A 54,051-nucleotide genomic window follows, 5' to 3' on the forward strand; every position below is an offset into this window, starting at 1 on the left:
CGGTGCCGATGAGGACCAGTTCGGCGCACGGGCCACCGGTGAAGTGGTACGTGTTCACCGCGGTGACGATGCGGCCGTCCTCGGTGCGGCCCGCGGCCGCCATCGTGTGGTTGTCGCCCTGGCAACGTGTGCGCGCTACGTGGGCCGCGGCCTGGACGAGTTCGTGATCGATATCGCTGGGTTGCCCGGCCATCGTCCCTGCCTTCGTGAGGTGTCGCACGACGATGGCCCGAACGAGGCGCGCACGCAAGCGGATATGGACGGGGTGGCCCGCTGCGGCACCTACGCCGGACGGGCCGCGCCGATCGTTCTCGTTCCGTCGATCGGCACAGATCACGGCTGCCCGCTGAGGCCGAGTTTCCTCTTCCCGTAGGGGGAGAAGATCGACGCCCAGCCGGTCCAGCCGGCGTGGACCTGGGCGATCTGGGAGGGCAGGGGCATCACGGGGAGCAGGTCTTCGCCCTTGGCCCAGTTGGTGAGGAGGCCCTCCGTGGTGTCCACGGCGGAGACGACCATGGTGACCCTCGCCCTGCCGTCGACCCAGGTCTCCCACAACGCCCACCCTTCGGGGCGTGCTTCCACTCCCAGTCGGGCGCAGGCATGGGGGTAGGTCTCGTCGATGCCGACAGGCATGGCCTCGGGCCGGATGAGGGCCACGGCGGCGAGGGGAACCACCGGGCGCTCTTCTTCCTCCTCCATGCACCCGTCCAGGGGGAAGTGGTAGCGCAACAGCGCCTTCCTCAACGCGTTGACACTGCGTTGGAGCGGCCCCTGGTCCTCGGTGTCGTCGGCGTGCCACTGCTCGGCGGCGGCTGCGGAAGCGACTGCCCGGGCGAGCCGTTCGATCTCGCGCAGGTAGTCGAGTTCGGAGAGCTCCGGCCTGGTCATGGACGCAGTGTCACATCGCCGCACCCGATCTGCGCAGCTGTTTTCGCGCCGAATCGGCGCGACCGCGCCCAGGCTCACCCCTGCGGGGCTCCACCGCGCCGGCGGATCGTCACGAACTCGCTCGCGTCCCCGCTGTTCAGGCGACGCAGGAGCGAGCCGGCGATGCGCTGCGCCTGGGTCTTGGCGAGTTCGGCCTTCTCGCCGCGGTAGAGCGCGTCGACCGTGGAGGTCCACAACGCCAGCCAGCGGTCGAAGTGGGCGGGGCCGAGCGGGGCGAGGCGGTGCAGGGCGAGGTGGGGGTGGAGCGCGTTGCGCCGGTAGAGGCCGGCCGCGAAGAGCACCGACTCCCAGAAGTCGCACATCACGGGCATGTGCGCGGCCAGGTCCATCTTGGCCACGTCGGTGAAGACCGGGCCGATGAGGGGATCGGCGAACGCCCTGCCGTAGAAGGCGGAGACCAGCGCCTCGACATCCGCTCGGCCCGCCAGGTCCCGGGCGGCGGGTCCGCCGCCGGCCGGGGTCACAGCCGCCCCAGGACGAGCGCGGAACCGCAGACCGCGAGGGCGAGCACCTTGGCGCCCTCCAGCGCGACGTACACCAGGTGCGTGCGGCTGCGCGGCACCTGTTCCCCCGCGAGGACCCGCGCGGTGCGCCGGTTGAGCGTGGGTCGTACGGCGGTCAGCTGGACGGCCAGTACGGCCGCGGCCACCGCGCCGGCGGCGATCGCGACCGGGCCGGGAACGTCCGCGGCCGTCGCGGAGGCGGCGCACACCGCGAGGGCGACCTCCACCCGGTTCAGGGCCCGGAAGACGATCCGGCCGATGCCGAGGCCGAGGGGCAGTGTGATGCCTTCGGCCCGGAACTTCAGCGGGGCCTCCAGGAACGAGATGCCCAGGACCATGCCCAGCCACAGGAAGACGGCGGCGATCTGCACGAGGACGGCGGCGGCGTTCATCGGCCGGGACCGGCATTGCGGCGGAGTTCCATGTGCCCACCGTAGCAAAATATGCATCTGAGATGAATATTTGAGAGCGGCATCACAGAGATCACGGAAGAAATGCCCTGCGTCCCACCGGCCGGCCCTGTTACCGTCGTCCGCATGAAGCGCGCTGCCATGACGACGACGCCGGAGAGTGTCCCGGCGCGCTGACCGATGCCATCAGTCGAAGCCCCGGGGCGAGTGCCCCGGGGCTTCGGCGTACCCACGGTCACTCGCCCGCCACCCCGCGAGGAGACCGCCATGCACGACCACCGCAGACTCGGCCGAGAGCTCGGCCTGTTCGACACCGACCCGCTGATCGGGGCGGGGCTGCCCTACTGGCTGCCCGACGGCGCGACCGTACGGCACGCCCTGGAGAGTTACGTCCACGAAGCCGAGCGGCGTGCGGGATACCGGCACGTGAACTCCCCCGTGCTCGGCAAACGCGAGCTGTACGAGATCTCCGGGCACTGGGACCACTACCGCGACGACATGTTCCCGCCCATGGACCTGGGCGGCGAGCAGGTCGTGCTGCGGCCGAGCCTGTGTCCGCACCACGCGCTCATCTACCGCTCCCGTGCCCGCAGTTACCGTGAACTGCCGCTGCGCATGGCCGAACTCGGCGGCATGTACCGCTCGGAGCTGTCGGGGGTGCTCGGCGGGCTGACCCGCGTCCGCGCGATCCAGCTCAACGACGCGCACATCTTCTGCACCCTCGGCCAGGTCGCCGACGAGGCGCGCGGGGCGCTGGAGATGATCCGCCGGGCGTACGCGGCGCTGGGCATCACCCCGGCCCGCTACCGGCTCTCCCTGCCCGGTCCCGGCGGCAAGTACGTGGCGGCGCCGGAATTGTGGCGCAGGTCGACCGAGCTGCTCGAAGAGGTGCTGGACGGCTCGGGCCTGCCGTACGAGGCGGCGGAGGGTGAAGCCGCGTTCTACGGGCCAAAGATCGACGTGCAGGTCGCCGACGGCGCCGGTCGCGAGTCGACCCTGTCCACCGTCCAGGTCGACTTCCACCAGCCCGACCGCTTCGACCTGCACTACGTCGGCGCGGACGGCGCCAGGCACCGCCCCGTGATGGTCCACCGCAGCGTCATCGGCAGTGTGGAGCGGGCGGTGGCGCACCTCGTGGAGCTGCACGGCGGCGCCTTCCCCGCCTGGCTGGCGCCCACCCAGATCGCGGTCCTGCCGGTGTCCGAGGCCGAAGTACCGGTCGCCGAGGCGTTCGCCGGGCGGGCCGTCGACCTGGGGCTGCGCGCCGAGGTCGCCGGGCCGGAGCGCGGCACCCTGGGCGCGCGGGTCCGGGAGGCCCGTCTGGTCCCGTACCAGGCCGTCATCGGCGCCGAGGAGGCCGTGGACGGTCAGGTGGCGGTGCGGCTGCGCGACGGCCGGCGGCTCGCGCCGCTCCCCGCCGAGGACATGCTGGCCCGCGTCCGGGCGCTGACCTCCGCGTACGGGACCGGCCTGTGGGACGGGGACACCGGCGCATAGCGGTCCACGGATCACGGGTCGCAGAGGCGGTCCATCAGGCGTCCGGCCAGGCGCAGCACCTCGCGTTCGGTCTCGCTCAGCCCGGCGAGCGCCGACGCGAGCCACGCGTCGCGTTCGGCCACGTCCGCCAGGAGCGCGGCGTGGCCGGCCGGCGTCAGGGCGAGGAGTGCTTGGCGGCGGTCGTGTTCGGCGGGGGCGCGGGTGATCAGGCCGTCGCGTTCGAGCTCGGTGAACACCCTTGTCAGGGACTGCGGTTGCTGCCGGTCGGCGCCGGCCACCGCGCCGGGTGTGGCGGGGCCGTGGCGGTAGAGGTGGCCGAGTACGCCCACCTTGTTGGCGCTGAGGGCGCCGGGGGAACGTTCGGCGCGGAGCCGGCGGGAGAGCCGGGTGGCGCCGCGGCGGATCTCGGCCGCCGCCCCCAGGAAGGGCTGGGGTTCCTCGCTCCGCCCGGGCTCCCCGGCTGCTTCCGTTGTCACATTCCTACGCTATCACTTGCTACTGTCGACCAGGATTCAGCCTTCAAGTGGAAAAGCGGTCAGCGAATGCGAAGTATTTTTCGCGGTATACCCGACGCCGCGGTCACCTCCGCCGCCCTGCTGCTCGCGTTCGGCTGCGCCGTCCTGCTCAAGGACTCCGGGCTCGACGACAGCATCGTGGTGCTGACGGTCGCCCTCACGCTCACGCTGGCCCGCGTCCAGCGGGGGGCCTCACCGCGGCGCCGGTTGCTGGGGCTCGCGGTGCTGCCGGTCGTGGCCGTGGCGACGTCGGGGGTTGGCTGGCTGCTGTTCCACCACCTCGCCGTTGGCGGCACGCTCTTCGCGCTCGGGGTGGGCGCGGCGGTCTGGGTCCGGCGCTTCGGGCCCGTCGCCGCGGCGGCCGGGACGCTCGCGACCCTGCCCTTCGTCGCCGTCCTCATCACACCGGTGCCGCCGGGCTCCGGCGGTGCGCGGTTGCTGTGGGCGGCCGTCGCCGCGCTGATCGCGTTCCTCAGCGTGGCCGTGTGCCAACTCGCCGCCGCCCGGGCCGGGATCGGCCGGTCCGCTCCCCCGGTCGCGCCCGTCCCGCGGCCGCCGCGTGCCGCGGGCGGGTGGGCCGTCAGCGACCGCATGGCCTGCCAGATGGCCGTGGCACTGGGAGCCGCGTTCCTCCTCGGCAGGCTCGCGTTCCCGGACCACTGGAGCTGGACCGTGCTCACCGCGTTCATCGTGTCCAGCGGCAACCGCGGCCGCGGTGACGTCGTGCACAAGAGCGTGCTGCGGATCGGCGGCGCGGCCGCGGGCGTCGTGGCCGCGACCCTGCTCGCGGGGGTGTTCCCGCCGGGCGACACCTCCTCGATCGCGGTGATCCTCGCGGTGCTGGCGGTGGCGTCGTGGCTGCGCGGCCTCAGCTACGCGTACTGGGCTGCGGCGATGACCGCCGTGCTCTCGCTGCTGTACGGCTACTACGGCCTGAGCGGCACCGACGTGCTGCTCACCCGGATCGAGGCCGTCGCCGTCGGCGCGCTGGCGGGCGTCGGCGCCGCCTGGTTCGTCCTTCCCGTCCGGTCGGGCGACGTGGCCCGGCGGCGTACCGCCGACGCGCTGGCCGCCCTGACCGACGTGCTGTCCGCGTTCCGGGGCCAGGAGGCCGGGCAACTCGTCGCGGCACGCGCCCGGTTCGACGACAGCCTCGTGCGTCTCGGCGAGATCGCCGCTCCCTTCCGGGCCCACCGGGGGCTCGTCCGGCTGCTGCGCCGCACGGCCCCTCATCCGGCCGACGCCATCGACGCGCTGATCGGCTGCGCCGGGCCTGTCGGCGACCTCGCCGCGCTCCCCGGCCCGCCCGGGCCGGACCTCGCCGCCCGCGCCAAGGCCCTGACCGCCAATGTCGTCGCCGCCCGCCGCGCCCTCGGGCGCCGGCCGGGACCGCCCCGGCACCCTCTGCCCACCGCTCCGGACGGGGCACCGGCTCACCCGGCCCTGGACCGCGTCGACGCGGCCCTGCGGTGCCTCACCGCCGTGCACGGCGATCCGCCCCCGGCGGAGCCCGGGCCCCGCGACGGCGGTGACCAGACTGCCCGTCAGGACACCGGCACCCGGTCTCAGCCCGTGGGGCGGGGCTCCTCGTAGGGGATGCGGTTGAGGTGGAGGACCTCGCCGAGGGTCCCCCACTCGTCAGCGCCGAGCTTGGTGAGCGGGCGCAGCAGCGGCGCGCTCGGACGGCCGTCGGCGAGGACGTCCTCGTCGGCGACGGCGTGGAGCACGCGCCCGAAGACGAGGGTGGAATTGCCCATGCGCACGGTGGTGTGCGAGCGGCACTCCAGGGCGACCGGCGAGGCGGCCACCCGCGCCGGGCGCACGCGCAGGCTGGGTTCGCGCTCGATGCCCGCGTAGTCGAACTCGCTGACGGTGCGCGGGAAGTCCGTCGCCGTCCGGTTGACGAGGCGCAGCAGCGCCTCGGAGGCGAAGTTGACCACGAACTCGCCGGTGTCCTCGACATTGCGCAGCGAGTCCTTCCGCCCGATCGAGGTGAACTGCACGATCGGCGGATCGGTGCTCGCGATGCTGAAGAAGGAGTGCGGCGCCAGGTTCCCGGTGAGCCCGTCCGGTGTGACGGTGGAGATCCACGCGATGGGCCGGGGCACGACGACGGAGGTCAGGAACCGGTAGAAGGCGCCACTGCTCATGGCCTCGGGATCGAAGTCGACGCGCATGGCCGCAGTATCGTCGGGCGTCCCGCGCCCGGCCGCGCTGCCGGGTCCCGGCGTGTCGGGAAGGTGATGATCCACAGCGGCCGCGGAGGCTACCACCCCCGGCACGACCTGCGCGAGTGCCGTCGTGAACCACTCCACGGATTGATCAAGTTCCCTTAAGCTGCGCGTCATGCACACGACCCTGACGGAGCACGCCCGGTGCTTGTACGGAGACGAGTACCGGCCCACGCGCGACTGCGTGCTCGACCACCAGGAGCAGCACTTCGTCGGCGAACTGACCTTCGCCGACGCCGACTCGATCGTCGCGATGCTGCACGACCTCAGTCCGCACGTCGTCGACGGACTGCTGCCGGTGTGGATCCGCAACCTCGCCTACCGGCTCGCCCTCCTCCAGCGCCCCCACGACGCGGCGCTGCTGCGGGAGGCGGCCGACAGCCTCTACCTCCACGGGCCGGCCTGGGACGACATCGCCGCCGACCTGCGGCGCCGGGCCGACGAGGTGGACCGGCAGCCGGCGGGACCGCAGGCGTACTGACGGGGCGGCGCCGACCCCCGGGGCCCGCCAGGCCCTCACCCGCCCGGCGCAGCCACCGCCCGGCGATCGGGCGAAACCCCGGGCGGGTCCGGTTGCCGGAGGCACGGGCATGGAACGTGACCCGGCACACCGACCCCGGACAACCGCCCAGGAGCAGCGCCATGACCAGGATCGCCGTCATTCTCGGCAGCACGCGGCCCGGCCGCAACGGCGCCGCCGTGGCGGAGTGGGTGTACGACAACGCCGCGGCGCGCAACGACGCCGAGTACGAGCTGGTGGACGTCGAGGACCTCGGGCTGCCGCTGCTGGACGAGCAGGTGCCGCCGTCGATGGGCCACTACAGCCGCCCGCACACGCAGGCGTGGGCGGAGCGGGTCGCGTCGTTCGACGGGTTCGTCTTCGTGACCGCCGAGTACAACCACTCGATCCCCGGCGCGCTGAAGAACGCCATCGACTTCCTGTACGCGGAGTGGAACAACAAGGCGGCGGGGTTCGTGGCCTACGGCAGCGCGGGGGGTACGCGGGCGGTGGAGCACCTGCGGCTGGTGATGGCGGAGGTGCAGGTGGCGACGGTGCGTGGCCAGGTGGCGCTGTCGCTGTTCCACGACTTCGTCGACATGAGCCGCTTCGAGCCGGGCCCGCGCCGGGCCCAGGAGCTCGCTGTCGTCCTGGACCAGGTCGTCGCCTGGAGCAAGGCGCTCGCGCCGCTGCGCCAGGTCTCCGCCGGCTGACCCGTCCCCCGGCGGACACCGAACGGCGCCCGCCCGCCGGGTGACCGGCGGGCGGGCGGGTCCGGGCTCAGCCGGAGCAGGCGGTGCGCTGGGCCTCCTGCCACTCGCAGCGCGGGCAGAGCGGGGTGCCCGGGATCTGCGCCTTGTACTCCGTGGGCTCCCGGCACAGGGTGCACTCGGCGACCGGCTCCCCGGGGGCCGCCGTCCAGTCGACGGAGGCCAGTGCCGGGACCGGGACGTCGCAGTACGGTTCACTGCTCATGTCGTTGCCTTTCGCGAGGACGGCCGGGGACCCGCGAAAGGGTCCCGTGACTCAGACGGTACCCAGTGCCTCGCGCAGGACGGTCTGGGCCTGGGTGATGGCGGCCTGGGCGGCGTGGGTGCCGCGCAGGGCGTTGACCATGACGAAGTCGTGGATGATGCCCTGGTAGCGGACGGCGGTGACGGGGACGCCGGCCTCGCGGAGCTTGTTGGCGTAGGCCTCGCCCTCGTCGCGCAGGACGTCGGCCTCGCCGGTGATGACCAGCGCCGGGGGCAGCCCGGTGAGCTGCTCGGTCGTGGCGCGCAGCGGGGAGGCGGTGATCTCGGCGCGCTGGGCGGGGTCGGTGGTGTACTGGTCCCAGAACCACTGCATGCCGTCGCGGCGCAGGAAGTAGCCCTCGGCGAACTGGTGGTAGGACGGGGTGTCGAAGTTCGCGTCGGTGACCGGGTAGAACAGCACCTGCTGCACCAGGGGCAGGCCGCCGCGTTCCTTGGCCATCAGGGTCAGGGCGGCGGTCATGTTGCCGCCGACGGAGTCCCCGGCGACGGCGATGCGGGTGGCGTCGAGGTCCTTGGCGGCGCCGTCGGTGACGATCCAGCGGGCGACGGTCCAGTTCTGCTCGATGGCCACGGGGTAGCGGGCCTCGGGGGACAGGTCGTACTCGGGGAAGACGACGGCGGCCCGGGCGCCGGTGGCCAGTTCGCGGACCAGGCGGTCGTGGGTGTGGGCGTTGCCGAAGACCCAGCCGGCGCCGTGGATGTAGAGGATCACCGGCAGGGTGCCCTCGACGCCGGCGGGACGGACGATCCGGGCGCGGACGCTGCCGGTCGGGCCGCCCTCGACGGTGATCCACTCCTCGTCGACCTCGGGCTTGGCGATATCACCGGACTGGACCTCGTCCACGGCCTTGCGGCCCTCGGCCGGGGCCAGGTCGAACAGGAACGGCGGCTTCGCCGTCGCCGCCGCGAAATCCGCCGCGGCGGGCTCCAGGACAGGGGCGGTGGGCACGTGCTCGGACATGGCCGACTCCTTCGAGAGCGGTGACCGGACCGTTGCGGCCGGTTCACGAGGAGAAACATAGCCCACGATTGACTTGTGCACAAGTTAACTGCATGCCTGCCCTGCGCGCTCGGACCAGCCGTCGCCGTCAGGGACGCGAGGCCCCTGACGGCCGCCGGGATCCCGCGCCGGCACACCGCCGACGCCCCACTCGTGCGTGATCGCGGGGTGACTCTCCCGCCCCGGAAGGGCGCCTCTACTCCAGGACGCCTTCGTGGAGTTGGGCGAACAGCTCGGTGTTGCGGCTGTAGTCGACGGGGACGTCGATGACCGTGACGCCGGGCTGGACCCGGGCCTCACGGGACAGCGACTCACCGAGGACCTTGCTGAACTGCTCGTCGGTGTGCACCCGGTAGCCGTGGGCGCCGAAGGCGGCGGCGTAGTGGGAGATGTCGTAGTCGCCGAGCCGCACCCCGGAGGTCCTGCCGTACTTCAGCTCCTCCTGGAAGCCCACCATGTCGTAGCTGTTGTCGCGCAGGATCACATGGGTGAAGTGCAGGCCGAGGCGTGTGGCGGTCTCCAGCTCCTGGGCGCTGAACAGGAATCCGCCGTCGCCTGAGACGGACACGACCTGTTTGCCGGGGCGCACCATGCAGGTCGCCATCGCCCACGGCAGGGCCACCCCGAGCGTCTGCTGGCCGTTGGAGAACAGCAGGTGACGGGGCTCCCAGGCACGGAAGTGGCGGGCCATGTAGATGTAGTGCGAGCCGATGTCGCAGGTGACGGTGGCGTCGTCGTCCACCATGTCGCGCAGCGTCAGCAGCACCGACACCGGGTTCAGGCCGCTCCCGTTGTGTCCGGCCATGCGCGCCGCCTCGTCGATGCCGGCCAGCGCGCGTCGCTGTTCGGCCAGTTCGCCGAGCACCTCCTCGCCGAGCCGCAGCCCGGACAGCCGGCCCGCCAGTTCACGGAGGGTGGCGGCCACGTCGCCGCGCACCTCCACGGCGGGCCGGTAGTGGGTGTCGACGTCAGCGGGAAGGTAGTCGATGTGCACCAGGGTGCGCGACGGATCGCTGTTCCACAGCCGGGGGTCGTACTCGACGGCGTCGAAGCCGACGGTCACCAGCACGTCGGCGTGGGAGATCAGGATGTCGCCGGGCTGGTTGCGGAAGAGGCCGACACGCCCGGCGTAGTGGTCCTCCAGCTCCCGCGGCACCACGCCCGCCGCCTGGAAGGTCTCCACCACCGGCAGGTCGGTCGCGGCGATCAGCTCCCGCAGTGCCGCGCAGGCCTCGGGGTCCGCCCCGCGCAGCCCGACAAGCAGCACCGGGCGCTCCGCGCCGCGGATCATGCGTGCCGCCTGCTCGACGGCGGCGGACGGCGCGGCCCCCTGGGCCGGTGCGCGCACCGGCTCGGTGATGCGGGCACCGGTGGGCGCGGCGAGCACGTCGGACGGCAGCACGACGGCCGCGGCTCCGCGGGGCTCGGTCACCGCGGCACGCAGGGCATTGGCGACGGCCTCCGCGACGTTGTCCGGGTCGTCCACCTCGCCGGTGTACTTGGTGAAGGGTTTCAGGGCCGCGGCGGCGTCCATGGACTGGTGGCTGCGCTTGAGACGGTCGGCGCGGGGCACCGCGCCGCACAGCGCGACCACCGGGTCCTGCTCGGTGTTGGCGGTGAGCAGCCCGGTCGCGCTGTTGGACGTGCCAGGGCCGGAGGTCACCACGATCGCCCCCGGCACGCCCGTCAGCCGGCCGACCGCCGCGGCCATGAAGGCCGCGTTCTGCTCGTGCCGGCACACCACCAGCTGGGGGCCGCCGTCCACCAGCGCGTCGTAGATCGCGTCGATCTTGGCGCCGGGCACGCCGAAGACATGGGTGACGCCGTACGCCGAGAGCACCTCGACCGCGCTTTGGGCGGCGCGTACGTCGGATGCGGTCATCGGAAACCCCTTTCGCCGTGGGTTCGGTGGGGAACATGAGGCGCGGCCCGCGCCGGCGGTCAGCCGCCCTCGGCCTGCCGGATCCGGTCGGACAGTCCGGAGGGGTTGAGGTCGGACGAGAGGAACTGCTCCGTCGTCGGCAGGCTGAGGTGGAGCTCCGATCGCTCACCGAGGGCGATCGTCCCCTGGTCCAACCGGAAGTCCAGGCAGTGGCCGCCGCGGGTGTGCGCGTCGTCCAGGAAGTGCAGGTGGTAGCCGGCCACCGAGATGCCCTGCTCGTACTCGGGGGTGCGATAACCGGCCAGGGTCCCCCGCAGGCCGGTGAAGGCGGTCTCGGCCTGCCCTTCCGCGGCCTGCGTGAGCGGTGGGTAGGGCGGCTCCTGCCGGCGCACGGTACGGGTGCGGACCTCGCCGAAGAGCCCGGTGATCCGGATCGCGTAGATCAGGTTCGGGCTGCGCGCGGTGCGGTCGACGAGCGCGGTCACCTCGGCACGGGTCAGGGGCGCGGCCACCTCCTCGGTGGTGTCGGCCCCGAACCAGGTCAGGGCCGCGAACGGGGAGAGTTCGCCGTCCCCGGCCACTTCCACGCGGCCGCCGGCGCGCAGGTGGTAGCAGACACCGTCCAGGACGAGCATCTCGCCGTCCAGGTGGTTGAAGGTACCCAGGCCGAAGTCGCCGTGGCGGAGCAGTTCCGCCACCGACACGTCACCGTCGTACACGCCGTCGATCAGCGCACCCATGGTGGAGCTCTGGTACACCTCCCGCGCGTGCTCGGGGTCGTGCCCGGCGCCGCGGCCGCCGTGCCGGTGGGCCAGGACGGTGCGGACGAACCTGCGGAAGCGGTCCTGTGCGTTCTCCACGGCAGCCATCGCTCGTCCTCCGTCGCGCCTGGCGGGCCCTCTAAACATGCTCTCGCCGTGGTCGGGGCTCGCAACCGGAGTGGCGGCCCGCGGCCCGCCCCCCGGTGGCCCCGCGTCCTCCTGGGCTTCCCTTCCCGGCCTCCCCGCGGTGGCCCGATCCGGGCATGGCGGGACAACCGGGAACACCGCCCGCATCCACCCGGAGGCGCCGCTGACCTGGAAGGTTGCGGTGACGATGTGAAGATGTGCAACTGCCCGAACCGCGTGGTTATTTAATGATCCACTGCTGCTAGGGTGAGCGGGTTTCCAGAAGGCTGATGGCGCGTCATGCGCGCGGGGGACAGTCTCCAGGGCCCCATCGCGGAGGAGCGGCTCTTGGCTCGGCTTGACGGCACACGCCCTGTCGCGGTGTTCGCCATCGGCCCGACGCCGCGGCCCGGATCGTCGCTTCCGTCGTGATGCGACTTGAAGAGAGCCTCATGACATCGATTTGGGATGATCCACTCCTGTGGATCTCGATAGTTGTATTTTGTGCCGCTGTCCTGATCATCCTGCGCGCGCGCAGGACCAACATGATCCTGCGCGGCAACAACGCCCGGCTCCAGGGTGAGCGCAACGCGCTGCAGCAGGAGCGGGACCACGTCCGCGCGGCCCATGCCGAGCAGCGGGAACAGCACGCCGCCGAAGTGGCGGAGGTGCGCAAGGACGCGGAGGAGGACACCAAGACCGTTCTGAAGTCGGCGATGCGCACACTCCAGGTGCTCGCCGACGAGCAGCAGGTCGTCATCGACCGGGTGCAGAAGAAGTACGGCGACGACCCCCAGATCCTCGCCGACCTGATGGCGATCGACCACGCCAACAGCCAGTTCGGCCGCCGTGCCCAGGGCATCGCCGTGCTCTGCGGCGGCTGGCTCGGCCGCCGTGAGGCCGTCGCCTCGGTGTACGACGTGGCGCGCAGCGCCCAGGGCCGCATCCGGCGGTTCGACCGGGTGCAGATCCACGCGCAGGTGCACTTCACGGTCGCCAGCCGGGCCGTCGAGCCGGTGGCGGTGGTGCTCGCCGAGCTGCTGGCCAACGCCACCAACTACAGTGCGCCCGACACCCCGGTCGAGATCAACATCCGCTCCGTGCCCAAGGGCGTCTGCGTCATCGTCGACGACGCCGGCCTCGGCATGAGCCAGGAGGAGAAGGACCGCGCCGCGGCCCTGCTCTCTCCGTCCGCTCCGGTGGGGATCACCACGCTCGGCAACCCCCCGAAGTTCGGTTTCGCCGTCGCGGGCATGCTCGCGGCCCGCTACGGGTTCGAGGTGTCCGTCGACTCCGTCTCCCCGTACGGCGGCGTGCGGGCGGTAATCCTTCTGCCGGAGGACCTTCTGAGCAACGAAGTCCCTGCACCGCAGCCCGAGGCCGTTCACGACCGCGCGCACGCCCACCCGCACGACAACGCGGAGCCGGCGCCCCCCAAGCGCCTGGCGCCCGTGAGCGCTCCCGTCGCCATGGCGGCCACGGGCACCACGGCGGGCGGCCTGCCCAAGCGCCGTCGCCAGCGGGTGACGGTGCTGCCGCAGCCCGCGGCCTCCGACGCCGAAGGCACGGCCGCACCGGTGGGCGAGCCGTCCAGCGGCACGCGGGCCTCGCGCATCGGGGCGTTCCAGCGCGGCACCCTGTCCGGTCGGGACACGACGAACACGGAAGGACTCCAGGACCAATGAACCCCGATCTGTCGTGGGTGCTGAACGACGTACTCCAGGTGCGCGGCGCCCGGCACGCGATCCTCGTCTCGGCAGACGGTCTGCTGCTGGAGAAGTCCAGCGAGATCGGCCGTGACGACGCGGAGACCAACGCGGCGGCGATGAGTTCGATGCAGTCGCTGTCCCGGGCCGTCGCCCCGTTCACCGGTGGCGGCGGCAGTCCGTGGCGGCAGACGCTGCTGGAGTACGAGCACGGCTGGATCTTCCTGATCGCCGCGGGCGACGGCGCGTACCTCGCGGCCTCGGCGGCTCCGGACGTGGACATGGAGGCCATGAGCTTCCGGATGCAGCAGCAGGTCGGCGCGCTGGGCAAGGCGATGACCACGCCGCCCCGCCAGAACGCCGGTGCCGAGGCATGACGTCGTCCGGCAAGGAAGAACCGGTCTCGAGCGACTTCGTCCGCTCGTACGTCATCACCGGCGGCCGCCAACTCCCGGCCGCGGACAAGCTGTCCCTGCTCACCCTGGTCACCATCGCCCCCGACCGGGAGCTGCCCCTGGGGGCGGGTCCCGAGGTGCGCGCCATCTGGGAGCTGTGCTCCGGGGGGTATCTGTCGGTGGCCGAGGTCGCCGCCCACCTGGAACTCCCGGTGGGCGTCGCGAGGCTGCTGCTGACCGATTTAACCGAGCATGGGCACCTGCTGCGCCGTGAAGCCCCGCCCCCCGCCCAGGCCGTCGACAAGAGAATCCTCGAAGAGGTGTTGCATGGACTCCAAAGGCGCTTTGCCTGACAACGCATATGTGTCGGAGGGGGTGACCACCGCCGCGAAGATCCTCGTGGTGGGTCACTTCGCTGTGGGCAAGACGACGTTGATCGGCACGCTCTCGGAGATCGCCCCGCTGCGCACCGAAGAGAAGATGACGCAGGCGTCGCTCCACGTGGACGACCTGGCGGGCGCGCCGGACAAGCGGACCACCACGGTCGCGCTGGACTTCGGCCGTCTGACGCTGAGCGAGGAGCTGGTGCTCTACCTCTTCGGCACCCCCGGTCAGCAGCGCTTCATGCAGCTGTGGGAGGACATGTCCCGGGGCGCTCTCGGGGCACTGCTGCTGGTCGACCCCGCCCGGCTCGCCGAGTCGTTCCCCGTCATCGATCTCGTCGAGAAGTACGGCCTGGAGTACGCCATCGCCGTCAACAACTTCGACACCGAGCACCGCTACCAGGAGGACGAGATCAGGGAAGCGCTCGACCTCTTCCCGCACACCCCCGTCGTGTACTGCGACGCCCGTGACGAGGCCTCCTCGGCACAGGCGTTGATCTCCCTCGTCAAGCACTTGCTCACCCACGCCGCCTGACCGCCGGAGCTCTTCCCCGCCCGCCAGGGCGGGAGGACTCCGGCCCCCTCAAGGAACCCCCATGGAATCTGAGCACCCCACCCCCGTCCCCGGCGCCCCTTCCAGATGCCCGATGCACGGCCACGACTTCGCGGCCGACCCCGGGCGGATCTACGACCAGTTGCGCGAGTTCGGCCCCGCCGCGCCCGTGGAGCTGTCCCCCGGTGTCGACGCCACCTTGGTGACCGAGCACCACACCGCGCGCCGTGTCCTGCAGAACCCGACCCTGTTCGCGCGCGACTCGCGCCGCTGGAACGCGCTCAACGAGGGCCGCATAGCGCTGGACAACCCGGTCCTGCCGATGATGGCCTACCGGCCCAACTGCCTCTTCACCGACGGCACGGTGCACCTGCGACTGCGCAAGGCGGTCACCGAGAGCCTGGACCGGCTCAACGTCAGCCGGCTGTCCCGCGACGTGGAGCAGATAGCCGACTACCTGATCAGCCAGTTCAGCGAGCGCGGCCGCGCCGACCTGCTGAACGACTACGCCAAGCTGCTGCCGCTGCTGCTGTTCAACAAGCTCTTCGGCTGCCCCGCCGACATCGGCGACCGACTGACCACCTCGATGGCCGCCATCTTCGACGGCGAGGACGCCCTGCGGGCCAACGAGGAGCTCACCGCCTGCCTGATGGAGCTCATCGCCCTCAAGCGGCGCACGCCCGGCGACGACATCACCTCCTGGCTGATCGCGCACCCCGCGGGCCTGAACGACGAGGAGCTGAAGGACCAGCTCGTCATGCTCATGGGCGCCGGCGTGGAGCCCGAGCGCAACCTCATCGGCAACACCCTGCTCCTGCTGCTGTCCGAGGACTCCTCGGGCCGCCACTCGGGCATGCTGATCGAGGAGGCCATGGACGACGTGCTGTGGAACAACCCCCCGATCGCCAACTACGCCACGCACTTCCCGCTCCAGGACGTGGACCTCGACGGCGTGGAGGTGGCGGCCGGCACCCCGCTGGTCATCAGCTTCGCGGCCGCCAACAGCGACCCGGCGCTCACCGCGGAGCGCGAGACGCTGAGCAAGGGCGCCCACCTGGCCTGGGGCGCGGGACCGCACGCCTGCCCGGCGAAGTCCCCGGCCCAGCTGATCGCCCTGACGGCGGTGGAGAAGATCCTCAACACCCTCCACGACCTGACGCTGGCCGAGGACCCCGAGAAGCTGCAGTGGCGCCCGGGGCCCTTCCACCGGGCCCTGGTGACGCTGCCGGTGAGCTTCAGCCCCATTCCGGCCACCCGGTTCGCCGAGCCGCTGCCGCGCGCCCAGGTGCCGGCGGCGACCGGTCCCGCGGTGACGGAGGCACAGCCGGCGCAAGGGGGCCGTCCGCAGGTGAAGAAGGGGTTCTGGAGCACCTTCCTGGACCTCTTCCGGGTCTGACGAGCGGCATGTGACAGGAGCAACACCCAAGGACCGCATGGCCGCTGGAGAGGGAGGGGTAGGTTCCGCCGGTCCGGACGCCCAGCCTGAGGAGCTCTGCGTGACCGCAGTCGGTGACATAAGTGGCACAGTCATTGACCGTCGAGCCGTCATATCCGTCCTTCGGCGCCTTCGCACCGCACAGGGGCAGGCCGATCCCTTCCCCCTCTACGAGGAACTGCAGTCCATGGGTGATGTCGTGCCCGCCCCCTGGGGCGGGTACTTCATCACCGGATACGACACCTGTGACCAGGTCCTGCGCGGCAGGAACTGGATCGTCCCCGACTTCGCCTGGCAGGAGCGGCAGCGGGACACCGAACGGTGGCACGCCCCGGCCACGCAGGAGATGAGCCGGACGCTGTCCCGGCTGAACGCGCCCGCCCACACCTGCCAGCGCCGCAGCCTCGGCAATCCCTTCGACCGCAATACCGTCGCCGCCATGGAGCCGGAGGTCGAGGGGCATGTCGCCCGGCTCCTCGACACACTGGAGGACCGGCTGCTCGCCGACGGCGTCGCCGATTTCGTCGGCACCGTCAGCGAGCAGTTGCCGGTCGTCACGGTCGGCCGCTGGCTGGACATCCCGGCCACGGACCACGCCCGTATCCTCGATTTCACGCACCGTCAGGTGCATGCGCAGGAACTGCTGCCCACCAAGTCGGAGTTGGCCATCTCGGAAGAGGCCACGGCCGACATGCGGGCCTTCTTCACCGACCTGGTGGCCGGCCGCCGCGCCCGGCCTGGCAACGATGTCCTGTCCGGCTGGATCCGTCACTGGGACGAGCAACTGCCGGGCGATCGCGAGGCCGCCGACCGGATGATCTACCAGTTGGTCATGTTCCTCACGATCGCCTCCCTGGAGACCACGGCCACCTTGCTGTCGGTCGCCGTGTGGCTGCTGCTGGACGAGCCGGCTCGCTGGGAGTGGCTGCGACGGCACCCCGAGCACGTCGACGACGCCATCGAGGAGGCCCTGCGCTACGACCCGCCCATCCACCTCAACAGCCGTGTCGCCGCCGACGACACGGTCCTCGCGGGTGTCCCGATCGCCAAGGACACGATGGTGCACGTGATGTACGGGGCGGCCAACCACGACCCGCGGCGGAACGCCGATCCGCACGCCTACGACATCCTGCGCAAGGGCACGCATCTCACCTTCGGCGGCGGCGCCCACTACTGCCTGGGGGCCGCGCTGGCACGACTTGAGGCCCGTACGTTGCTGACCGCTTTGCTGAAACGATTCCCCGCACTCCGCCTCGCCTCCGCGCCCACCTACGCGCCCCGCATGGTCTTCCGCCGTGTGACCTCGATGAAAGTGACCGCATGAACGCCCCGCAGTCCCTCCCCCACCCGGCCGGCGGCGCGCCCCGGCCCCTCACCACGCTCAGGACCGGCCGGCGGGGCCCGGTCCTGGACATCGAGCTGCACGACCCCGGCCAGGGCAACGCCGTCACCGAGACCATGCTGGACGAGCTGCTCGCGGTCCTCACCACCCCGGAACCGGGGGTGCGGGTCATCGTGCTGTCCGGCGCCGGCGACGACTTCTGCCTGGGCGGCGACCGTACCGAGTACGCCGGCTTCCTCGACCGCGACCCCACCGGCGGCGGCATCCGCGCGTCGGCCACCAAGGGCCGCCTCGTCTGCGAGGCACTCAGCGGCAACTCCGCGGTCACCATCGCCAAGGTCCACGGCAAGGCCATCGGCGCGGGGCTCGGCCTGGCCCTCGCCTGCGACCTGCGCGTGGGCTCCGACACCGCCTCCTTCCGCCTCCCCGAACTCGCCCTCGGCCTCCCCACCGCCTGGGGCGGCCTCCTCCCCCGGCTCCTGAACGAGGTCGGCGCCGCGCGCGTGCGCGAACTCGTCCTCACCGGAAGGTCCTTCGACGCCCACGAGGCGCTGTCCCTGTCCGTCCTGCAGAAGGTCGTCCCCGAGGACCGGCTCGACGACGCCGTCGCCGCGTGGGCGCGGCCCGTCGTCCGGCGCCCCGAGGGCGCGCTGCGCGTGACCAAGACCCTGCTCAACTCCTACACGGCCCCGACCCGCCTCGCCGACGCCTCGGCCCTGGACGCGGAGCTCATGGCCGCCGTCCTGGCCGCCACGCACTACGCGCGCAACGAAGGCACGGTCCACCACATGTAAGTCCGGGGCCCGCCGCGCCGGCGGGCCCGCTGCCGGCGGCACCGCGACGCGCACGCCCGGCCCGGCCCCCGCCGGGCGGCGCGTCACGGTACCGCCGATATTCATGTGCGGGGCACGGCCGGTCCACGGCGCGCCACGCGATACTCCTGCACCGCACCCGTGTCCTGGCATCCTGCTGGACGTCGCGACCCGCGCCGCGCGCCGTGGGGTTCCGCCCGGAGCCGCCCGGATTCCCACCGAACCGAAGGACTCGCCCATGCCCGCGGTCACGCGCTGATCGTCAACCGGCGCGGCCAGTACCTGCTCCACCTGCGGGACGCCAACAAGCCGATCAGCGACCCCGGCACCTGGTCGCTGCCCGGCGGCGCCAGGGAGGGCGACGAGACGCCGGAGGAGGCGATCGCGCGGGAGCTGCTGGAGGAGACGGGCCTCACCATCGACGGCCTCACCCGGTTCGGGGTCGTCGAGCGCCCCGGCCCCGACGGCCGCCCCCGGCCGCACGTCCAGATCTTCCTGGGGCAGTGGGACGGCGACCCCTCCCGCCTGGAGGTGGGCGAAGGCATCATGTTCGCGTTCTTCGACGTCGCCACGATGGCCCATCTGACGATGGCGCCGTGGGCGGCCCGGGTGATCGAGCGCCACCAGGCCGCCGGGGCCGCCGTGCCGCCGCCCGGCGGGGCGCCGGCCGGCCGGGGCGTTCCTAACGTCGTCGGCGCCCACCTGTACCTCGAACGCGACGGCCAGGTCCTGCTCGGCCTGCGCCACCCGGACTCGGCCTTCGCGCCGCTGCAGTACCACTTCCTGGCAGGCCACTGCGAGCAGGAGTCCGCCGTCGCGTGCCTGGTGCGCGAGGCCCGCGAGGAGGCGGGCCTGGTGATCGAGCCCGGGGACGTGGAGTTCGTCCACGCCGTGCACATGCTCTGGGCCCCCGGCACCCGGCCGCGCCTGCAACTGGTCTTCCGCGCCCGGCAGTGGAAGGGCGAGCCGCAACTCCTCGAACCCGACAAGTGCGTCAGCTGGGACTGGTGGCCCGTGGACCGCCTTCCGGAGCGCACCGTCGCCTACACCCGCGCCGCCGTCGACGCCGTCCGGCGCGGCCGGCCCTACACCGAGATGGGCTGGTCGTGACGGGCGTCCGGGCCCGCGGCGGGCCGGCTCAGAAGCGGACGTAGACGTTCTTCTGCTGGGTGTACTCGGCCAGTTCCTCGATGCCCTCCTCACGTCCGACGCCGGAGTTCTTGACCCCGCCGAACGCGGTGCCGGGGAGGTGGGAGGAGCTGGCGTTGACCCAGACGTAGCCCGTGCGCAGGTCGCGGGCCGCGGCCAGGGCGGTGTGCAGGTCCTGGGTCCACACGCTGGCGGTGAGTCCGTAGGGCAGGGCGTTGGCCTCGCCGACGGCCTCCTCGTAGCTGTCGAAGGGGGCCGCCACGAGGACCGGCCCGAAGATCTCGTCCGTGAAGAGGGGACCGCCCGGTCCGCCGGGTGCGGAGAAGAGGGTGGGGCGGACGTAGTAACCGGGGCGGTCGGGGAAGGTGCCGCCGGCGACGAGGTCGAGGGCCGGGTCGGCGAGGCCGGCCCGGACGTAGGAGGAGACCTTGCTGTAGTGGGCCGCCGAGACCAGCGGACCGATGTCGGTGCCGGTCTCGGAGGGGTCGCCGATCCGCAGGTCGTCCATGCGCCGCCCCACCTCCCCGACCACGCGCTCGTACAGCGACTGGTGGACGAACAGCCGGGAGGTGGAGCCGCAGCTCTGGCCCTGCCACTTGAAGTTCATCCCGGCCATCACGCCGTCGATCGCGGCGCGCACGTCCGCGTCGCGGAAGACGATGATCGGGTTCTTCCCGCCGAGTTCGAGGGTGACCGTCTTGACGGCGGCGCTCGCCGCGCGCGCCTGGACGCGCCGTCCCGTGGCGGACGAGCCCGTGAAGGCGATGCGCGGGACGTCGGGGTGGGTCACGAGCCGTTCGCCCGCCACGGACCCGAGCCCCGGCACGATGTTGAGCACCCCCGGCGGCACGATGCGCGCGGCGATCTCGCCCAGCCGCAGCGCCGACAGGGAGGTCACCTCGGCGGGCTTCAGGACCACGGCGTTGCCGGCCAGCAGCGGCGCGGCGACGCGGGCCGCCGCGAACATCAGCGGGTGGTTCCAGGGGACGATCCGCCCGACCACGCCGTAGGGGTCGCGCAGCGTGAAGTCGAACGCGTCGGGGTCGGCCATGGGGACGGTCTCGCCGCGCAGTTGCAGGGCCAGGCCCGCGAAGTAGCGCAACTGGGCCACGGCCACGCGGAAGTCGTCCCGCATCACGCCGATGGGGCTGCCGTTGTCGATCGTGTCGATCCAGGCCAGTTCCTCGCCGTGCGCCTCCACGGCGTCGGCCAGCACGTTCAGCACGGCGGCCCGGTCGGTGATCGACGTCGCGGCCCACGCCGGCGCCGCGTCGCGGGCCGCGTCGACCGCGGCGTCCACATCCGCGCAGCCCCCGAGGGGCATGCGCGCCACCACCGTCTCGTCCGCCGGGTTGATCACATCGAGAGTGCCCCCCGAGACCGCGTCGGTCAGTTCCCCGCCGATCAGCATGTGCCAGGGACGGTCCACGATCTCGCGCGTGCGGGGCCGCGCGGCGAGGGTGCCCTGCGGATGAGTCAACCACGAAGTACGCATACATCCCATGTTTGCACCATTAGGGGATATATGCGCTAATATTTTGGATTCGTTCCAGACAACCCTGCCGCCGTGGCGGGCGCACGGGCCCCGGTGCACGGCATCGCCCCTGCTGAACGGGGGTGACGGGGGTGTGCACCGGCCGTCCCGGCGCGGGCGCCCGCCTCCTCAGGCGCTGTAGAAGTTGCGCTGCCAGCGGTGCCGGGCCAGTACGCCGAGCTGTCCGGAGTCCAGGGCGCGGCCGTCGCTCACGGCGGCGTTCCGCTCGACGTTGCGCACGGAGCGCATGCCGGGGATCACCGTGGAGACCGCCGGGGAGCTCAGGACGAAGCGCAGCGCCGTCTCGGCGAGCTCGTCGCGGCCGATGCCGAGGTCGGCGACGATGGCGTCGACGTGCCGCTCGACCTCGGCGGGCCGGTCGCCGCGGAAGTAGCGGTTGCGGAAGTCGCCCTCCGGGAAGGTGGTCCCGGCCGTGACACCGCCGGTCAGTCCGCCCTCGTCGAGCGCCACCCGGACGATCACGCCGACGCCGTGCTCCTGGCACGCCGGGAAGAGGGCGTCCGCCGGGGCCTGGTCGAAGATGTTGTAGATGACCTGCACGGTGTCGACCACGCCGCTGCGCACGAGCGCGAGCGCGTTGGCGGGCTCGTGGTCGTTGACGGAGACGCCGAAGAGGCGGATCTTCCCCTCCCGCTTCAGATCGGCGACCGTCTCCAGCCAGTCCCCGCGGCCCACCCACTCGTCGCTCCACACATGGAACTGGAGGACGTCGAAGTGGTCGAGGCCGCTCGCCCGCAGGCTGGTCTCCAGGCTCTCCCGGATGTGTGCCCCCGGGAACGCCTCCGCGGGGTCGACGCCGTCCGGCGCGGGCCACAGGCGGTTCATCGGCGGGACCTTCGTGGCCACGAGGATGTCGTCGCCCGCACCGGCCCGCCGGCGGACGAACCGCCCGACGATGCGCTCGCTCTCGCCGTAGCCGCGGGCGGTGTCGATGAAGTTCACCCCGAGGTCGACGGCCCGGTCCAGCGCCCGCACGGACTCGCCCTCGGTCGCACCCACCCAGGCCGACTCCCCGATGCCCCAGGCTCCGTAGCCGATCTCGGACACCCGAAGCCCGCTGCGTCCCAGGTCCCTCGTACGCACAGTCGTCCTCCCGCGGATGCCGCCGTGGCGGCGTGATCGATCCCCGTCGGCACGACGATAGGCGATCACGCGCGGGGCGGGCGGAGCGGTCCACGGCGGACCCGCGGACCGCCAGGCGGACCGGGGACGACGGAATTTCCGGAACACTGCCATCGGCTTGATCGCCCTGACAAGATGAACCGGCGGCAGCTTCCCGCCAGGTGTCGTGAGAACGACACATGTTCACGCTTCCGGCGCACGGAGAAGGATCATGCTCGAATCGATCGGCCTGAGCCGGCAGGACGAAGCGGTCTACGAGATCCTCATCCGCCGGACCCGGGCCACCGTCGCCGACCTCGCCCACGACGGCCATCTCTCCGTCGCGGTCGCCCGGCGCTCGGTGCAGTCGCTGGTGGCGCTCGGCCTCGCGATCCGCGCCCCCGGCCGTCCCGTCACCTACGTGGTCGTCGCCCCGGACACCGGGCTGGAGGCGGTGCTGCGGGACCGGGAACGCTCGCTGAGCGAGGTGCGCGCGCAGGTCGCGGGCCTGATGGACGTCTACCGCGCCGCCACCCGCTTCGTGAACCCCGACGACCTCGTGGAGGTCGTCTCCGGGCGCGAGGACGTCAACCGCCGCTGGGCGCACATGCAGCAGAGCACCCGCACCCAGGTACGCGGCTTCGACCGGCCCCCGTACGCGGCGGTCGAGGCGCACACCGAGCCGAACCGGGACGAGCTGGCGCTGCTGGACCGCGGCGTGGCCTACCGCGTCATCTACGACAGCACCGTGCTGTCGCTCCCCGGCTGGCTCGACGACGTCACCGTCGGCATACGCCACGGCGAACAGGCGCGCATCGCCCCCGGCCTGCCCATGAAACTGGCCGTGTCGGACGACCGGCTGGCCATCATCCCCCTGCTGCGCCCCGGCGACAACGCCGTGACCGCCTCCTACCTCATCCACCCCTCGCCCCTGCTGGACGCCCTGATCGCCCTTTTCGAGGCGCTGTGGGACCGCAGTGTCCACGTCCGGGCGCACGAGGGGGTCACGACGGAGGACGGCCAGGAGGAGCTGTCGCCGCAGGAGGCACGGCTGCTGACGCTGCTGGCGGCGGGCGCCACGGACAAGGCGGCCGGGCGGGCGATGGGGTGGAGCGAGCGGACCGTGCAGCGGCACGTCACCAAGCTCATGCAGCGCTTCGGCGCGCAGACCCGCTTCCAGATCGCCATGGAGGCCACGCGCCGCGGCTGGATCTGACGATCCGTCAGTACCGGCGGTCCGTGCAGGCCGAACATCTGGTGTCACGTGCCCCCAGATGGGTGTAGCCTCGGGGGCATTGCGGTGCACCACCTGACAGACCGCGCAAATCGCCGCCGGAGAGGGCTGGATCCGCCCCCGCGGCGGCCTCCAAGGCGCAGCGCCCCCTGCCGCGCAGCGGGTCGCTCGTACGTCCGTCGCGCCGTCGCGACGCGCCGGACCACCATCGCGCACGCGCCCCCGGCGCCGGCGCCGCGGAACGCCCGCGGCCACGGCGCGGGATCGATCAGGGGACGGCCCTCCCGGTCGCCGCCCCGGAAGAAGTGCTTTGCCATGACGTCCTTTGCCATGCCCGTGAACGAGAACCGCCTGTTCGTCGGCGGCCGGTGGACCGCACCGTCCGGCCACCGCACCATCACCGTCGCCTCGGCCAGCACCGGCGACCGCCTGGGGGCCGTGCCCGAAGCCGGCCCTGCCGACGTCGACCGCGCCGTCCGCGCGGCCCGCACCGCCTTCGACGCCCCGGACGGCTGGCCCACCTGGGAACCCGAGCGCCGGGCGGCCGCCATGGTCCGGCTCGCGGACGAGCTCGCCTCCCGGAGCGAGGTGACGGCGATCAGCGTCAGCGCGCAGAACGGCATGCCGATCTCCGTCGCCCGCGCCTACGAGGGGTCGGTGCCGGCCGCCCTCCTGCGCTACTACGCCGCCCTGGCCACCGCCGCTCCCGCCGAGGAGTTCCGGTCCGGCCTGCCCCGGGGCACAACCGAGGTCCGCCGGGAACCGGTGGGCGTGGTCGCCGCCGTCATGGCCTGGAACTTCCCGCAGACCGTGGGGTTCTTCAAGATCGCACCGGCGCTGGCGGCGGGCTGCACGCTGGTCCTGAAGCCGGCCCCGGAGACCGTCCTGGACTCGGTGCTGCTGGCCCAGGCCGTCGAGGCGGCGGGCCTGCCCGAAGGGGTCGTCAGCATCCTTCCCGCCGGGCGCGAGACCGGCGCCTACCTGGTCGCGCACCCGGGCGTCGACAAGGTCGCCTTCACCGGTTCGACCGCGTCCGGGCGCCGCGTCGCCGCCGCCTGCGCGGCACTGCTGCGGCCGGTGACCCTGGAGCTCGGGGGCAAGTCCGCGGCCGTCGTCCTGGACGACGCCGACCTCGGACAGGACACCGGGGAGCGCTTCGCCGCCAGCCTGCTCAACAACGGCCAGACCTGCTTCGCGAGCACGCGGATCCTCGCGCCCCGCAGCCGCTACGCCGAGGTCGTGGACGTCTACACCACGATGGCGCGCGACGCGCGGGTGGGCGACGCGCTCGACCCCGCCACGCAGATCGGCCCCCTCGTCAGCTCCCGGCAGCGGGAGCGGGTGGAGGGCTGGATCGGCAAGGGGCGGGCCGACGGCGCCCGGCTCACCACCGGCGGGGGCCGGCCGCCCGGCCTCGACCGGGGCTGGTTCGTCGAGCCGACGGTCTTCGCCGACGTCGACAACTCCTCGGTGATCGCCCAGGAGGAGATCTTCGGCCCGGTCCTGACGATCACCCCCTACGAAGACGAGGACGACGCCGTACGCCTCGCCAACGACTCCGCGTACGGGCTCGCCGGCACCGTGTGGACCACCGACCTGGAGCGCGGCGCCCGCGTGGCCCGCCGGATCCGCACGGGCACGATCGGCCTCAACGGGTACCAGCCCGACATCGCCTCGCCCTACGGCGGCGAGAAGAACAGCGGACTCGGCCGCGAACTGGGCCCCGAGGGGCTTCAGGCCTACCAGCGGCTGCAGTCCGTCTACCATCCCTGACCTCGCCGGCACCGGCGAGCAGCGCTGCCGAACGGATTCGGCGCGGGCATCGTGTCCTCCTGTGCAAGCCGTACGACGAGGAGGCCCGTCCGATGTCCACACCGCCCACACCGCCCACACCGCCCGGCGCCGCGGCCGGCACCGTCCTGTCCCTGAACGAGGACCCGGCCGCCGTGCTGGAGGCCGCCACCTGGGCCATGGCCGCGATGGTCGGCACCCTGCACGACGCGCTCACCACGCCGCTCGCCGAGGTGCTGGCCGCCGACCCGCACCGCACCGCCGTCCTGGAGCAGGCCGGGCTGGTACGCCGGGAGGGCGACGCGCTCGTCCCGCACCCGTCCCTCGTCCCGCCGGACGGTCCGACGGCCCGCAGCGCCGTGGAGGCCCGCCTCAGCTCGCTGCGGCAGGCGGTGGCCGCGGCGGCGGGCGAGACCTCCGGCGGCTGGGCGGCGCTGGACGACCGGGTGCTGCTCAACCAGGGGCGCGCGTCGGCCGCGGTCGGCCGCGCGCTCGGCAGCCGGATCGTGCCCCAACTGCCCGGCCTGGGCGACCGCCTGGCCGGCGACGGCGGCCGCATCCTGGACGTCGGCACAGGGGTCGCCGCACTGGCCCTCGCGCTGGCGGAGGCCTTCCCCCGCGCCCAGGTCACCGGTATCGACGTCCTGGAACGCGCGCTGGACCTGGCGCGCGGGGAACTGGCCGGGGCGCCGCAGGAGACCGCGAGCCGGGTCACCCTGCTGCTCCGCGACGTCGCCGACACCTCCGAGCAGACCGCGTACGACCTGGTCTGGCTGCCCGCGCCCTTCCTCTCGGAGGCGGTCCTGGACACCGCCCTCCCCCGGCTGACCGACGCGCTCGTGCCCGGCGGCTGGCTCGTGGCGGGCGCCGGCTCGCCGGCGCCCGACGGGCTGCGGGGGGCGGTCGGCCGCTGGAACGCCGCGCGCAACGGCGGTTCCGCGTACGACGCCGACCAGATGGCGGCCGTCCTGACCGCCCAGGGCCTGGAGGACGTCCGGCGCTTCCCGACCGTCCCCGGCGGCCCGGTGCTCGTGGCGGGCCGCCGCCCGCAGTAGCCGCTGGGCGTACCCCCAGGTGCGGTGCATCGCAAGGCGGAGAGTCGTCCCGTGACAACTCCCCCAGGCCGGAGGCTGGGGGAGCGTCGCGGGATGGGGGCGCCTCCCCACGTGGCTGGGCAAGGCCATGTGACGACGGCACGGTCTAAGGTGACCGGCATGACGGCCCAGGGCGAGGCGGCGGACGGCGAGGAGCCACTGACGGGCGGGGTCATGAACGCGGGCGCCGTGTTCCGCCGCGGTGCCGTGGTGGAACGCCCGGCCCCGCGCACCGCGCGGGCCCTGCACGCCCACCTCCGCGCACTCGTGGACCGCGGTTTCGACGCGGCCCCGAAGCCCGTCCGGCTCACCGGCGACGGCCGCGAGCAGCTGACCTGGATCCCCGGTGACGTCGCCCTGCCGCCGTTCCCCGGCTGGGCGACGACCGGGACCGCGCTGCGTTCCGTGGGCGGCCTCCTGCGGCGCCTGCACGACGCGAGCGCGGGCATCCCCGTCGACTCCGGCGCCGAGTGGCCCCGGGACCTTGCCGACCCGGAAGGGGGGACGATGCTGTGCCACAACGACGTGTGCCCGGAGAACGTCGTCTTCCGGGACGGCCGTGCCGCGGCCCTGATCGACTTCGACCTGGCCGCCCCCGGCAGGCCCCTGTGGGATCTCGCCATGGCCGCCCGCTACTGGGTGCCGATGCTCGATCCCGAGTCCGCGGCGGCCCACTACCCCGCCGGACTGGACGCCCCGGGCCGGCTGCGCGTCCTCGCCGACGGCTACGGCCTCACGGCACAGGAGCGCGCCGCACTTCCCGCTCTGGTCGAGGCGGCCACCGCCGTCTGCCGGGCCTTCTCCGTCGGCCGCGCGAACGACGGAGACCCCGGTTTCGTACGGCTGCTGGCGGAGCGCGGTGGCACGCGGCGCTGGGACCGTGTGCAGGACTGGCTCGTGGGCCACCGCGGGACGTTCACGGCCGCCCTGCTCGCCTGACCGGCCGCGGCCGGGAACGCTACCCCGTGGTGCCGAACGTGATCCGGTAGTAGCAGGCCCCCTTGCACGACATGGTCGCCGAGTCGTCGAAGGCGTAGGAGTAGGCGTAGGGGGCGGCCTTCTTGAAGACGCGGGTGTAGTCGACCGGCCACTTCGAGGGCACGCAGTTGGTGCGGCCCGCCCACGTCCCGCGGCAGCAGTAGACGTCGCCGCCGAAGGCCGCGCAGGGCGGCTTGCAGCCGATGACCTGGCCGCCTGCCTTGGCCTGCATGGCGCTCGGGCAGTCCACGGGGCTGGTGCACGTACCGCGGTAGCAGCCGGAGGCGCTGACCGGGTCGGTGCTGGTGGTGTGCGAGATGTTGATGTACATCGGCAGGTTGGAGCCGTCGACCATGCTCACGTCGTAGAAGTCCAGGCCGGCATACGCGTCGAAAGTGAACTCACCGAGCGTGGTGGGCGGGTTGGGGCCGTTGCACACGGTGGTGCAGTCACCGGTGCGGCAGGCGCTCGCGGCGGTCGTGGCGCAGCCCGTGCGGCCCCAGATCCGTCCGCCCCACTTGTTCCCCACGGTCAGCGTGGTGCTCTGCCCGGGGGCGAGCCTGCGGCCGTCGGGGTAGGCCGGGGAGTCGGTGACGACGGCCCAGACCGTCTCCTGCGTCCGGTTGACCACGGTGATCGACCTGCTGCCGGCCGGGACCGCCGCCCGGGACGTGCCTGCCCGGGGCGGGGTCTTGGCGGTGGGGGTGGGCCGGGTGCTGCCCTTGGCGGAGGGGCTGGGCGAGCCGGAGGGCCGGTGGCTCGCCGAGGGGGAGGCCGGGGGCGACGCGGCCGGACCCGTCCCTCCGGCGGTCGCCCCCGGGGAGGGGGCGGCGGCCGCCGCCACGTCCCGTACCGCCGCCCGCGTCGCAGGGGCGTCGCCCGTGCCGAACTGGGTGAGGGCCCCGTAGACGGCGAGAACCGTCACCGCGACCGCTGCGGCCCCGAACACCCACCTCCGCCCCTGCGGGGACTTCGCGCCGTGCCGACCGCGTCGTGCCATCCTTGTGCCCTCCTCGTCCTCACCTGGTGCGTGCGCACGTATCGGGGACCGCGTCCGGGGGCGTCCGACAACACAAATCCGTGCGGGGATCCCGCGGGATTTGTGTTGTCCGGGCCGCGGCCGGCCGTCTCCTGTACGTGCAGGCATTTCCGTCCGCCCCGCGCACGGGCCGGACGGGTCAGGGCAGCGAGACCAAGTGCCGCGCCACGGGGCGCCGGTACGAAGGGAAGAGTGGAGTCACATGCGCAAGACCCACCGGAGCGGACCCGGCGCCGGGGTGGTGACGGCGGCACGCGCGGGCGACCCGCGGGCACTGGACCAGCTGGTGGCCGAGTGCCTGCCGCTCGTCTACAACATCGTCGGCCGGGCGCTGAACGGCCACGCCGACGTGGACGACGTCGTACAGGAGACGCTGTTGCGCATGGTGCGGGGGCTGACGGAACTGCGGGACCCGGGGGCGTTCCGCTCGTGGCTGGTGGCGATCACGATCCGGCAGGTCCGTGATCACGCGCGGCTGCGCGCGACCGCCCGGGACCGCAGCGCGGACCTGGCGGCCGCCGAGCAGATACCCGACCCCGGCCTCGACTTCGCCGGGCTGACGATTCTGCGGCTGGGCCTGACCGAGCAGCGCCGCGAGGTCGCCGAGGCCACCCGGTGGCTGGACGAGGACGACCGGGAGCTGCTGTCCCTGTGGTGGCTGGAGGAGAGCGGCGAGCTGGACCGGCCCGAACTCGCCTCCGCGCTGGGCCTGTCGGACCGGCATGCCGCGGTGCGGGTGCAGCGCATGAAGAAGCAGATGGAGGCCGCCCGCGTGGTGGTGCGGGCCCTGAACGCCGTGCCCCGGTGCGCCGAGCTCCAGGCGCCCGCCGACAACTGGGACGGCGTGCCGAGCCCGCTGTGGCGCAAGCGCTTCGCGCGGCACGTGCGCGGGTGCCCGGTGTGCGGCGGGATGGAGGAGGGCCTGTTCCCCATGGACCGCCTGCTGAGCGGGCTGCCGCTGCTGGCGGTGCCCCCGGCGCTGGACCCGGCGCGGGTGGTCGCGGCGGTCGCGCGCGAGGCGGGGACGCCCGCCGCGGCTCCCGCCGGCCCGGGGTCCTCCGGTGGTCCGGGGAGCCCCGCGGGACACCGGGCGGCAGGCCGCGCACGGCACTCGCACCGGGCCGCGCGGCCTGCGTCGCGCGTGTTCAGCACGCCCGTCGTCTCGGGGGCCGCGGTCGCGGCCGTGGTCACGGTGGCGCTGGTCGCCGCCGGGCTCACGGCGAACTCGTCGGACACCCCGCAGAAGGCCGCGGCGCCCGCCCGCTCCGCCCCCGTCGGCACGCCCACCGCCTCACCGCGGCCCTCCGCGCACTCCGCGAGCCCGTCGCCGTCCGTCAGCGCGTCGAAGTCGCCGGCGAAGAAGAAGGCGACGCCCAAGCCCACGCACAAGGCACCCGCCGCCCCGCCCGCGGTGAACGTCGCCTCGACGTCCAAGAAGGGCGTCGGGGTGTGGACCTTCCCCGGGGTGAGCAAGGCGCTGGCCGCGTCCGGCGCGAGCTGGTTCTACACCTGGTCGACACAGCACTCGGAGGTGACGAGCCCGCCCTCGGCCGGATTCGTCCCGATGATCTGGGGGCGCGACTCCGTCACGCCGCAGAACCTGTCCCAGGCGAAGTCCCAGGGCCCGTACCTGCTGGGCTTCAACGAGCCGGACATGGCCCAGCAGTCCAACATGACGGTGGAGCAGGCCCTTTCGCTGTGGCCGCAGCTCATGGACGCGGGCAAGGTGCTCGGCAGCCCCGCGGTCGCCTATGGCGGCGACACCCCCGGCGGCTGGCTGGACCGCTTCATGTCGGGGGCGAAGGCGAAGGGCTACCGCGTCGACTTCATCACCCTGCACTGGTACGGCGGCGACTTCCGCACTCCCGAGGCGGTCGGGCAGCTGACGTCCTATCTGAACGCGGTGCACCAGCGGTACAACAAGCCCATCTGGCTCACCGAGTACGCCCTGATCGACTTCTCCCACGGCACCCGCTTCCCCACCCCCGACCAGCAGGCCGCCTTCGTGACGGCCTCCACCAAGGCGCTGGAGGGCCTGCCCTGGCTCCAGCGCTACGCGTGGTTCGGGCTCGGGGCCGACGCCGCCAAGCCGAGCAGCGGCCTGTTCACCGATGGCACGACGGCCACGGCCGCGGGCCGTGCTTTCCAGGCGGCGCACTCATAACACCCCGGACGGTCGGCTGATTCACAGCGGTATTTAATTTCCCGGCCGCTTGACCCTGCTCTTCCCCGTCTTCCCCCTATCGGAAGCCGGGACATGTCGGGAATGCCGTTCCGGAAATGCGTGCTTGCGCCACCGGATCGGCCTCGGATAACTTGTCGACGCATCAACAGGCGGAGTTCAGGCCGGAGATGATCTCTCCGGCCGCTCCGGCACGGCCGGAAACCTTCGTCGCGCGAAACCGTCAGTATTCGGGCAGGGAATTCTTGCGAAAAGAAACCCCTGCCCCCTTTCATGTCGAGGAGTTCTCGTGCGCAGCCTGAGGTCGGCGAAAAACATTCCCGCTGGAACGGCGTCCCGCACCCGGCGCCCCGGCCGTCTCCGTCTGGGGGCCGTCGCGACCGCCCTGGGCGCGATGGCGGTCCTTGCCTTCCCCGCCGAGGCCAACGCCTCCGTCCTCCAGCTCCTGCCGCAGAACGCGGACGGCCTGGAGCAGTCCTTCTCCCCGGCCTACGACTACGACGGGGACGGCTGCTACGCCACGGCCGCCATCGGTGCGGACGGCACCCTCAACCCCGGCCTGAAGCTGGGCGGGGACGTCAACGGGCACTGCCACGACTACGCCCAGCTGGCCAACGCCAACACGTACTCGCGCGAGAAGTGCAACAACGACTGGTGCGCCGTCGTGTACGCCAGCTACTTCGAGAAGGACCAGGCCACGCTCGGCCCCGCGGCCATCGGCCACACCCACGACTGGGAGCACGTCGTGGTCTGGATCCACAACAACCAGGTCGAGTACGTCGCGGCGTCGCAGCACTCCGGCTACCAGATCGCCGCCCGCTCCGCGATCCGCTTCGACGGCACCCACCCCAAGATCGTGTACCACAAGGACGGCGCCTCGACGCACTGCTTCCGCTTCGCCAACACCAACGACGAGCCCGCGGAGAACGCCACCGGCGGCTGGTTCTTCCCCCGTCTCGTCGGCTGGGCGGGCTACCCGGCGGGCTACCGCGACAAGCTCATGAACGCGGACTTCGGCGCGGCCACGATCAAGATCAACGACGCCCGTTTCAACTCCACCCTCGCCAACGCGAAGCCGTCCGGCATCCCCTTCGACCCCAACGCCTGATCCGCCGTCGCGTGCGGTGCCCCGCCCGGGGCGCCGCACGCGAGCCCGATCGGCGGCCCCTCTCATTCGCAGAGGTGCTTGGGCTCCGTCGCACCCGGCCGGGCCAGGAACCGCACCCGGTGCCCCTCGTCGTCGGTGAACACGGCCTCGGTCGGCGAGACCACGGTCATCGTGCCCTGGTGCAGGGGATTGTCCCAGCCCGCGGGCGGGTTGCCGGAGCCGTCCGAGAGCGGGCGCTCGGCCTCGAACCACGCCGAACCGATACGGACGTCGTCGATTCCGCAGTGGGTGTAGAGCTCGAACGGCATGGCCCGCGGCACGGCTGCGCCGGTCGCCGCGGCCGTCGGTTCGTGTCCGGCGGTACGGCGCGGCCGGTCGCCGTCACTGGTGCATCCGGTGAGGACCGCGGTGGAGAGTGCCGCGGCAAGGACGAGATACGGGATTCTGGGATTCATGGCGCTTTGACGCCCCGGTCCTGGTCCCGGTTCCGGGCCGGGCGCGGTCAGGCGCGGGGCGGCACCTGCCCGTGCGGCAGCAGGACGGCGCGGCCGTTCGCGGTACCCGTCGCCTGGCGGTGCCATGCGGCGGGCAGGTCGTCGAGCGGAACCCGTTCATGGGCGACGGTGAGCCCGCCCTCGGCCGAGCGGCGGGCGATCTCGACCAGGGAGGCCGCCCGTTGGGCCGGGGTGAGCTCGTTGTTGGTGTACCCGAGGACACGCAGGGAGCGGCTGCGCAGCGTGCCGGAGTCGAGCGGGCAGGTCTCGGCTGCGGAGCTGCCCAGATTGACCAGGCGTCCGCCGCTGCGCAGGGTGCGGGCCGCCGCCGCGGCCGGCGGGCCGAAGAGCGGGTCGATGACCAGGTCCACGGGCCCGTCCGCCGCGGAGGCGATCCGGGCGGCCAACTCGCCCACGTCATCGGTGTCGAGGACGACGACGGCGTCGGCGCCCACGTCTCGGGCCCGCTCCCGCGCCGCTGCGGAGCGGGCGGCGGCCACCACACGTCGGGCGCCGGCGGCCCGGGCGAGCTGCACCGCGGCCTGCCCGACCGTGCCCCCGGCGCCGAGGACGACCACCTGCTCCCCCGGGGCCAGTTCGCCGCGCCACGTCAGCGCCATGTGCGCGGCGACCGCGGACAGGCCCAGGGCGGCGACGGCCACCGGGTCGGCGCCGGGCGGTAGTTCGACCAGCGCCTCCTCGGGGACCGCCGCGAACTGGGCCATGCTGCCGTCCCCGGGTGCCATGCCCGCCGCCGTCGGGAACCAGACCGTGCGCCCGGCGTGCAGGCCCACGCCCTGGACGCCGGGCACGTACGGGGTGCGCGGCCGGCCGAAGTACGAGGTGCCGCTCGCGCACAGCAGGTCCAGCGGTGTCAGCGGCGCGGCCCGCACCTCGACCAGGACCTCGTCCTCCCCCGGCCGGGGCCGCTCCCGGTCGGCCACCCGGGGCGGCCGGCCGGGCTCGGCGATCTCCGCCGCCCGCATCGTCATGTGGTGATGTCCGGGTAGGGCAGCGTCATGTGCGACAGCCGCCGGGCGTACTCCTTCTGGAACTCCAGCGGGCCGTGGTCGCGTTCGAAGAGCCCGATGAACAGCGTGATCGTGAGGAAGGGGTGCGCTCCCAGCTCGAACAGCTTCGGGTAGTCGTGGGTGGACAGGGCCTCGCGCTCGGTGTCGTCGAAGCTCAGCCACGTCGAGGCCTCGCCGTGCAGGCAGTTGAGGATGCGGTTGGCGTACTCGTCCTCCCACGTCCGCACCGTGGCCGCCGGCTCCTCCCGGTAGCGCTCCAGCAGCTCGGGGTCGCGGTCGACGGTGTAGAGGAACTTGTTCAGCAGGTACTTGCTCACGAGCGGCCTCCGCGCGGGTACCAGGTGAAGTAGGCCTCCATGGTGTGGAACAGGTCGAACGTGTCGGTGTAATCGGCCTTCCGGCCCTCACCGGCGACACCCATCATCAGCATGAAGTCCATGAAGCCGTGGGTGGCGTTCCCCGGCAGGTGCAGGCTGTCGAGGGTGACCTCGGCGAGGCAGCCCTCGATGTCCCCTGAGGAGATCCACTCGACGGCCTTGCGGTCGAACTCCGGGTCGGGGCCGTGCGGCCCGAACTGGCGCGGCCCGCCGAGCTCCAGCGACAGATGGCCGGTGCCGACGACCGCGACGCGCTGATCGGCCGGCCAGGACTCGATGAGCTCGCGTATCGCCCGTCCGAGCTGCACGAAGCGCTTGGGCTGCGGCAGCGGCGGGGCGAAGATGTTGGTGTAGATCGGCACGATCGGCAGGTCGTTCTCCGGCCGCAGCGTGATGATCGGGCACGTGATGGAGTGGTCGATGCGCATCTCGTTGGAGAACGCGAGGTCGAAACCGAGGTCGAGGCCGCCGCGCAGCACGTGCGAGGAGAGGTCCTCGTGGCCCTTCAGCAGCATGCGGGGCAGGCCGAACTCGCGTTCCTCGTTGTAGAAGTTCGCGTCGTAGAAGGGCGCCTTGCCCACGAGGAACTGAGGCATGTTGTCCAGCCACAGCTGGTGGAAGTGGTCGGAGCCGACCATGACCAGCACATCGGGCCGGGCGGCGGTCAGTGTCCTGCGGAACGCCTCCACCTTGCGCACCCATTCGTCGGCGAAGGGCGGCCGGTCCTCCCCGGTGGCGTTGCTCGCCCGGTAGTAGAACGGGTGGTGGGTGGACGCGATGACCGCGACCAGCTCAGCCATGCGGACCTCCGTGGGTCTCGTCGGCGGGTGAGTGGGGATCGGGTGCCACGGACCGGTTGTTCAGGTCCACGGACAGGAAGATCTCGTTCGCGACGGGGTGGCGCAGCTCCTCGGCGAGCTGCCCGATGAGCCCGGCGGTACGGGCCAGCAGGGCGAAGCCGCGCAGCAGTTGCAGGGGCAGCCCGAGGTCGGCGAGCGCGGCACCGCACACCCCGGCCCCGTTGAGCGGCAGCGTCCTGCCCAGCACCTCGGGGTGGACCCGGCCGATGGCGGCGAACAGCGACAGGTGGGGGCCGACGAGCCCTTCCTCCTCGGCGATGTTGAAGAGCCGGGGGGTGCGGGGGTCGCCGTTCTTGTGCACGTGGTGGCCGAGGCCGGGGACGAAGCGCCCCTCGGCCCGCCGGGCCCGGACGGTGGTGAGCGCCAGCGCGTCCCAGCCGGCGTCGTCGGTGGGCCGGGGGCCGTCGAGGGAGTCGAGGACGTCGTGCAGGAAGCGGCCGCAGTCCTCGGTGACACCGAGGAACCGGGAGCCGCCGCCGAGCAGTCCCGCGGCGAGCGCGCCCTGCACCGAGTCGGGGGCCGACAGGTACGTCAGCCGGGTGACGATGGCGGTGGGGGTGAAGCCGTGGTCGGCCAGGGCGGCGAGCACCGCCTCGAAGACCCGGGTCTCCCCCGCCGTGGGCCGGCGCTGGGTGGCGAGCCAGAAGGCGAGTTCACCGAAGCCGACCTTGCCCATCACGTCCTCGGCCAGGTCCTGGCCGAGCAGGGTGATGGACTCCGTGGACGAGGCGCCGAGCGCGGTGGGATACGTGGGACGGCCGGGGTGGTCCGGCTGCCCGCCGGGGCCCGTCACCGCTCCTCCCCGGAACCGGCCGCGTCCACGCCCTCGCCCGGTTCGCTCAGCCAGGCGCGCAACTCGTCGCCGTGCTCGTCCAGTTCGGGTGGCGGCAGCCGGTAGCCGGCCGGGGTGCGGGAGAAGCGGATCGGGTGCCGGGTGGTGGGCACCGCGCGGTCGCCCTCGCCGACCTCGACCACCGGGTCCAGCCCGAAGCGCTCGGCCATCGCGAACCCGCCGTCGATGGTGTTGATGGGCCCGCAGGGGATGCCGGCCTGGACCAGCAGCTCGAACCACTCGTCCGCGCCGCGTTTGGCGAGCTGCCCGACCAGCAGGGGCCGCAGTTCCTCACGCCGCTCGGTGCGGTCGGCGTTGCGGGTGAAGCGCGGGTCGTCGGCGACCTCGGGGATGCCGAGGATCTCGCAGAGCCTGCGGAACTGGCCGTCGTTGGCGGCGGCCACGATGAGGTCGTTGTCGGCGGTGGGCAGCGGCTCGTACGGGAAGACGCTGGGGTGCGCGTTGCCCATCCGGTAGGGGACCACGCCTCCGGCGGCGTAGGCGGAGCTGTGGTTGACCAGTCCGGTGAGCGCCGAGGACAGCAGGTTGACCTCGACGTGCTGGCCGTTCCCGGTGGTGTCGCGGTGGCGCAGCGCCGCGAGGATGCCGATGACCGCGTGGTTGCCCGCCATGACGTCGAAGACGGAGATGCCGGCGCGGTAGGGCGGTCCGTCGGGGTCGCCGGTCAGGCTCATCAGCCCGGAGATCGCCTGCACCATCAGGTCGTAGCCGGGTACGTTCCGCCCGGGGCCGGTGCCGAAGCCGCTGATGGAGGCGTAGACGACGCCGGGGTTGGCGGCAGAGACCGAGGCGAAGTCCAGCCCGAAGCGCTCCAGGCCCCCGGGCCGGAAGTTCTCGATCAGCACATCGGCGCGGCGGGCGAGTTCCCGGGCGGCCGCGGCGTCGTCCGCGTTCCGCAGGTCCAGGGCGATCGAGCGCTTGCCGCGGTTGACGCCCAGGTAGTACGTCGAGACGTCGCCGCGCACGGGGGGCATCCACGACCGGGTGTCGTCGCCCTGGGGGCTCTCCACCTTGACGACATCCGCGCCCATGTCCGCCAGGAGCATCGAGGCGTAGGGGCCGGCCAGGATCCGGGAGAAGTCGGCGACCAGCACACCGGCCAGCGGCCCTGCCTGCGGCGGCGGCTCGGGTGGCAGGTGGGTGTTCGGCATAGGGGTGGGCCTCCGTGTCCGCGAGGCGGACGACTGTCCGCTGATGCGATTCTGGCACGTCACCCGCCGACGTCAAGAGCGTCCGGCTCCCGAATACCGCGGCGCCTCCCCTCGCCTCGCCTCGCCTCCGCTCACCCGCTCACCCGCTCACCCGCGCGGCCTGCGTCACGTGCGGAACGGTCTCCAGCCGGGCGAAATCGGCACTGATCTCCCCGGCGGCCTGCAGCAGCAGCGGGAGATGGTGGTCGAGCAGGTGCTCCACGGACGTCTCGGCGGCGTGCGTGTTGACGTTGAACGCGGCGACGACCCGGCCGGTCCCGTCACGCAGCGGCACCGCGACCGACCGGATACCGCGGGCGAGTTGCTCGTCGGTCAGCGCCCAGCCGCGGGCCCGCACCTGGCGCAGTTCCGCGTCGCGCTCCTCGGGTCCGGGCCGCCAGCGCGGCTCCAGCCCGGACCGGCTGGGCTCCGCCAGGACGCCGTCGACCTCCCCGGGCGCCAGCGCCGCCAGCAGCACCTTGCCGAGCGAGGTCTGAAGGGCCGGGAAACGCGTCCCGATCTGCACGGCCAGGGTCACGATCTTCGGCACGGCCACCCGGGCCACATAGACGATGTCCGGGCCGTCCAGCTGCGCGACGGAGCAGGACTCCCCGGTGCGCCCGGACAGTTCCTCCATGTGCGGGCGGGCCACGTCCCAGAGCCCCATCGACCGCACATAGGCCACGCCCAGTTCGAGCACCCGGGGGGTCAGCACGAAACCGCCCCCGCCGGACGCGGCGCGCACATAGCCGAGTTCCTGGAGGGTCAGCAGGATGCGGCGGGCCGTCGGGCGCGCCAGGCCGGTCGCGGCGGCCACCTCGCTCAGGGACATCGCCGGCCGGTGCGGCGCGAAGGCCGTGATCACCTCCAGGCCGCGCGCGAGCGCCTCGATGAAGTCGGGTCCGGTGCCCTCGCGTGGCATGTCGCCTCCAGCTGACGTACGGGATCGGTGGGCGATCCACGGGAACGGCCCAGCCTAGCGTCCGGCAGGCGGACGCGAGTTCGGGCCGGTATCCGGGCCGTCGGCGGACCGGATGCCCACCGTTTCACCAGGTCGCGAGGGATTCCGGCCCTCCTTGCCGCGCAGGCGTCCGGTCGCCCGCCCGATCACCTCCACCAAGGCTCCGGCAGGCGGACATGATGCGCAAGAGCGCCGGAAGAAGCGCGCGGCGACGCCGCGCAACAGGTGCCGACAGATTCCTTGACACCACCGGCACACAAGCTCACAGTGACAGAAATTCCAAGTGACCGCTTGCCGGACGGAAGTCCGTTGATCGGCCACGGGCGGCTGCCTGCCATGCCGCACCCCTGGCGAGGAGTGGAGTTCGACGATGAACGAGCAAGCGGAGTTCCCGCCCGGACGACCCGTCCTGCTGCGCGGCGGCACGGTCCTGCCGATGGACGACCGGCGGCAGGTGCTCCTCGACACCGACGTCCTGGTCCTGCGCGACCGGATCGCCGCGGTGGGGCCGGACCTCGCCGCCCCGGACGGCGCCGTCGTCGTCGACGCCACCGGCGGCATCGTCATGCCCGGCATGATCGACACCCATCGCCACATGTGGCAGACCGCCATGCGCGGTTACGGCGCCGACTGGACGCTGACCCAGTACTTCGTCTGGTACTACCTGGAGTCGGGCCGGCTGTTCCGTCCCGAGGACATCCACGCGGGCAACCTGCTGGCGGCCCTGGAGGCCGTCGACGCGGGCGTCACGACCGTCGTGGACTGGTCGCACGGCCTGCGGACCGTCGACCACGCCGACGCGGCGGTGGACGCGCTGCGCTCCGTGCCGGGCCGCTTCGTGCTCGCCTACGGCAACATCCAGCAGCCCCCCGCCGAATGGACCGCCGCCCCGGAGTTCCGCGACTTCGTGAACCGCCGGATCACCGGCGACGACATGCTCGGCTTCCAGCTCGCCTTCGACGTGACCGGCGACCCGACCTTCCCGGAGAAGCCCGCCTTCGAGGTCGCCCGGGACCTCGGGGTGCCGGTGACCACGCACGCCGGGGTGTGGGGCGCCACCGGCGACGACGGCATCCGCCTCATGCACGACCACGGCTTCATGACCGACCGCACCGTCTACGTCCACGCCGCCTCGCTGTCCGCGGACTCCTACCACCGCATCGCGGCAACCGGCGGGTCGATATCGGTCTCCACCGAGAGCGAGCAGAGCGCCGGCCAGGGCTACCCTCCCACCTGGGCCATCCGCTCCCACGGCATCCCGGTGTCGCTGTCCATGGACACCAGCGTGTGGTGGAGCGGCGACCTGTTCTCCGCGATGCGCACCACCCTCGGCGCCGACCGCGCCCGCGAGCACCACGAGGCGCACGCCAAGAGCGAGACGGTGACGCACTGCAGCCTGCGCGCCGACCAGGTCGTGGACTGGGCCACCCGCGGCGGCGCCCGCACCCTCGGCCGGGACCACGAGCTCGGCAGCATCGAGCCCGGCAAGAAGGCCGACCTCGTCCTGATCAAGAACGACCACTCCCCCGTGTCGTTCCCGCTGCTCAACCCCTACGGCCATGTGGCCTTCCAGGCCCAGCGCGGGGACGTGCACACCGTCCTGGTCGACGGCCGGGTCGTCAAGCACGAGCACCGGCTGGTCGGCGCCGACCTCGCGGCCGCGCGCCGCGAGGTCGAGGGGACGGTGGAGTACCTGCGCTCGCAGCTCGGCGAGGACGGCTGGGCCCGGGGCATGAATCCCGACGTCCCCGAGACCAAGATCCTCGACAATCCCTACCAGTACACGGACTACCGCAGCGGCTCCACGCACAGCCGGGCCGAATGACACCCCGGCCCGAGGGGCCCGCCCCAAGGCCCTGACCGGGCTGCCCGGCCGCCGCCCGGCCGCCACCGGCGCGGCGGCCGGGTCAGGCGGTGTCGACGGTGGGCGAGTAGAGGTCCATCCACAGCGCGAGGTCGAGGACGCGCTCCAGCCCGTGCCGGGCGGCCTGGGTGTGCTGCGGGGCGTCGTCCTTGACCGCGCGTTCCAGCCACGCCTTGCTGACCAGGTCGAAGACCGGGTGCGAGGGCTTGGACAGCAGCTCCTTGCCGTTCTGCCGCAGTGCCACGGCGTACCCCGGGTCCTGCGTGGAGGGGTAGGGGCTCTTGACCCGGTCGTACACGGACCGCGGCAGCAGGTCCGCGGTGGCCTCGCGCAGCAGGCTCTTCTCCCGGCCGTCGAAGGACTTCAGCGCCCACGGGGTGTTGTAGACGTACTCCACCAGCCGGTGGTCGCAGAACGGCACCCGGACCTCCAGGCCGACCGCCATGCTGGCCCGGTCCTTGCGGTCCAGGAGGATGCGCACGAAGCGGGTGAGGTGCAGATAGCTGATGCCCCGCATCCGGAACTCGAAGTCGCTCTCGCCCTCGAGCCGTTGCACCCCGGTCATCGCCTCGCGGTAGCCGTCGTGGACATAGCCCTCCAGATCGAGGGCCTTGGACATCGACTCGGTCAGGACGTTGCCGTCGTCCCCGAAGTGCTGGGCGAAGTGCACCAGCCAGGGGAACGTGTCGGCCCGGCGGGCCTCCTCGTCGAAGAACTGCTGGTAGCCGCCGAAGACCTCGTCCGCCGACTCCCCGGACAGGGCGACGGTCGAGTGCTGCCGGATGGCCTTGAACAGCAGGTAGAGGGAGCTGTCCATGTCGCCGAGCCCCGCGGGGATGTCCCGGGCGCGGATGACCCGGGCGCGCACCTCCGGGTCGGCGAGCTGCTGGGAGTCGAGCACGATGTCCTGGTGCTCCGTGCCGGCCAGTGCGGCGACGTCGTGGACGAACGGCGTGTCGGGAGTGGCCCGCAGCTCGTCCGGGACGAAGTGCTCGGTCTGCCCGACGAAGTCGACGGCGAAGCTGCGCACCTTCTCGCCCACGGCGGCCAGTTGGCGTGCGGCCAGCGCGGTCATCGCCGAGGAGTCCAGTCCGCCGGAGAGCAGGGTGCAGCGCGGTACGTCGGCGACGAGCTGGCGGCGGACGATGTCGTCGAGCAGCTCGCGCACGCGGGCGATCGACGTCTCCTTGTCGTCGGTGTGCCGCCGGGTCTGGAGCGACCAGTACACATGGGTGCGCAGCCCGCCCCGGTCGACCGTCACCACGGTGCCGGGCTCGACCTCGCGCATGCCGTCCCACACCGCGTGGCCGGGCGTCTTGACGAAGGCGAACAGCTCGCGCAGGCCGTCGAGGGTGACATGCCGCACGGCGAGCGGGTTGGCGAGGATCGCCTTGGGCTCCGAGCCGAACAGCACACCGTCGTCGGTCGGGTAGTAGTAGAAGGGCTTGATGCCCATGCGGTCACGGATCATGACCAGCTTCTCTTCGCGGCTGTCCCAGATGGCGAAGGCGTACATGCCGTTCAGCCGTTCGGCGATCCCCTCGCCCCACTCCAGGTAGCCGTGGAGCACCACCTCGGTGTCCGAGGTGGTGGTGAAGCGGTGGCCGCGTGCGGCGAGTTCCTTGCGCAGCTCGGTGAAGTTGTACGCCTCGCCGGAGTACACCATGACCGCCGTCCCGCCGTCGGGGTCGTCGGCGGCCATCGGCTGCCTGCCGCCGGGCAGGTCGATGATGGCGAGCCGGCGGTGTCCGAGCGCGGCGGGCCCCTGTACCCAGGTGCCGCGGGCGTCCGGCCCGCGGCAGGCCATCGTCTCGGTCATCGCGTCCACTGTGGCCTGCTCGTTCCGCAGATCCCGCTCGAACGAGACCCATCCCGCGATTCCGCACATGCGTGTGCCTCCGGCTCTGCCGTGCCTTCGTGTTCCGTCGCTTCGCGGCCCGGGGTCCCGCCTGGCGACTCCGCGCCGGGAGCACCATCACTGGGCGTGATGTGTATTAAGCACCTATATGTCCGAGTTTCCGTCGGCCGGAGCCATTCGTCAAACGCCGCGCGCGACAGCCCTCAGCGGTCGGCCGTCCGGACGGGGAAGCCCACAAAGCGCCCCTGACCTGCGACGACACCGGCGGACGACAGGCAGCGGCACCCCGTGTACACACACACGCACAGCGTCGCCGGCCGATGCGCGGCCGCCCGTCCGGGCGACCGGACAGCGGTGACGGCGAGAGAGGACGGTGACGGCGGCAGGGACGTGCTCACCTTGCGCGACAGCCGGTGCGCCGCGCCGGATCAGGCGCGCGCGGACACCAACGCCCAGACCGACTTCCCGGCCCCGTCGGGCGGCGTCCAGCCCCAGGAGTCACTGAGCGAGTCGATGATGTGCAGCCCCCGCCCCGACTCGGCGAACCAGTCGGGCTCCTTCAGCACGGGAACGCCGGTGCCGGGATCGGCGACCGTGCACAGCACCGAGGTGTCGCGCAGCAGCAGCCCCAGCCACAGCGGCCGGTCGGAGAGCGCGCACGTCGCGTCCTCCAGCCCGTAGCGGACGGCGTTGGTCAGCATCTCCGAGACGACTATCGACGCGTTCTCGACGACTCCCAGCATCCCCCAGTCGCTCAGCGTGGACCGGGTGAACTGCCGTGCGGCGCCCGCCGCATGGAGATCCCCGCTCAGCCCGCAGGCGGCGAAACGCGTCCCGGGACCCTCGGGCAGGTCGAAATCGAGAGGGGTCGCCGGGTGAGTCGTCATCGAGTACTCCGCGGAGCGTCGAGGGGGGCGCGGTGTCTACGGACTCCACTATCCCGGTCGGATCCCTACCCGTGCAAGCACATCTGCAATTACAGTCGTAAGTGCAACTGTAAGTACGTCTGCACGTGCAGATGCACGTGCAGAACGCCAAGGAGGCGTACCCATGCGGGAGTTCGAAAACGGCGTCCCGGCCACCGACATCGACGGCGCGGTCTGGCGGAAGAGCCGCCGCAGCAACCCCAGCGGCAACTGCGTGGAGCTCGCCCCGCTGCCGGACGGCGGCGTCGCGATGCGCAACTCCCGCCACCCCGGGGGTCCCGCCCTCGTCTACACCCGCGCGGAGATCGAGGCGTTCCTCGGCGGGGTCAAGGACGGCGACTTTGACGACATGGCCGGCTGACGGCCCCTCATCCCCTCGATGACCTGCCCTCCGCCCCTTCGAAGCGCGGACCCCCGGGCGCGCCGCCCGCGAACGCGTACGGCGCGCCCGGGGATATGGCTGTATTCGCACGCCCATTGGTGGGAGACTGGTTGTCTGCCCAGTCACTCACGGGAGTCGGCATGACCGCGACGCGGCCGAGCAACGAACCGTCGATAAAGCAGTACCTGGAGCACCCGCGAGGTGGTCCGACGGTCCTGCGCATCGTGCTGGGCACCCAGTTGCGCAGGTTGCGGGAGGCCTCCCACATCACCCGCGAGGCCGCCGGCGACGCGATCCGCGGCTCCCACGCCAAGATCAGCCGCCTGGAGCTGGGCCGTGTGGGCTACAAGGAGCGCGACGTCGCCGATCTGCTCACCCTGTACGGGGTGACCGACGAGTCCGAGCGCGCCGACTTCCTGAATCTCGCACGGCAGGCCAGCACGCCCGGCTGGTGGCACCGGTACGGCGACGTCCTGCCCGGCTGGTTCGAGACCCTGGTCGGCCTGGAGGAAGCCGCCTCCGTCATCCGTACCTACGAGGTGCAGTTCGTCCCCGGCCTGCTGCAGACCGAGGAGTACGCCCGCTCCGTGATCCGCCTGGGGCACCCCCGGGCGTCCGGTGTCCAACTGGAGCGCCGGGTCGCGCTGCGCATGGCACGCCAGCAGCTGCTGACCGCGCCGGGAGCGCCGCGGCTGTGGGCGGTCGTGGACGAGGCGGCCCTGCGCCGGGCGCTGGGCGGCCGGGAGGCGATGCGCGGCCAGCTGGAACGTCTCATCGAGGCGGCCGCCCTGCCGAACGTGACACTGCAGATCGCGCCCTTCAACGTCGGCGGCCTCGCCACGGCGGGCGGCCCGGTCACGATCCTGCGTTTCCTGGAGCCCGACCTCCCGGACATCGTCTACCTGGAGCAGCTGACCAGCTCGCTGTACCTGGACAAGCAGGAGGACGTCGACAACTACCTGGCCGTCATGGACCGGCTGAGCGCCGAGGCCGAGCCGCCGGCGCGGACGCCCGGCATCCTCAACGACATCCTGAAGCAGCTGGTCTGATCGGCGGTCCCGCCCGGTCCCGGGGCGCACCCCGGGACCCGGCACGGCCGACGCGGCGACCCGTCAGGCCTTGCGGCCGACTCCGCCGAACTCGATCCATTCCTGCGTGGCCTGACGGGGCGCCAGCTCGGTGTCGGGCCGCCAGGTGGACACCTCCACCAGACCGGGCTCCAGGATCTCCATCCCGTCGAGGAAGCCGGCCACGTCGTGCTCCTGGCGCACCCGGCCCCAGTTGCCCTGGGTGCTGGCGTCCATGAACTCGGTGACGAAGTCCCGCACCGACTTGTCCTCGCTGACCAGCTGGCACACCACGAGGAAGCTGCCCGGCACCAGACGCTCCGCGACCCGCCGCACCAGCCCCGCCGGGTCGTCCTCATCGGTGATGCAGTGCATGACGGAGACGAACAGGGCGGCGACCGGCTTGCTGAAGTCGATCAGCCGCTCGACCTCCGCGTGCCCGAAGATGCCCTCGGTGTCACGGAAGTCGGCCTGGATGACCGCGGTGTTCTCGTTCTCCTCCAGCAGCGCCCGGCCGTGCGCGAGCACGATCGGGTCGTTGTCGACGTAGACCACGCGCGAGGAGGGGTCGATGCGCTGGGCGACCTGGTGCACGTTGTCCTGCGTCGGCAGGCCTGAGCCGTGGTCGAGGAACTGCCGGATGCCGTAGTCCCGAGCCAGCACGCCCACCACACGCTGGAGGAACCGCCGGTTGTTCACGGCGAGTTCCTTCGTGCTGGGCACGACCTTGAGCAGTTCCTCGGAGGCCTCGCGGTCGACCGCGTAGTTGTCCTTGCCGCCGAGCAGGAAGTCGTACATCCGCGCGACGCTGGGCGTCCCGGTGTCGATCGCGGTCGGCAGCGGCTCACGTTCCTGGCTCATCCGGCCCCTCACAGTCCTCCCCACGACCCGAACGCAGGGGTTGATCGCGGATCTCCATCCTATGGGCAATCCCCGGTGCCGATCTGTGGTTTTTCCATTCCGCTTGAGCAATTGCCCGCGGTGGAACGGGTTCTGAAATGCCTTCAGTCGGGCGCTGTGCGACATTCCGCGCGCCAGGACAGGCCCGCGCGGAGCGGCCGGCCGGCGGCTCCTCCGCGCGCCCGGCGCCGGTCGCCACCGCATGTCGTGCGGCCTATCGTCGTTCCCATGGAACTCGATGCGCTGGACCGGGCCCTGATCCGGGAGCTCCAGCACGACGCCCGGCAGACCAACCGGGACCTGGCCGCCAAGACCGGGGTGTCCCCGTCGACCTCGCTGGAGCGGGTGCGGCTGCTGCGCGAGCGCGGTGTGGTCACCGGCTTCCACGCGGCCCTGGACCTCGAGGCCGTGGGGCGCCCGGTGCAGGCCCTGATCGCGGTGCGCATCCGGCCGCCGGCCCGGCCGGTCATCGAGGGGTTCCGCGAATGGGCGGCGCGGCTGCCGGAGACCATCGGCCTGTTCGTCACCTCGGGCGCGCACGACTTCCTGATCCACATCGCGGTCCCCGACGTCAACGGCGTGTACGCCTTCGTCATCGACCGCCTCACCGAACGCCGCGAAGTGGCGGACGTGCAGACCACGATGGCCTACGAGCACGTACGGTCCAGCTCGATCGAACCGGCCGGCCCGGACCGGAACCGGAAGCGCTGAGGCCGCCGGTCCCGGTCCGGAGCGCCGCCGCACGAAAGGGCAGCGCGGGGGCGGAACGCCGTACGACGTGCGCCAGGGGAGCGCGGGACGCGGGGGCCGCCGAAGGAAGTGCGGCAGCCACGCCGCGCGGCCGGACACCTGCCTAGCATCTGCCGGGTCCACCGAACGACCTGGCAGGAGAGCCGACCATGACCGCCGCACACACCGCATCCCCCGCCGGAGCCGTCGGCTTCTCCCCCGAGGAGATCGACCAGGGCGCACCCACCCGCGCGGCCCGGCTCCGCTGGGTCGTCGTCGTCGACAGCGGCCTTCCGCCGGGGCGGGCCGTCAACGCCGCCGTCTGCGCGGGGGCGGCGACCGCCGTCGCCGTGACCGGGCTCCTCGGCGAGGACGCCACCGACTCCGGCGGCAGCGTCCACCCGGGGCTGCCGTGGGCCGGCTGCACGGTGCTGACCGCCGACACCGCCGCGCTCCGGGCGATCCGCGCGGCGGCGCGGGCCTCCGCGGACACCTTCGTCGCCGACATGCCGGAGGCGGCCCAGCGCACCCGCGTCTACACCGACTACCTGGACGCGATGGGCAGGACCGCGGCCGAGGACGTCGACTACTGCGCGGTGAGCATCATTGGGCCGCGCCGGCGCGTCGACAAGATCGTCGGCAGGCTGCCGCTGATGCCATGACGCCCGCGGGCCGGCGGGCCGCCGAAAAAACCCGTGGAACCGAGACACCGCTCCGCCTAGGGTCGGGAACATGAGCACGCGCGTCTTCCGCATCACCGTCCGTGGCGTCTTCGACGGCCTCAGCCCCGAGCAGCGGGCCGAACTCCTGGCCCGGGCCGGGGACCACGACGTGCTGCACGCGGCCTTCACCCCGGAGGGCCACCTCACGTACGACATCGCGGCCCGCCCCGCGTTCACCTTCCGCTTCCAGGACTCGGGCGAGGCCGAGGAGGACATCCTGGAGGCCACCGAGCGCGCCGAGGAGGCGGCCCGGGCGTGGCTGACCGCAGGCGGCTACGGCTTCAAGAACCTCCGCGCCCAGGCCGAGGACCTCTCCCAGGCCCCGCTCGCCAAGCGGCAGCGCCGCGCGGCGGCCACGCAGAACCCGGCCTGACGACCGGGCCCGGCTACGCCTCGCGCGGCGGGACGTAGAAGGCGGTCGTCGCGGCGACCGCGGCGGCCACGACGTCCTGGGGTGCGCCCGAGGCGGCGTACGCCTCGCCCCATGCCTCGCTGCTGCGGACCATGCCCGCGCGGACCTCGTCGGACTCCGCGAACTCGGCGGCCTTCTCGGGGCTGACGAACTCGCCGGCCAGGTAGCGCGAGAACCCGATGAGCGCGAGGTCCCAGCCGACACCGACGGCGCCGGGCCCGAACTGGTCCCACATGCCGGGCGGGACGACGGCGACGTGCTCGAGTTCGAGGACGGTCCGCTCGTCCTGCTCGGACAGGCGCACCGTCACCTCGCTGAAGCCCGGCGCCTCGCCCATCACCCAGCTGACGCGCAGCAGCCGGGGTGCCTCGCACTGGAGGATCTCCCCGCCCGCGTTGCCCTCCAGCTGGTAGCGGCCGCCGAGCCGCAGGTCACCGGTGACGGGCAGGAACCAGCGCTGGATGCGCTCGGCGGTGGTGCAGGCGTCCCACACGTCCTCGATGTCCGCGTCGTAGGCGCGGCGGAGCAGCACCGTGCGCGCCTCCTCGCCGGACACGTCCCGGGAACCCACCTGCCGGTGGGCTTGGTTGATCTGGTCGACAATGTCGCTCATGGTGTCTCTTCCTGTTCCCTCCCGGAGCGGGGGGTGTGCCCCGTCCCCGGCCGTGGTCCCTGCTGCCGTTCCCCGGCGATGCGCCGTTCCCGGCGTCCGCGCGCCAGTTCCGTGCCCAGCGCGTCGAGCCGCTGCTCCCAGAAGCCGCGGAAGCGCTCCAGCCAGACGTCGACCTCGCGCAGCGGGGCCGCTTCCACGGCGTAGAGCCGCCGGGTCCCCTCCGCCCGGACGACGGCGAAGCCGTGCTCCCGCAGCACCCGCAAGTGCTGGGACACAGCGGGCTGCGAGATCCCGAACTCCTCGCGGATCACGTCGCTGATGGCACCGGAGGGCTGCTCACCGGCGGCGAGCAGTTCCAGGATCCGGCGGCGCACCGGATCACCGAGGATGTCGAACGCGTGCACGCGGAGCACTATGCCAGGATCCACTTATATAAGCAACAACTTATGGAGAAGCATCCGGTGACCCGGGGCGGCCGGCCGCCCCGGGTCGTCCCGGTCCACCCCTCCCCCGCCTCACGGGGCCGCGGGATCGCGGAGGCCGTCGTCGAGCGTGCCGTAGTTGTGCTGCGGCAGCACGTCCGCGTCGTAGTCGGCCTTGACCCAGGTGCCGAGCACCATCTCGGCGGTGATGCCCGGGCCGAAGCCGGCCAGCAGACCGCGGTGGCCGTCGAGCGCGGTTCCCTCGTCGAACATCCGGGCCAGGGCGTCGAGCACGACGCAACTGGCGATGTTGCCGTACTCGGTGAGCGTGGCACGGCTGAAGCGGAACGCCTCCGGGTCGACGCCGAGGAAGTGGCTCAGGTCGTCCAGGATGCGCGGGCCGCCCGCGTGGATGACGTAGAAGTCCAGCGCCGACGCGTTCCACTGGTGCTCCTCGGCCACGCGGCTGAGCACCGGCGCCAGCGGCTCCATGGTGCCGGGCACCCGCTTGTCGAGCTGGAAGTGGAAGCCGGTCTGGCGCACCGCGTAGGAGATCCACGCCTCGGTGTTGGGAATGAGGTACGAGGAGTTGCGCTCCAGCCGCATCCCGGTGCCGCCGTTCCCCCGGACCACCGCGGCCGCGACACCGTCGCCGAACAGCCCGTTGGACAGCAGCGTTCCGACGCTCAGGTCGGTCGGCTGGTAGCACAGCGAGCAGAACTCGCAGGCCACGATGAGGACATTGGCCTCGGGGTACGCGGTGCAGAAGTCGTGCGCCCGGTTGATGGCCGCGCCGCCCGCCGCGCAGCCGAGTTGGGCGATGGGCAACTGCCGTGTGTCGTGCCGGAAACCCATCGTGTTGATGAGCCATGCCGTCAGCGACGGCATCATGAAGCCCGTGCACGAGACGTAGATGATGAGGTCGATGTCCGCGGCGGTCAGTTCCGCCTCGTCCAGCGCCTGGCGCACCACCGCGGGCACGCGCGCCTTGGACTCCTCCTCGTAGATCGCGCTGCGCACATCGAAACCCGGATGTTCCAGCACCTCGTCGATCGGGCGTATCAGGTGCCGTTTCCGGACGCCGGTGTTCTCGATGAGCCGGAGGGTCAGGCCGAGTTGCGGGTGGTCCTTGTGCAGCCGTCGTGCCAGCTCGAGCGTCTGTTCGCAGGTGATAACGTTGTCGGGAACCGCGATCACCGGCTTGCACAGAACTGCCATGATTGGCTCCATTCCTGTCCCTCTGGCGGGCAATGGTCCACGCGATGTGTCGCCCCGGCGTATTCCTGCCGGGGCAGACCCGTACCTGTCATGGAAATCAGTAGGGAAGTACGGGCAATTCACCTGCGGCGCCCCAATGGCGCCGGATATCACACGTGGGCCCAAAACGGAGTCGGAAGACATTCGGACCGGTCACCGTCGGTATGACGTGGTAACTCATTCACTTTCTGGTCCGCCCAACAAAAAGTACGGCAGCGGGACCCGGAGCGCACGTCGGAGGCGGTCGCGCCCCGCACGGCACGGTCACCGCACCCCGGCGCCGGCCCCGCCCCGTACGGGCGGAACCGGCGCCGGGGCACTCGGGGCGGTTTCTACCAGCCCACGTGCAGGGCGACCGGGTAGCGCCAGATCGACGTGGCGCTCCAGCGCACCTCCTCGGCCGGCTTGGCCAGCCGCAGCTCCGGGAAGCGGCGCAGCAGCTCAGTGAAGGCGACCTGCAGCTCCATCGTCGCCAGCGGGGCCCCGAGGCAGTGGTGACCGCCCCAGCCGAAGGTCATGTGCGGGGCACCGGTGCGCTCCAGGTCCAGCTCGTCGGGGCGCTCGAACTTCGCGGCGTCGCGGTTTGCGGTCAGGTACGAGACGTGCACAATGTCCCCGGCGCGGATCAGAACGCCGCCGAGCTCCACGTCCTCGGTGGCCACCCGCGGGATGCCGACGCCCTTGCGGAACGGGATGTGGCGCAGCATCTCCTCGATGGCCTGCGGGATCTTCTCGGGGTGCGCGCGCAGCGTCGCGAGCTCGCGGGGCCGGGTCAGCAGCGTGTAGGCGATGTTGCCGATCTCGTTCGACGTCGTGTCCTGGCCGGTGATCAGCAGCACCATGGCCATGACGGTGAGTTCCTTGTCGTTGAGGATCTCGTCGCCGTCGCGGGCCGTCGCCAGCACGCTGATCAGGTCGTCGCCGGGGTGCGCGCGCCGCTGCGCGGTCAGGTCCGCGAAGTACGCGCGCAGGTCGGCCTTGGAGCGCACGGCGTCGTCGCGGTTGTCCGGGCTGAAGTCCATCAGCGTGCGGGCGTGGGCGCGCAGCCGCCACCGGTCGTCCTCGGGGATGTCGAGGACCTCGCAGATCGCGGTGAGCGGCAGGGGCGCGGCCAGGTGCTCCACGAGGTCGGCCGGGGGGCCCTCGGCGGCCATCGTGTCGAGGAGTTCGGTGACGACGCGCTCGATGTGCGGGCGCATGCGCTCGACCTGGCGCGGGGTGAAGCCCTTGGAGACCAGGGACCGCAGCCGGCTGCTGTCCGGCGGGTCCATCACGTTGATCGCCTCGTCCTGCACGATCGGCTCGGGGGTCATGCGGGGGAAGTCCTTGCCGACGACGCCGCGGCGGCTGAAGCGCCGGTCGGTCGTCACCGTCCGGACGTCCTCGTAGCTCGTGACGAGCCACGCCTCGCCCTCCCCGTGGGGCAGCTTGATGCGAGAGATCGGTTCGTTCTCCATCAGGTGCTTCAACTGGGGGTCGAATTCGAGGGCCACGGCGAAGTCGAAGGGGCAGTCGTGCGCGGAGGGACCGGAATCCATGCGATGCTCCAGTGAGCCTGGACGTCAGGGAACATCTCACAACAAATCGCCCCCGGGGTCCCCACGGCCACCGCAGCAAGCCCATCCGGGGGACCCGCACCGGACGGCCCGGCGTGGCGCGCCCCGGGGCCGCCGGCGGCCCCGGCGTCCCGGGGTCAGGAACGCCGGCGGGGCTTGCCCTGCTTGCCGCCGCGGCTCGCACCGCCCTTGGCACCCCCGGACGCCCCGCGCGGGCTCTTGCCACCCGCCCGGCCGCCGCCCGCCTTCTGCGCCGTCTTCCCCGCGGCCTTTCCGGCCGCGGGCTTGCGCCGCGCGGCGCCGGCGTCGGGGCGCTGCTCCTTCGCCTGGGCGGTCGCGTCGGGGCGGCGGCCCCGCGTGCTGTTGACCGTCCGGCCGCGGACGACGCCGATGAAGTCCTCCACCAGGTCCGTCGTCGCGTCCTCGGGCCAGGACAGCGCGACGCGCGACTGCGGGGCGTCCACGAGCGGACGGTAGGTGAGGTCCCGGCGGTGGTGGAGCCGGGCCAGGGACTGCGGGACGACCAGCAGGCCCACGCCCGCCGCCACCAGCTCGACCGCGTCCGCGGTCGTCGCGGGCCGCTCGATCGCAGGCCGGCCGGGGGGCCGCTCCCAGTCGAGGGTGTCGTCGAGGGGATGGAAGAGCACCTCGTCGGCCAGGTCGCCGGTGCTCACCTCCTCGACCGCCGCCACGGCGTGGTCCTTGGGGACCACGACCACGGTCGTCTCGGTGTAGAGGGGGATCGCGCTGAGGTCGGTGCCGTCCACCGGGAGCCGTACGAAGCCCGCGTCGGCGCCGCGGTCCCGCAGCAGTCCCGTGACCTCGGCGGAGGGGACCGCGACGAGTTCCAGAGGGGCGGCGGGGAACCGCTCCTGCCAGATCCTCACCCATTTGGCGGGTGTCACGCCCGGCACGTACGCGAGCCTGAACTGGGGGGATGCTTCCGAGCCTGTCACCAGGACAGGCTACCCGGGCCGCGGCGGGGACGGCCCGTCCACGCGGTCGGAGCGGGCCCGCGGGGTCGATATCCTGGACGTATGACGTCGCACCACAGCACCCAGACCATGAAGCCCGCCACCGCGGCCAAGAAGCTGGGTGTGTACCTCGAAGCCACTCCCGCCGAGTTCCAGGAAGGCGTCGTCTCCCGCGACGAGCTGAACGCGCTCCAGGCCGACCCGCCGGAGTGGCTGCGGGACCTGCGGCGCGACGGGCCGCACCCCCGCCCGGTCGTCGCGGCCAAGCTGGGCGTCTCGATCGCGGGCCTGGCCCGCGGTGGCGTCACCGAGCCGCTCACGACCGAGCAGATCGACGCGCTCAAGCAGGACGTCCCCGAGTGGCTGGTGAAGGAGCGCGCCACGCAGGCCGAGGTCCGCAAGGAGGCGGCGCGCCTGAAGGAGCGGAACGCCGAGCGCGAGGAGCGGGCGAACCGGTCGCGCTGACCCGAGGGTCCCAGGGGTCCCGGAGGGCTGCCCCGTCACGCGGAGGTGGGGAGCGATCCGTCGGCGACGAGGTCGAGCAGACCCGGGAAGCGTTCCTGGAGGTCGTCGCGGCGCAGCGAGACCACCTTGCGGCGCAGGGGATCCGCCAGGGCGGCGAAGACGGAGCCCAGATCCATCTCCCCGATCTCGGGGTGGCCTTCGGCGTCCGGCATGTTCCCTCCTGGTCCCCTTCTGCCCCGGATACGACAATCACGATACCTCAGGGGTATGTGCGGCCTGGCGGGCGAGCCATGAACATATGCGGACCTTTCCCCAGGCCCGCCGCCCGCGCCTCCGACCCTCCCTGACGTGCCGTCAACTCCGTACCGGACAGCGGAAATCAGCCACGGCAGGCCCCTCCCTGACCGAGCCGCGGGACGGCGGAGCGAACGGGGGTCCGACCGCGATATGGTGCGCCCCGGGAGGGGCCTCGGCGTGCGGTGCCGGAACGCCCAGGGGAGGGATGTGCCATGGGCGCACCAGACGCCGCGATCCAGCGGGCAGAGCGGGCGCTCGGCGTCGCCTTCCCCGAGGACTACCGCTCCTTCCTCTCCGACCCGGGCTCCGTGGCCCGGCACTTCCTCCCCGCCGGTGACTTCCTGACGCTCTGTCCGGTCGGCGACCTCCTCGGCCTCAACGACGCGGCGGGCCCGGCCGGCCGCCTGCCCGGCGCCGTGGTCATCGGCGGCGACGGCTGCCGCGAGCTCCTCGTCTACGACTTCCGGCAGCAGCCTCCCCCGCTGCTCCTGATCGACTCCGCGACCGCCGCCTGGTCCGAGGGCCTCCGTCAGGCGGCCACACTGACGGAGTTCCTGACCCACTTCCCCGAACACGGCTGGCGCTGGCACTAGCCGCCGCCGGGTGCCCGGCGGCCCGGCCGGCCTCCGTCGACCGGAAAGCCGATCACGGCGGCCGCGTCCGCGACGGCCGTGAAGGACACGGTGCCGCGCAGAGCGCGAACCGTCCACGTACTCGGCGCGCAAGGCGTCGATGTCGACCGGCGTCCCGTCGTACCGCTCCGCGAGATTGCGGAACGCCCCGGGCGCCGGGCCGGTCGGCAACCGGAAGAGCCGGTCGGCGCCATCGGGATCCGCGTGCCCCTCGGGGAAGTCGATCCCGCCCGCGTGCCGGCGGTCGTCGTCCGACGCCCGCCACAGACATGCGGTCACGGCGAGCATGCCGTCGTCCAGGAAAGCCGGCTCCGCCACATGCCCCTGGAACGACCGGGGAACGTCGTCCACCACACCGCCGCACTCCGTCGTCACTGAGGGGCCTACGGTGCCCCCGCGCCCGGAGTTCGACGCAGGGTGGGCGCTCGACTACTCCCCGGAAGAGGTACGCGGGTCCCCGGTGGGCGCACGGAGGGCGCCGCCGCCCTTGCGCAGGCGCGCCGCGACGTGCGCGGGCATCAGGGGGGCGTGGGTGCTCAGGATCTCCAGGAAGGATTCGGTCACCGGGTCCGGGGTGGTGCGGGTGTATCCGGTCAGCCGGCGCCGCACAGGCGGGTCGGGGCGCAGGACGAGGCCGCCGAAGTGCGGCGGGATGGTGTTGGCCGGGACGAAGGTGGGCCCCAGCCCGGCGGCGGCGTACTCGACGGCAGACGGCGCCTGCTCGGTGCGCACGGCGATCCGGGGCCGGAACCCGGCGGCGGCGCAGGCGTCGTCGAGGATGTCGGAGAGGCCGCTGTCGGGTGTGAAGTGGACCCATTCGCGGTCCGCGAGATCGCCGAGCCGGACGTCCGGTGCGCGGCCGGCGGCGGCCCGGTCGCCGGCGTCGGTGACGACCAGGAACTCCTCCGCGCCGATGGGCCGCGCGGGGCCCTCCCAGTCCTCGGGCAGGGGTCCCACCGCGACGTCCGCCTGGCCGGCGGCCATGGCCTGCGCGAGATCGTCCCATCTGCGGTGCTCGAACAACCGGACCCGCACCTCCGGATGCGTGCGTCGCCAGCGGCCCAGCACCGCGGGCAGTACACCGGAGCTGACCGAGTAGAGCGTCGCGAGATGCAGCTCGCCGGTGGCGACGCCCGCGGCACGCCGGGCGGATGTGGTGGCCCGGCCCGCCTCCGCGAGGGCCGCACGAGCGTGCGGCAGCATCGACCGGCCGGCCGGGGTGAGCCGGACTCCGCGGGGCAGCCGTTCCAGCAGCGGGCCGCCCACTTCCCGTTCCAGTGCCCGGAGTTGGTGCGACAGCCCCGGCTGCGAGATGTGCAGGCTCTCGGCGGCCCGGGTGAAGGACCCCTCGTCCACGATGGCCACCAGATATTCCAGCTGGCGCAGCGTTGCCATGCATTCAGGATATCGAAGGGATACAAAACGTCTCTTGGACTTATGGCCCGGACCGGGCGAGGCTGGATGGCGTAGGGCGATCCACGCGGTGCCGGTCCCGGACCGGCGGGCGGATCGCACCTTCCGAGACCTCATCGGCACTGGAATTCCCCGGGAGGCGCTGTGCCGCTCACATCTTCCGATCCGATCGTGGTGGGAAACATCGCTCTGTCCTTTCACCGTGCCGCCGCTGCCGTCGTCCGCCGTGTCCTGGAGTCCCACGGGCACCCGGTGGCCGGTGCCGAGGGCGTGCACGAGGAGATGTTCGGTCTCCTGGAGCACGGACGGGTCGACGTGCTGGTGTCGGCGTGGCTGCCGTCCAGCCACGGCCGGTACCTGTCCGGCTTCCGGGACCGGGTGCGGGTGCTCAGCCCGCACTATCAACCGCACTGTGTGTGGGCGGTACCGCGGTACGTCCCCTTCGACATGGTCGGTGAGGTGTCCGATCTGGTCCGGCCCGAGATCGCCGGCCGTATGACAACGGCCATCGACGGGATCAACCCCGGAGCAGG

The 54,051-nt window shown here is 72.4% G+C and carries 57 protein-coding genes (2 of these 57 only partly in view); 27 read left to right on the forward strand and 30 right to left on the reverse strand.

The annotated features are described in order from the left end of the window. From ACIP64_RS10350 to ACIP64_RS10365, 4 genes are all read right to left on the reverse strand, one after another. On the reverse strand, window positions 1-193 hold the 5' end (the start) of the coding sequence (locus ACIP64_RS10350) for a cytidine deaminase family protein (RefSeq protein WP_401583653.1). Its footprint begins 236 nt before the window's first position; only the first 193 of its 429 coding nucleotides appear in the window; the start codon lies at window positions 191-193; its stop codon lies beyond the left edge, outside the window. Window positions 194-333: 140 nt separating this feature from the next. Next, the gene (locus tag ACIP64_RS10355) at window positions 334-888 is read right to left on the reverse strand and encodes a hypothetical protein (protein WP_401583654.1); all 555 of its coding nucleotides are present in this window, start codon (window positions 886-888) and stop codon (window positions 334-336) included. Between the two features lie 74 nt (window positions 889-962). Continuing rightward, the gene (locus ACIP64_RS10360) at window positions 963-1,412 is read right to left on the reverse strand and encodes a group III truncated hemoglobin (RefSeq protein ID WP_401583656.1); all 450 of its coding nucleotides are present in this window, start codon (window positions 1,410-1,412) and stop codon (window positions 963-965) included. Beyond that, window positions 1,409-1,843 carry a hypothetical protein gene (locus ACIP64_RS10365; RefSeq protein WP_401583658.1) on the reverse strand — a complete coding sequence of 145 codons (435 nt, stop codon included), beginning with the start codon at window positions 1,841-1,843 and terminating at the stop codon, window positions 1,409-1,411. The genes ACIP64_RS10360 and ACIP64_RS10365 overlap by 4 nt, the downstream gene beginning before the upstream one ends. Before the next feature lie 198 nt (window positions 1,844-2,041). On the opposite strand from ACIP64_RS10365, the gene thrS reads away from it, so the two are divergent. Continuing rightward, window positions 2,042-3,358 carry a threonine--tRNA ligase gene (gene thrS, locus ACIP64_RS10370; protein WP_401583660.1) on the forward strand — a complete coding sequence of 439 codons (1,317 nt, stop codon included), beginning with the start codon at window positions 2,042-2,044 and terminating at the stop codon, window positions 3,356-3,358. A gap of 11 nt (window positions 3,359-3,369) precedes the next feature. Here the strand turns inward: thrS and ACIP64_RS10375 are convergent, their stop codons facing one another. After that, window positions 3,370-3,834: a MarR family winged helix-turn-helix transcriptional regulator gene (locus ACIP64_RS10375; RefSeq protein WP_401583662.1), complete on the reverse strand. Its 465-nt coding sequence runs from the start codon at window positions 3,832-3,834 to the stop codon at window positions 3,370-3,372. A gap of 66 nt (window positions 3,835-3,900) precedes the next feature. On the opposite strand from ACIP64_RS10375, the gene ACIP64_RS10380 reads away from it, so the two are divergent. Further along, the gene (locus ACIP64_RS10380; RefSeq protein ID WP_401583663.1) at window positions 3,901-5,466 is read left to right on the forward strand and encodes an FUSC family protein; all 1,566 of its coding nucleotides are present in this window, start codon (window positions 3,901-3,903) and stop codon (window positions 5,464-5,466) included. On the opposite strand, the gene ACIP64_RS10385 is transcribed toward ACIP64_RS10380, so the two are convergent. After that, window positions 5,439-6,050: a flavin reductase family protein gene (locus tag ACIP64_RS10385; RefSeq protein ID WP_401583665.1), complete on the reverse strand. Its 612-nt coding sequence runs from the start codon at window positions 6,048-6,050 to the stop codon at window positions 5,439-5,441. The genes ACIP64_RS10380 and ACIP64_RS10385 overlap by 28 nt on opposite strands. 169 nt (window positions 6,051-6,219) lie before the next feature. Here ACIP64_RS10385 and ACIP64_RS10390 point away from each other — a divergent pair, with 169 nt between their 5' ends. Continuing rightward, window positions 6,220-6,585: a hypothetical protein gene (locus ACIP64_RS10390; RefSeq protein WP_401583666.1), complete on the forward strand. Its 366-nt coding sequence runs from the start codon at window positions 6,220-6,222 to the stop codon at window positions 6,583-6,585. 161 nt (window positions 6,586-6,746) lie between these two features. Further along, window positions 6,747-7,316: an NADPH-dependent FMN reductase gene (locus ACIP64_RS10395; protein ID WP_401583667.1), complete on the forward strand. Its 570-nt coding sequence runs from the start codon at window positions 6,747-6,749 to the stop codon at window positions 7,314-7,316. 67 nt (window positions 7,317-7,383) lie between these two features. Here ACIP64_RS10395 and ACIP64_RS10400 read toward each other — a convergent pair whose 3' ends face one another. The 4 genes from ACIP64_RS10400 to budA form a co-directional block, all read right to left on the reverse strand. Then, entirely contained in the window at window positions 7,384-7,578 is a 195-nt protein-coding gene (locus ACIP64_RS10400; RefSeq protein ID WP_401583669.1) for a hypothetical protein, read from the reverse strand. A 51-nt stretch (window positions 7,579-7,629) separates the two neighbouring features. Continuing rightward, window positions 7,630-8,598 (reverse strand): alpha/beta hydrolase, encoded by a 969-nt coding sequence (locus ACIP64_RS10405; RefSeq protein ID WP_401583670.1) that lies wholly within the window; start codon window positions 8,596-8,598, stop codon window positions 7,630-7,632. A gap of 235 nt (window positions 8,599-8,833) precedes the next feature. Next, window positions 8,834-10,519, reverse strand: coding sequence for an acetolactate synthase AlsS (gene alsS, locus ACIP64_RS10410; RefSeq protein WP_401583672.1), 1,686 nt, complete (start codon window positions 10,517-10,519; stop codon window positions 8,834-8,836). A 59-nt stretch (window positions 10,520-10,578) separates the two neighbouring features. Then, window positions 10,579-11,388 (reverse strand): acetolactate decarboxylase, encoded by an 810-nt coding sequence (gene budA, locus ACIP64_RS10415; RefSeq protein ID WP_401583674.1) that lies wholly within the window; start codon window positions 11,386-11,388, stop codon window positions 10,579-10,581. 470 nt (window positions 11,389-11,858) lie between these two features. Here budA and ACIP64_RS10420 point away from each other — a divergent pair, with 470 nt between their 5' ends. The 8 genes from ACIP64_RS10420 (at window position 11,859) to ACIP64_RS10455 (ending at window position 19,142) form a co-directional block, all read left to right on the forward strand. Further along, window positions 11,859-13,091 carry an ATP-binding protein gene (locus tag ACIP64_RS10420; protein WP_401583675.1) on the forward strand — a complete coding sequence of 411 codons (1,233 nt, stop codon included), beginning with the start codon at window positions 11,859-11,861 and terminating at the stop codon, window positions 13,089-13,091. Then, window positions 13,088-13,489: a roadblock/LC7 domain-containing protein gene (locus ACIP64_RS10425; RefSeq protein ID WP_360905182.1), complete on the forward strand. Its 402-nt coding sequence runs from the start codon at window positions 13,088-13,090 to the stop codon at window positions 13,487-13,489. Before ACIP64_RS10420 ends, ACIP64_RS10425 begins: the two co-directional genes overlap by 4 nt. Further along, on the forward strand, window positions 13,486-13,860 hold the full coding sequence (locus tag ACIP64_RS10430; protein WP_384293143.1) for a DUF742 domain-containing protein: 375 nt from the start codon (window positions 13,486-13,488) through the stop codon (window positions 13,858-13,860). Before ACIP64_RS10425 ends, ACIP64_RS10430 begins: the two co-directional genes overlap by 4 nt. Then, window positions 13,835-14,425 (forward strand): ATP/GTP-binding protein, encoded by a 591-nt coding sequence (locus ACIP64_RS10435; protein WP_360905178.1) that lies wholly within the window; start codon window positions 13,835-13,837, stop codon window positions 14,423-14,425. Before ACIP64_RS10430 ends, ACIP64_RS10435 begins: the two co-directional genes overlap by 26 nt. Before the next feature lie 61 nt (window positions 14,426-14,486). After that, window positions 14,487-15,839 (forward strand): cytochrome P450, encoded by a 1,353-nt coding sequence (locus tag ACIP64_RS10440; protein ID WP_401583677.1) that lies wholly within the window; start codon window positions 14,487-14,489, stop codon window positions 15,837-15,839. 100 nt (window positions 15,840-15,939) lie between these two features. Further along, window positions 15,940-17,202 (forward strand): cytochrome P450, encoded by a 1,263-nt coding sequence (locus tag ACIP64_RS10445; RefSeq protein WP_401583678.1) that lies wholly within the window; start codon window positions 15,940-15,942, stop codon window positions 17,200-17,202. Next, the gene (locus ACIP64_RS10450) at window positions 17,199-18,014 is read left to right on the forward strand and encodes an enoyl-CoA hydratase/isomerase family protein (RefSeq protein ID WP_401583680.1); all 816 of its coding nucleotides are present in this window, start codon (window positions 17,199-17,201) and stop codon (window positions 18,012-18,014) included. The genes ACIP64_RS10445 and ACIP64_RS10450 overlap by 4 nt, the downstream gene beginning before the upstream one ends. Before the next feature lie 159 nt (window positions 18,015-18,173). Then, the gene (locus ACIP64_RS10455) at window positions 18,174-19,142 is read left to right on the forward strand and encodes an NUDIX domain-containing protein (RefSeq protein ID WP_401583682.1); all 969 of its coding nucleotides are present in this window, start codon (window positions 18,174-18,176) and stop codon (window positions 19,140-19,142) included. 28 nt (window positions 19,143-19,170) lie between these two features. Here the strand turns inward: ACIP64_RS10455 and ACIP64_RS10460 are convergent, their stop codons facing one another. Together ACIP64_RS10460 and ACIP64_RS10465 are read right to left on the reverse strand one after the other, a co-directional pair. Continuing rightward, window positions 19,171-20,676, reverse strand: coding sequence for an aldehyde dehydrogenase family protein (locus tag ACIP64_RS10460; RefSeq protein WP_401583683.1), 1,506 nt, complete (start codon window positions 20,674-20,676; stop codon window positions 19,171-19,173). A gap of 168 nt (window positions 20,677-20,844) precedes the next feature. Beyond that, on the reverse strand, window positions 20,845-21,819 hold the full coding sequence (locus ACIP64_RS10465) for an aldo/keto reductase (RefSeq protein ID WP_401583685.1): 975 nt from the start codon (window positions 21,817-21,819) through the stop codon (window positions 20,845-20,847). 250 nt (window positions 21,820-22,069) lie between these two features. Between ACIP64_RS10465 and ACIP64_RS10470 the strand changes: the two genes are divergently transcribed. The 4 genes from ACIP64_RS10470 (at window position 22,070) to ACIP64_RS10485 (ending at window position 26,895) form a co-directional block, all read left to right on the forward strand. Then, window positions 22,070-23,053 (forward strand): LuxR C-terminal-related transcriptional regulator, encoded by a 984-nt coding sequence (locus ACIP64_RS10470; RefSeq protein ID WP_401583686.1) that lies wholly within the window; start codon window positions 22,070-22,072, stop codon window positions 23,051-23,053. A gap of 348 nt (window positions 23,054-23,401) precedes the next feature. Beyond that, window positions 23,402-24,844, forward strand: coding sequence for an aldehyde dehydrogenase (locus tag ACIP64_RS10475; RefSeq protein ID WP_401583836.1), 1,443 nt, complete (start codon window positions 23,402-23,404; stop codon window positions 24,842-24,844). Between the two features lie 92 nt (window positions 24,845-24,936). Next, on the forward strand, window positions 24,937-25,917 hold the full coding sequence (locus tag ACIP64_RS10480; RefSeq protein ID WP_401583687.1) for a class I SAM-dependent methyltransferase: 981 nt from the start codon (window positions 24,937-24,939) through the stop codon (window positions 25,915-25,917). 159 nt (window positions 25,918-26,076) lie between these two features. Next, window positions 26,077-26,895 carry a phosphotransferase gene (locus ACIP64_RS10485; RefSeq protein ID WP_401583689.1) on the forward strand — a complete coding sequence of 273 codons (819 nt, stop codon included), beginning with the start codon at window positions 26,077-26,079 and terminating at the stop codon, window positions 26,893-26,895. Between the two features lie 19 nt (window positions 26,896-26,914). Here the strand turns inward: ACIP64_RS10485 and ACIP64_RS10490 are convergent, their stop codons facing one another. Beyond that, window positions 26,915-27,934: a thaumatin family protein gene (locus ACIP64_RS10490; RefSeq protein ID WP_401583691.1), complete on the reverse strand. Its 1,020-nt coding sequence runs from the start codon at window positions 27,932-27,934 to the stop codon at window positions 26,915-26,917. Between the two features lie 241 nt (window positions 27,935-28,175). Here ACIP64_RS10490 and ACIP64_RS10495 point away from each other — a divergent pair, with 241 nt between their 5' ends. Further along, window positions 28,176-30,137 (forward strand): sigma-70 family RNA polymerase sigma factor, encoded by a 1,962-nt coding sequence (locus ACIP64_RS10495; protein ID WP_401583693.1) that lies wholly within the window; start codon window positions 28,176-28,178, stop codon window positions 30,135-30,137. A 412-nt stretch (window positions 30,138-30,549) separates the two neighbouring features. Next, window positions 30,550-31,263, forward strand: a complete 714-nt coding sequence (locus tag ACIP64_RS10500) for an NPP1 family protein (protein ID WP_401583839.1) — start codon at window positions 30,550-30,552, stop codon at window positions 31,261-31,263. A gap of 62 nt (window positions 31,264-31,325) precedes the next feature. Here ACIP64_RS10500 and ACIP64_RS10505 read toward each other — a convergent pair whose 3' ends face one another. From ACIP64_RS10505 to ACIP64_RS10535, 7 genes are all read right to left on the reverse strand, one after another. Next, entirely contained in the window at window positions 31,326-31,718 is a 393-nt protein-coding gene (locus ACIP64_RS10505) for a hypothetical protein (protein WP_401583695.1), read from the reverse strand. Window positions 31,719-31,765: 47 nt separating this feature from the next. After that, window positions 31,766-32,749: a zinc-binding alcohol dehydrogenase family protein gene (locus ACIP64_RS10510; protein ID WP_401583696.1), complete on the reverse strand. Its 984-nt coding sequence runs from the start codon at window positions 32,747-32,749 to the stop codon at window positions 31,766-31,768. Further along, a complete protein-coding gene (locus ACIP64_RS10515) occupies window positions 32,746-33,105 on the reverse strand; it encodes a hypothetical protein (protein ID WP_401583697.1) in 360 nt (119 codons plus the stop codon). Before ACIP64_RS10515 ends, ACIP64_RS10510 begins: the two co-directional genes overlap by 4 nt. After that, window positions 33,102-33,965, reverse strand: a complete 864-nt coding sequence (locus ACIP64_RS10520; protein ID WP_401583698.1) for an extradiol ring-cleavage dioxygenase — start codon at window positions 33,963-33,965, stop codon at window positions 33,102-33,104. The genes ACIP64_RS10515 and ACIP64_RS10520 overlap by 4 nt, the downstream gene beginning before the upstream one ends. Next, window positions 33,958-34,818, reverse strand: a complete 861-nt coding sequence (locus ACIP64_RS10525; RefSeq protein ID WP_401583699.1) for a citryl-CoA lyase — start codon at window positions 34,816-34,818, stop codon at window positions 33,958-33,960. Before ACIP64_RS10525 ends, ACIP64_RS10520 begins: the two co-directional genes overlap by 8 nt. Further along, a complete protein-coding gene (locus ACIP64_RS10530) occupies window positions 34,815-36,029 on the reverse strand; it encodes a CaiB/BaiF CoA transferase family protein (RefSeq protein WP_401583701.1) in 1,215 nt (404 codons plus the stop codon). Before ACIP64_RS10530 ends, ACIP64_RS10525 begins: the two co-directional genes overlap by 4 nt. Window positions 36,030-36,168: 139 nt before the next feature. Next, on the reverse strand, window positions 36,169-36,990 hold the full coding sequence (locus ACIP64_RS10535; RefSeq protein WP_401583702.1) for an IclR family transcriptional regulator C-terminal domain-containing protein: 822 nt from the start codon (window positions 36,988-36,990) through the stop codon (window positions 36,169-36,171). A gap of 409 nt (window positions 36,991-37,399) precedes the next feature. Between ACIP64_RS10535 and ACIP64_RS10540 the strand changes: the two genes are divergently transcribed. Continuing rightward, on the forward strand, window positions 37,400-38,854 hold the full coding sequence (locus ACIP64_RS10540; protein ID WP_401583704.1) for an amidohydrolase family protein: 1,455 nt from the start codon (window positions 37,400-37,402) through the stop codon (window positions 38,852-38,854). A gap of 82 nt (window positions 38,855-38,936) precedes the next feature. On the opposite strand, the gene asnB is transcribed toward ACIP64_RS10540, so the two are convergent. Both asnB and ACIP64_RS10550 read right to left on the reverse strand, forming a co-directional pair. After that, entirely contained in the window at window positions 38,937-40,781 is a 1,845-nt protein-coding gene (gene asnB, locus ACIP64_RS10545; RefSeq protein WP_401583707.1) for an asparagine synthase (glutamine-hydrolyzing), read from the reverse strand. Between the two features lie 398 nt (window positions 40,782-41,179). After that, complete coding sequence (locus ACIP64_RS10550) at window positions 41,180-41,638, reverse strand: ATP-binding protein (protein ID WP_401583710.1); 459 nt, start codon at window positions 41,636-41,638, stop codon at window positions 41,180-41,182. A gap of 163 nt (window positions 41,639-41,801) precedes the next feature. Here ACIP64_RS10550 and ACIP64_RS10555 point away from each other — a divergent pair, with 163 nt between their 5' ends. After that, a complete protein-coding gene (locus tag ACIP64_RS10555; protein WP_360908665.1) occupies window positions 41,802-42,038 on the forward strand; it encodes a DUF397 domain-containing protein in 237 nt (78 codons plus the stop codon). Between the two features lie 161 nt (window positions 42,039-42,199). Further along, window positions 42,200-43,108, forward strand: a complete 909-nt coding sequence (locus ACIP64_RS10560; protein WP_401583713.1) for a helix-turn-helix domain-containing protein — start codon at window positions 42,200-42,202, stop codon at window positions 43,106-43,108. Window positions 43,109-43,171: 63 nt separating this feature from the next. Here the strand turns inward: ACIP64_RS10560 and ACIP64_RS10565 are convergent, their stop codons facing one another. After that, on the reverse strand, window positions 43,172-43,987 hold the full coding sequence (locus ACIP64_RS10565) for an SAM-dependent methyltransferase (RefSeq protein WP_401583715.1): 816 nt from the start codon (window positions 43,985-43,987) through the stop codon (window positions 43,172-43,174). Between the two features lie 267 nt (window positions 43,988-44,254). On the opposite strand from ACIP64_RS10565, the gene ACIP64_RS10570 reads away from it, so the two are divergent. From ACIP64_RS10570 to ACIP64_RS10580, 3 genes are all read left to right on the forward strand, one after another. Then, window positions 44,255-44,737: an Lrp/AsnC family transcriptional regulator gene (locus ACIP64_RS10570; RefSeq protein WP_401583718.1), complete on the forward strand. Its 483-nt coding sequence runs from the start codon at window positions 44,255-44,257 to the stop codon at window positions 44,735-44,737. A gap of 188 nt (window positions 44,738-44,925) precedes the next feature. Beyond that, window positions 44,926-45,417 (forward strand): DUF2000 domain-containing protein, encoded by a 492-nt coding sequence (locus tag ACIP64_RS10575; protein WP_401583721.1) that lies wholly within the window; start codon window positions 44,926-44,928, stop codon window positions 45,415-45,417. A 70-nt stretch (window positions 45,418-45,487) separates the two neighbouring features. Next, window positions 45,488-45,850 carry a DUF6204 family protein gene (locus ACIP64_RS10580; protein ID WP_401583724.1) on the forward strand — a complete coding sequence of 121 codons (363 nt, stop codon included), beginning with the start codon at window positions 45,488-45,490 and terminating at the stop codon, window positions 45,848-45,850. A gap of 13 nt (window positions 45,851-45,863) precedes the next feature. Here ACIP64_RS10580 and ACIP64_RS10585 read toward each other — a convergent pair whose 3' ends face one another. The 5 genes from ACIP64_RS10585 to ACIP64_RS10605 all read right to left on the reverse strand — a co-directional run bounded on the left by ACIP64_RS10585 (window position 45,864) and on the right by ACIP64_RS10605 (window position 50,693). Continuing rightward, the gene (locus ACIP64_RS10585) at window positions 45,864-46,502 is read right to left on the reverse strand and encodes an SRPBCC family protein (protein ID WP_401583726.1); all 639 of its coding nucleotides are present in this window, start codon (window positions 46,500-46,502) and stop codon (window positions 45,864-45,866) included. Next, complete coding sequence (locus ACIP64_RS10590) at window positions 46,499-46,906, reverse strand: ArsR/SmtB family transcription factor (protein ID WP_401583729.1); 408 nt, start codon at window positions 46,904-46,906, stop codon at window positions 46,499-46,501. The genes ACIP64_RS10585 and ACIP64_RS10590 overlap by 4 nt, the downstream gene beginning before the upstream one ends. A 111-nt stretch (window positions 46,907-47,017) precedes the next feature. Next, a complete protein-coding gene (locus ACIP64_RS10595) occupies window positions 47,018-48,142 on the reverse strand; it encodes a type III polyketide synthase (protein ID WP_401583731.1) in 1,125 nt (374 codons plus the stop codon). 371 nt (window positions 48,143-48,513) lie between these two features. After that, the gene (locus ACIP64_RS10600; protein ID WP_401583734.1) at window positions 48,514-49,719 is read right to left on the reverse strand and encodes a cytochrome P450; all 1,206 of its coding nucleotides are present in this window, start codon (window positions 49,717-49,719) and stop codon (window positions 48,514-48,516) included. Between the two features lie 155 nt (window positions 49,720-49,874). After that, entirely contained in the window at window positions 49,875-50,693 is an 819-nt protein-coding gene (locus ACIP64_RS10605; protein WP_401583737.1) for a LysR family substrate-binding domain-containing protein, read from the reverse strand. An 81-nt stretch (window positions 50,694-50,774) separates the two neighbouring features. Between ACIP64_RS10605 and ACIP64_RS10610 the strand changes: the two genes are divergently transcribed. Further along, window positions 50,775-51,176 (forward strand): DUF5997 family protein, encoded by a 402-nt coding sequence (locus tag ACIP64_RS10610; RefSeq protein ID WP_401583740.1) that lies wholly within the window; start codon window positions 50,775-50,777, stop codon window positions 51,174-51,176. Window positions 51,177-51,211: 35 nt separating this feature from the next. On the opposite strand, the gene ACIP64_RS10615 is transcribed toward ACIP64_RS10610, so the two are convergent. Then, window positions 51,212-51,388 carry a hypothetical protein gene (locus ACIP64_RS10615; protein WP_401583743.1) on the reverse strand — a complete coding sequence of 59 codons (177 nt, stop codon included), beginning with the start codon at window positions 51,386-51,388 and terminating at the stop codon, window positions 51,212-51,214. Between the two features lie 297 nt (window positions 51,389-51,685). Here ACIP64_RS10615 and ACIP64_RS10620 point away from each other — a divergent pair, with 297 nt between their 5' ends. Next, window positions 51,686-52,066: an SMI1/KNR4 family protein gene (locus tag ACIP64_RS10620; RefSeq protein ID WP_401583746.1), complete on the forward strand. Its 381-nt coding sequence runs from the start codon at window positions 51,686-51,688 to the stop codon at window positions 52,064-52,066. 468 nt (window positions 52,067-52,534) lie between these two features. Here the strand turns inward: ACIP64_RS10620 and ACIP64_RS10625 are convergent, their stop codons facing one another. Next, window positions 52,535-53,500 (reverse strand): LysR family transcriptional regulator, encoded by a 966-nt coding sequence (locus ACIP64_RS10625; protein WP_401583748.1) that lies wholly within the window; start codon window positions 53,498-53,500, stop codon window positions 52,535-52,537. 189 nt (window positions 53,501-53,689) lie between these two features. Between ACIP64_RS10625 and ACIP64_RS10630 the strand changes: the two genes are divergently transcribed. Beyond that, window positions 53,690-54,051 carry the 5' end (the start) of a glycine betaine ABC transporter substrate-binding protein gene (locus ACIP64_RS10630; protein WP_401583751.1) on the forward strand. Its footprint extends 412 nt past the window's final position, so only the first 362 of its 774 coding nucleotides appear in the window; the start codon lies at window positions 53,690-53,692; the stop codon falls past the right edge of the window.

The organism is Streptomyces sp. NPDC088733, assembly GCF_044751185.1.
Lineage (GTDB): Bacteria > Actinomycetota > Actinomycetes > Streptomycetales > Streptomycetaceae > Actinacidiphila.

Excerpts from the sequence above, each read along its gene's own strand:
- ACIP64_RS10355 (WP_401583654.1), bottom strand. The coding sequence starts at position 888 with ATGACCAGGCCGGAGCTCTCCGAACTCGACTACCTGCGCGAGATCGAA.
- ACIP64_RS10365 (WP_401583658.1), bottom strand. The coding sequence starts at position 1,843 with ATGAACGCCGCCGCCGTCCTCGTGCAGATCGCCGCCGTCTTCCTGTGG.
- thrS (WP_401583660.1), top strand. The coding sequence starts at position 2,042 with ATGCCATCAGTCGAAGCCCCGGGGCGAGTGCCCCGGGGCTTCGGCGTA.
- ACIP64_RS10380 (WP_401583663.1), top strand. The coding sequence starts at position 3,901 with ATGCGAAGTATTTTTCGCGGTATACCCGACGCCGCGGTCACCTCCGCC.
- ACIP64_RS10385 (WP_401583665.1), bottom strand. The coding sequence starts at position 6,050 with ATGCGCGTCGACTTCGATCCCGAGGCCATGAGCAGTGGCGCCTTCTAC.
- ACIP64_RS10390 (WP_401583666.1), top strand. The coding sequence starts at position 6,220 with ATGCACACGACCCTGACGGAGCACGCCCGGTGCTTGTACGGAGACGAG.
- ACIP64_RS10395 (WP_401583667.1), top strand. The coding sequence starts at position 6,747 with ATGACCAGGATCGCCGTCATTCTCGGCAGCACGCGGCCCGGCCGCAAC.
- ACIP64_RS10400 (WP_401583669.1), bottom strand. The coding sequence starts at position 7,578 with ATGAGCAGTGAACCGTACTGCGACGTCCCGGTCCCGGCACTGGCCTCC.
- ACIP64_RS10405 (WP_401583670.1), bottom strand. The coding sequence starts at position 8,598 with ATGTCCGAGCACGTGCCCACCGCCCCTGTCCTGGAGCCCGCCGCGGCG.
- alsS (WP_401583672.1), bottom strand. The coding sequence starts at position 10,519 with ATGACCGCATCCGACGTACGCGCCGCCCAAAGCGCGGTCGAGGTGCTC.
- budA (WP_401583674.1), bottom strand. The coding sequence starts at position 11,388 with ATGGCTGCCGTGGAGAACGCACAGGACCGCTTCCGCAGGTTCGTCCGC.
- ACIP64_RS10420 (WP_401583675.1), top strand. The coding sequence starts at position 11,859 with ATGACATCGATTTGGGATGATCCACTCCTGTGGATCTCGATAGTTGTA.
- ACIP64_RS10425 (WP_360905182.1), top strand. The coding sequence starts at position 13,088 with ATGAACCCCGATCTGTCGTGGGTGCTGAACGACGTACTCCAGGTGCGC.
- ACIP64_RS10430 (WP_384293143.1), top strand. The coding sequence starts at position 13,486 with ATGACGTCGTCCGGCAAGGAAGAACCGGTCTCGAGCGACTTCGTCCGC.
- ACIP64_RS10435 (WP_360905178.1), top strand. The coding sequence starts at position 13,835 with ATGGACTCCAAAGGCGCTTTGCCTGACAACGCATATGTGTCGGAGGGG.
- ACIP64_RS10440 (WP_401583677.1), top strand. The coding sequence starts at position 14,487 with ATGGAATCTGAGCACCCCACCCCCGTCCCCGGCGCCCCTTCCAGATGC.
- ACIP64_RS10450 (WP_401583680.1), top strand. The coding sequence starts at position 17,199 with ATGAACGCCCCGCAGTCCCTCCCCCACCCGGCCGGCGGCGCGCCCCGG.
- ACIP64_RS10460 (WP_401583683.1), bottom strand. The coding sequence starts at position 20,676 with ATGCGTACTTCGTGGTTGACTCATCCGCAGGGCACCCTCGCCGCGCGG.
- ACIP64_RS10470 (WP_401583686.1), top strand. The coding sequence starts at position 22,070 with ATGCTCGAATCGATCGGCCTGAGCCGGCAGGACGAAGCGGTCTACGAG.
- ACIP64_RS10475 (WP_401583836.1), top strand. The coding sequence starts at position 23,402 with ATGCCCGTGAACGAGAACCGCCTGTTCGTCGGCGGCCGGTGGACCGCA.
- ACIP64_RS10480 (WP_401583687.1), top strand. The coding sequence starts at position 24,937 with ATGTCCACACCGCCCACACCGCCCACACCGCCCGGCGCCGCGGCCGGC.
- ACIP64_RS10485 (WP_401583689.1), top strand. The coding sequence starts at position 26,077 with ATGACGGCCCAGGGCGAGGCGGCGGACGGCGAGGAGCCACTGACGGGC.
- ACIP64_RS10490 (WP_401583691.1), bottom strand. The coding sequence starts at position 27,934 with ATGGCACGACGCGGTCGGCACGGCGCGAAGTCCCCGCAGGGGCGGAGG.
- ACIP64_RS10495 (WP_401583693.1), top strand. The coding sequence starts at position 28,176 with ATGCGCAAGACCCACCGGAGCGGACCCGGCGCCGGGGTGGTGACGGCG.
- ACIP64_RS10500 (WP_401583839.1), top strand. The coding sequence starts at position 30,550 with ATGGCGGTCCTTGCCTTCCCCGCCGAGGCCAACGCCTCCGTCCTCCAG.
- ACIP64_RS10505 (WP_401583695.1), bottom strand. The coding sequence starts at position 31,718 with ATGAATCCCAGAATCCCGTATCTCGTCCTTGCCGCGGCACTCTCCACC.
- ACIP64_RS10510 (WP_401583696.1), bottom strand. The coding sequence starts at position 32,749 with ATGACGATGCGGGCGGCGGAGATCGCCGAGCCCGGCCGGCCGCCCCGG.
- ACIP64_RS10520 (WP_401583698.1), bottom strand. The coding sequence starts at position 33,965 with ATGGCTGAGCTGGTCGCGGTCATCGCGTCCACCCACCACCCGTTCTAC.
- ACIP64_RS10530 (WP_401583701.1), bottom strand. The coding sequence starts at position 36,029 with ATGCCGAACACCCACCTGCCACCCGAGCCGCCGCCGCAGGCAGGGCCG.
- ACIP64_RS10535 (WP_401583702.1), bottom strand. The coding sequence starts at position 36,990 with ATGCCACGCGAGGGCACCGGACCCGACTTCATCGAGGCGCTCGCGCGC.
- ACIP64_RS10540 (WP_401583704.1), top strand. The coding sequence starts at position 37,400 with ATGAACGAGCAAGCGGAGTTCCCGCCCGGACGACCCGTCCTGCTGCGC.
- asnB (WP_401583707.1), bottom strand. The coding sequence starts at position 40,781 with ATGTGCGGAATCGCGGGATGGGTCTCGTTCGAGCGGGATCTGCGGAAC.
- ACIP64_RS10550 (WP_401583710.1), bottom strand. The coding sequence starts at position 41,638 with ATGACGACTCACCCGGCGACCCCTCTCGATTTCGACCTGCCCGAGGGT.
- ACIP64_RS10555 (WP_360908665.1), top strand. The coding sequence starts at position 41,802 with ATGCGGGAGTTCGAAAACGGCGTCCCGGCCACCGACATCGACGGCGCG.
- ACIP64_RS10560 (WP_401583713.1), top strand. The coding sequence starts at position 42,200 with ATGACCGCGACGCGGCCGAGCAACGAACCGTCGATAAAGCAGTACCTG.
- ACIP64_RS10565 (WP_401583715.1), bottom strand. The coding sequence starts at position 43,987 with ATGAGCCAGGAACGTGAGCCGCTGCCGACCGCGATCGACACCGGGACG.
- ACIP64_RS10570 (WP_401583718.1), top strand. The coding sequence starts at position 44,255 with ATGGAACTCGATGCGCTGGACCGGGCCCTGATCCGGGAGCTCCAGCAC.
- ACIP64_RS10575 (WP_401583721.1), top strand. The coding sequence starts at position 44,926 with ATGACCGCCGCACACACCGCATCCCCCGCCGGAGCCGTCGGCTTCTCC.
- ACIP64_RS10580 (WP_401583724.1), top strand. The coding sequence starts at position 45,488 with ATGAGCACGCGCGTCTTCCGCATCACCGTCCGTGGCGTCTTCGACGGC.
- ACIP64_RS10585 (WP_401583726.1), bottom strand. The coding sequence starts at position 46,502 with ATGAGCGACATTGTCGACCAGATCAACCAAGCCCACCGGCAGGTGGGT.
- ACIP64_RS10595 (WP_401583731.1), bottom strand. The coding sequence starts at position 48,142 with ATGGCAGTTCTGTGCAAGCCGGTGATCGCGGTTCCCGACAACGTTATC.
- ACIP64_RS10600 (WP_401583734.1), bottom strand. The coding sequence starts at position 49,719 with ATGGATTCCGGTCCCTCCGCGCACGACTGCCCCTTCGACTTCGCCGTG.
- ACIP64_RS10610 (WP_401583740.1), top strand. The coding sequence starts at position 50,775 with ATGACGTCGCACCACAGCACCCAGACCATGAAGCCCGCCACCGCGGCC.
- ACIP64_RS10615 (WP_401583743.1), bottom strand. The coding sequence starts at position 51,388 with ATGCCGGACGCCGAAGGCCACCCCGAGATCGGGGAGATGGATCTGGGC.
- ACIP64_RS10620 (WP_401583746.1), top strand. The coding sequence starts at position 51,686 with ATGGGCGCACCAGACGCCGCGATCCAGCGGGCAGAGCGGGCGCTCGGC.
- ACIP64_RS10625 (WP_401583748.1), bottom strand. The coding sequence starts at position 53,500 with ATGGCAACGCTGCGCCAGCTGGAATATCTGGTGGCCATCGTGGACGAG.